The sequence below is a fragment of the Micromonospora sp. NPDC049203 genome, from assembly GCF_043197215.1.
Classification (GTDB): domain Bacteria; phylum Actinomycetota; class Actinomycetes; order Mycobacteriales; family Micromonosporaceae; genus Micromonospora.
The window spans coordinates 452,707-508,250 of the sequence record NZ_JBICSV010000001.1 but is presented as its reverse complement, the minus strand read 5'-3'; the positions used below and the strand labels follow the sequence as shown (position 1 = coordinate 508,250).

Here is a 55,544-nt window from a genome sequence, read left to right as displayed (position 1 = left end):
TGATCGGGGCAGGCCGGGTTCAGGTTCATCTCGATGTGGTCGGCGGCCGTGTGCAGCGGCGCCTCCCACGGCGTGCCCGGCCGGGCCGGACCGTCGGGGTAGCTCGCCGTGATCTCCCGGTAGAACGCGACAAGCCTCGGGTCGGGTTGCTGCCTGCCGTGCCAGCCCTCGCGGCACTGCTGCGCCGCCGCCCGCACCTGCTCCGGTGTCGCCCCGTTCGACAGGGCCCACACGCTCAGATCGAAACTCACGGCGGACAGCGTGCCATCCCGGGCCCGCGCCCGTCACCTCTGCCCCACCGTGCGTTCACCGCTGATCCGCGACTTCGTTCACCCGGCGTCCGCTGTGGAGACTCTTGCGTCGAGTTGCGTCGATTCGCTAGCGTACCGGTGCGGTTACCGCTGAGTCGATTCCCGGCCCGTCTTCGGGTGGCGCGGCCGGGCACCCGGCCCCTCGGCCCGCACCCCTCGATTGCGCGAGCCACGCGCACTCGTCGCTGACCGGCCCTCACGGTCGTTGCCGAGACCGTGGGGGCCGATCGCGCTCCCGGCCGGTGTCGTGCGGGCAGGCAGCAGATCAGCGCCGGTGGTGCGCGAACAGCGGCCGGTATTCGCAGTCGTGGCGGAACCAGGCCAGCCCGGCCGGTCCGGCGGCGTACAGGGCGGTGGCGTAGGCGTCGGCGACGGCCAGGTCCGGACCGATCACGGTGGCGGCCGACAGGCGATCGGTCGGCTCGCCGGTGTGCGGGTCGACGACGTGCCCCCGCCGCCCGGTGACACCGGAGGTGCCCACCGCGCCCGACGTCATCTCCAGCACGACCGGCGTACGCCTGGTGTCGGTGGGGTGGTGCACCGCGACGCGCCACGGCCCGCCGTGCGCCGCGCGCCCGCGTACCGTCAGGTCGGCGCCGCTGAGCACGGCGTAGTCGTCGATGCCGGCGGTGCGCAACCGCGCCGCGGCCCGCTCCACCGCCCAGCCGCCGAGCAGGCCGCCCGGGTCGAAGCCGCCGGGCACGGCCCAGGCGTCGAACCAGCCGTCGGTCGCGGCGCGCATGGCGGCGCAGAGGTCGACCAGGTCGGCCAGCGGGGGGTACGAGTCGGGGCTGATCTCGTCGCGGCGCAGCCGGGAGACCAGGCTCTCCGGCCGGTTCGGGCCGTAGGTCAGGTCGATGGCGCGCAGCTCGGCGACGGCGTCGCGCAGCGCCTCGCCGACCACCCGGTGCCCCAGCCACTCGGGCGCGTTGAGCAGCAACGTGTAGTCGGCGGTCGAGGTGCTGACCGTGTGCCGGACGCTGATCCGGCCGGACGCGCCGGCACCGGGCCGCTCGACGCGGTGGCTGCTGGCGCCCAGGTGCAGGTCGGGGCGGACCGGGCGGAAGGTGGACTGGTCGACCCAGCGGGTGCGTGGCTGTTGGTCCGCCCAGTGGGCCCGCCGGTGCTCGATCCGCATGACACCTGCCCCCTCGTGGTCGCCGCCGTGTCACGGCGGTGGCCGGTCCCGGGCTTCGTCGACCCGGTGAACCCGACCCTAAGCAGTGGAGATGACCACACCATGAGTGCCGGCTGGGAGCATCCTGTGATTGAGGATTCCCGAATGGTGGACGATTCGTACCGGGAGCCGGGACGACGGCTACCGTGGCGCCTAACGACGAGACGAGGAGCGTCAGGTGGCACACATCGCGGTGGTGGCCGGCGACGGCATCGGACCCGAGGTGGTCGCGCAGGCCCGCAAGGTCCTCGACGCGGTGGTGCCCGGGATCGAGGCCACCGAGTACGACCTGGGCGCGGCGCGCTATCACCGCACCGGCGAGGTGCTGCCCGACTCCGTCCTCGACGAGCTGGCCGGTCACGACGCCATCCTGCTCGGCGCGGTGGGCGACCCGACCGTGCCGCCGGGCGTGCTGGAGCGCGGTCTGCTGCTCAAACTGCGGTTCGCCTTCGACCAGTACGTCAACCTGCGCCCGTCCCGGCTCTGGCCCGGCGTGGCCGGTCCGCTCGCCGCGGTCAAGCCCGGCGAGGTCGACCTCGTGGTGGTCCGCGAGGGCACCGAGGGGCTGTACGCGGGCGCCGGCGGCGCGCTGCACCGGGACACCCCGGCCGAGGTGGCCACCGAGGAGAGCCTGAACACCCGGCACGGCGTCGAGCGGGTGATCCGCGACGCGTTCGCCCGCGCCGGCCGCCGGGAGCGCCGCAAGGTCACGCTCGTGCACAAGACGAACGTGCTCACCCACGCCGGGTCGCTCTGGGCGCGCGCCTTCGCCGCGGTGGCCGCCGAGCACCCGGATGTGACCACGGAATACCAGCACATCGACGCCGCCGCGATGTTCCTGGTGACCAACCCGTCCCGCTACGACGTGGTGGTCACCGACAACCTCTTCGGCGACATCCTCACCGACATCGCCGCCGCCGTGACCGGTGGCATCGGGCTGGCGGCCAGCGGCTGCATCAACCCCGAGGGGCGCTACCCGTCGATGTTCGAGCCGGTGCACGGCTCGGCGCCGGACATCGCCGGCCAGGGCGTCGCCGACCCGGTCGCCGCGGTGCTGTCCGCCGCGCTGCTGCTGGACCAGCTCGGCCACGCCGACGCCGCCGCCCGGGTCACCGCCGCGGTCGGCACCGAGCTGGCGGGGCGTACGCCGGGGGCATCGCTGCGCACCGAGGAGGTCGGCGACCGGCTCGCCGCGTACGCCGTAGCCTGACCGGGCCGACCCTCCTGGCGGCCCGGTACCGGGCCGCCAGACCCGTCACCGGGCCCACCCCGACCGTCCGGCGCGTCGCGTCCGCCGGGGCGGCGCTATCCGCTGAACGACCGTTCGGGGTAAGTTTCTGGCACCAGTGACGTCGGCGTGCGATCCCGCACGCCGGGAACCCGCAGGGAGGTCAGCGCGATGAGCGGTGGTGACATGCTCGATTTTGAGATCCGTCCGAATCCCGCGCCGGTATCCGCCGCCGACCGGGCCGCCCTGCTGGCGAACCCGGGCTTCGGCCGGGTCTTCACCGATCACATGGTCACGATCCGCTACGCCGAGGGCAAGGGCTGGTACGACGCCCGACTGGAGGCGCGCGCGCCGATCCCGATGGACCCGGCCGCGGCGGTGCTGCACTACGCGCAGGAGATCTTCGAAGGGCTGAAGGCGTACCGCACCGGTGACGCGGTGACGATGTTCCGCCCGGAGGCCAACGCGGCCCGGTTCGTCGCGTCGGCCCGCCGGCTGGCCATGCCGGAGCTGCCGGAGGCGGCGTTCGTGGATTCGCTGCGCCGCCTGGTCGAGATCGACCAGGCGTGGATCCCGGAGCACGAGGACGCCAGCCTCTACCTGCGTCCGTTCATGTTCGCCAGCGAGGTGTTCCTCGGCGTCCGCCCGGCGAACGAATACCTCTACTGCGTGATCGCCTCGCCGGCCGGCGCGTACTTCGCCGGCGGCGTGAAGCCGGTGACGGTGTGGGTCTCGCCGGACTACACCCGGGCCGCGCCCGGCGGCACCGGCGCGGCCAAGTGCGGCGGCAACTACGCCGCCTCGCTGGCGGCGCAGGCCGAGGCGATCGAGGCGGGCTGCGACCAGGTGGTGTTCCTGGACGCGGTGCAGCGGCGGTACGTCGACGAGCTGGGCGGCATGAACGTCTTCTTCGTCTACGACGACGGCAGCATCGTCACCCCGCCGCTGGGCGGCACGATCCTGCCGGGCATCACCCGCGACGCGATCCTCACCCTGGCCGCCGAGGCCGGGCACGAGGTGCGGGAGGCGCCGGTCAGCTTCGACGACTGGCAGGCGGACGCCGCGAGCGGGCGGCTGCGTGAGGTGTTCGCCTGCGGCACCGCCGCCGTGATCACCCCGATCGGCGGCGTGCGCTTCCCGGACGGCGAGTTCCTCATCGGCGGCGGCGAGCCGGGCCGGGCCACCACGGCGTTGCGGCAGAAGCTGGTGGACATCCAGCGCGGCCGCGCCGAGGACCGGCACGGCTGGGTCACCCGCGTCCTCTGACTGTCCTCCCGCGGTGATCAAGGAGTTTGCGTCCGGTTCCGGCGCGGACGAGGACACCAACTCCTTGATCACCGCTGGGCAGGGTCGGGGCGGCGCGGCGGTCAGTCCAGCAGGTGGGTGCGGAGGGACTCCAGCTGCGTCTCGGTGACGCCGGCGTGGGCCAGGTAGCCCTCGACGGAGCCGTAGCCGGTGCGCAACTCGGCGAGGAACAGCTCCATCGTCTCGGCCGGTGACTCCAGGAACGGCGGCGGTGGTTCCTCCGCGTCCGGCAGCGTGGCGCGGACCCATTCGGTGAAGCGCCGCGACGCGGCGGTGCTGAGCGCGTAGTCGGCCACCACGTCCTCGTCGGGCACCCCGAGCACGGAGAGCGTGAGCGCGCAGACGATGCCGGTGCGGTCCTTCCCGGCGACGCAGTGCACCACCACCGGCGCGTTGGCGCTGTCGGCGATCAGCCCGACCGCCTCGGCGAGCCCCGCCGTGCCGGTGCGTGCCAGGTCGGCGTACCGGTCGGCCAGGTAGCGGGCCAGGCTGACGCCGGAGTCACCGAACCGCTTCGCGCCCCAGTCGGCGTGCTCGGGGTGGATGTGCCGGTAGGCCAGCCCGTCGTAGGCGGGCACCCGGCCGTCGCGTTCCACCTCTGACGGCCGGCGCAGGTCGATCACCGTGCGGATGCCGAGCGCGGTGAACGCGCTCCGGTCGGTCTCGTCGATGCGGTGCAGCGAGTCGGAGCGGTAGAGGCGGCCGCGACGCACGGTGCGCCCGTCGCGAGCGGCGTACCCACCGACGTCGCGGAAGTTGAACAGGGTGGGGAAGGGGCTCTGCGGGGCGTCCACACCCGACACGGTAACGGCCGGCGGGCGTCAGCACGTCCCCGCCGGCCGTCGCCGAGCTGTCAGATGCGCGGCGGTACGTCCGGCGGCAGCGCCGAGTGGCTCTCGCCGTAGTAGCCGCCGAGCCGGTCCCGGTAGCCCGGGTCGGCGTGGCTGGACTCGTCGTACTCCGGGGCGGCCTTGATCTGGTCCTTCTCCCGGTCGACGTGCACGGTGCGGGCGTCGTGGTCGACGTGGTTCACGGTGCCGGCCGGGAGCATCACCTTCTTGCCGAAGATCCACGGCCCGGTGTCCACGACCAGGTAGCTGTCGTCCACCTCGTGGCTCGCCCGGTCGATCTTGCCGATGGCGCCGTCGGTGGCCTCGACCTTGTAGCCGGTCAGGTCGGCGCTCGCGACGCCCGCCTCGTCGCGGTAGCGCCACGGGTCGAAGGCGCCCGCCGGAGCGCCCCCGGCGACCGCGCCCCGGCCGTCGTCGAGGATCGGCTCGGTGCCGCCGTGCGTGCTGCGTGGGTCCAGTCCGTCCATGTGCCGCCTCCCGTCCCCAGGGCCGCGGCCGTCGCGGCGCCGTCGTCAGTCGGGACGGTTACCCACCCTGTCCGGGCGCCAACCCGCCGGCGGCCGACCCGCCGACGCCGAAGGGCCGGCGCCACGGTGGTGACGCCGGCCCCTCGGGCCGTCAGCCGCGCGGTGACCGGTCGGGCCGCGCGGGCCGGTGGGTCAGGCCAGGGCGGCCTCCGCGTCCAGGGTCACCGCGGCGGCGTGTACGACGGCGGCGATCCGCAGTCCCTCGTGCACCTGCTCACGGCTGAACCCGGCGGCGCGCAGTGTCTTCTCGTGCGACTCCAGGCAGACGCCGCAGCCGGTGATCGCCGAGACGGCGAGGCACCACAGCTCGAAGTCGGTCTTCTCCACGCCGGGCCGGGCGATGATCTGCATCCGCAGCCGGGCCGGCAGCGACGCGTACTGCTCGTCGCCGATCAGGTGCTTGGCCCGGTAGTAGACGTTGTTCATCGCCATCACCGCGGCCGCGCCCTTGGCCGCCGTGACCGCCTCGGGCGTGAGGTGACCGGCCGCCTCGGCGGCGATCTCCCGCAGCACCACCGGGTTGCGGGCCGCCACCGCGCAGGCCAGGGCGGTGCCCCAGGCCTGCTCCGGCTTCAGCGTCGAGGTGGTGATGGTGGAGCCGAGGTTGAGCCGGATGTCCTTGGCGTACTCCGGCAGGCCCGCCTTGATCGCGTCCAGACCCATGGTCAGGCCCCGGCGCCGGCGAGGAGCGCGTTGGCGTCGAGCGTCGCGCCACCGGAGTTCCAGTTGCACGGGCACAGCTCGTCGGTCTGGAGCGCGTCGAGTACCCGCAGCACCTCGGAGACGTTGCGGCCGACCGAACCGGCGGTCACCATGACGAACTGGATCTCGTTGTTCGGGTCCACGATGAAGGTGGCCCGCTGGGCGACACCGTCGGAGCCGAGCACGCCGCAGGCGGAGGTCAGCTCACGCTTGATGTCGCTGAGCATCGGGAAGGGCAGCTCGCGCAGGTCCGGGTGGTCCTTGCGCCAGGCGTAGTGGACGAACTCGTTGTCGACGGAGACGCCGAGCACCTGGGCGTCGCGGTCGGCGAACTCGCCGTTGAGACGGCCGAACTCGGCGATCTCGGTCGGGCAGACGAAGGTGAAGTCCTTCGGCCAGAAGAACACGACTCGCCACTGGCCCTCGTGGGACTTGTGGTTGATCGTCTCGAACGCCTTGTCGGCGTCGAGCGACACGCAGGCGGTGAGTTCGTACTCGGGGAAGTGGTCACCGACAGTGAGCACGGGTCCTCCTTGAGCGTGGCCCGGCGATACCGCCGGGCCAGTAACTGGATCAGTTCAAGATTCTTCCGGAGCGCGGTTCGTGCTCGTGGCGGGCGTCGCCGGGTGTGAAGGTGATCACCGGCCGGGTCGTCGTCCCGAAATATGGGTTAGGCCTCCCAAAAACCGGGGTGGGGTGGCAGAGTACGTGTCGTGACCAGCTTCGTCCTGATCATTAGCAGCTAGCGCGCCGGCTCTCCCTCGCCGAGCGCGCAGACCTCCCGCATCCCGCGGGGGGTCTTTTTGTTTGCTCCCCAGGGCACGAGAAGAGGACTCCGATGACGTTCCAGGTGTACGACACGACGCTGCGTGACGGCGCGCAGCGCGAAGGGCTCACGTACTCGGTGGTCGACAAGCTGGCGGTCGCCCGCCTGCTGGACGACCTCGGAGTCGGCTTCATCGAGGGCGGCTGGCCGGGCGCGGTGCCGAAGGACACCGAGTTCTTCCGCCGCGCCCGCACCGAACTGAAGCTGCGGCACGCGATCCTGGTCGCCTTCGGCGCCACCCGCAAGGCCGGCCTCGCCGTCGAGGACGACCCGCAGGTGCGCGGCCTGCTCGACGCGCAGACCCCGGCCGTCGCCCTGGTCGCCAAGGCGGACCTGCGGCACGTGGAGCGCGCGCTGCGCACCACCGCCGAGGAGAACCTCGCCATGATCCGCGACACCGTGTCGCACCTGGTGGCGCAGGGGCGGCGCGTCTTCGTCGACGGGGAGCACTGCTTCGACGGGTTCCGGTTCGATCCCGGCTACACCACAGCGGTGGCGGAGACCGCCCTGGCCGCCGGCGCCGAGCGGTTCGTGCTCTGCGACACCAACGGCGGCATGCTGCCGTCGCAGGTCACCGCCGTGATCGAGGGACTGGTGGCGCGGACCGGGATCGCGCCGGAACTGCTCGGCATGCACGCGCAGAACGACACCGCCTGCGCGGTCGCCAACACGATCGCCGCGGTCGAGGCGGGCGTCCGGCACGTGCAGGGCACCGCCAACGGGTACGGCGAGCGCCCCGGCAACGCCGACATCTTCGCGATCGTCGCCAACCTCCAGCTCAAGCTGGGCATGCCCGTCCTACCGGAGGGCTGCCTGGAACAGATGGTGCGGGTCTCGCACGCCATCGCCGAGATCGCCAACATCGCCCCCGACACCCACCAGGCCTACGTCGGGGCCGCCGCCTTCGCTCACAAGGCGGGGCTGCACGCGAGCGCGATCAAGGTCGACCCGTTGCTCTACAACCACGTGGAACCCGCTGTGGTGGGCAACGACATGCGGATCCTGGTGACCGAGATGGCCGGCCGGGCCAGCATCGAGCTCAAGAGCCGCGAGCTCGGTCTGGACCTGGCCGGCCATCCGGACGCTCTGTCCCAGGTCACCCGGCGGGTCAAGGAGCTGGAGGCCGACGGCTGGTCGTTCGAGGCCGCCGACGCCTCGTTCGAGCTGCTGGTCCGCTCCGAGCTGCCCGATGCCGCGCCGGCCCGGCCGTTCGCGCTGGAGTCGTACCGGGTGATCGTCGAGCACCGCGAGGACGGCGCGGTGGTCTCCGAGGCGACGGTGAAGATCCGGGTACGCGGCGAGCGGGTGATCGCCACCGCCGAGGGCAACGGTCCGGTGAACGCGCTGGACGAGGCGCTGCGCGTGGGCCTGGCCCGGCACTACCCGGAGCTGCGCGAGTTCGAGCTGGCCGACTACAAGGTGCGCATCCTGGAGGGCACCCACGGCACCGGCGCGGTCACCCGGGTGCTCGTGGAGACCGCCGGCGTCGGGCGGGACTGGACCACAGTGGGCGTGCACCCGAACGTGGTGGAGGCGAGCTGGCACGCGCTCGTCGACGCGCTCACCTACGGCCTGGACCGGTCCCGGGTGGCGGGCGGTACGGCCGCCTGACTCAGCCGGCCGGCAGGCGCAGCTCGGCCAGCAGCGCGCGGTGGTCACTGCCGGGCACCGGAAAGGTGCCGGCGGCGACCACCGCGACGCGCCGGTGCACCAGGACGTGGTCGATGGTGATCGGGGGGATCGGGTCGCCGTCGTACGGGCCCCAGGTGCCGCCGAACCCGGCTCCGGCCGCGTCCGCCGCGTCGGTGTAGCCGGTGGCGATCAGGTTCCGCAGCGCCGCGTGGTCGAGCGTGGCGTTGAAGTCCCCGGCCAGCACGCTCAGCCCGCCGTCGGGGGTGGCCGGTGGCTGGGCGCGCTGGTCGGTCCACCAGTCCGGGACCACGTCGAGGGCGTACGGCGCGGCCGGGTGCGCGGACTCCACGCGAAGCGGCGGCGCACCGGGCACCGCCACAGTCGCGTACGCCTGGGTGAAGAAGAAGCCCTGGTTGCGGCGGTGACCGCCGTCGCGCAGCGGGTGGCGGGCGTAGACGCCCGAGCCGGTCGAGCCGACCTCCGGGTTCGACGACCGGTGCGGCAGCAGCGTGGCCAGGCCGAGCCGGTCCAGCTCGGCGGCCAGCGGCGGGGTGAGTTCCTGCACCGTGAGCACGTCCACCCGCCGCGTGCGGACCAGGTCCACCAGTGCGGCCGCATCGGCCGAGCCGAGGCGCAGGTTGGCGGTGAGCAGGCGTACCGTCGGCCCGTCTGCGGCGGGCCGGTCGCCGGGTATCGCGCGGGGCGCCACCGCGCCGATCAGCGCCAGCGCGGCCAGCACCGCTACCGCCGCCGGGGCACGTCGCCGCAGGGCGAGCGCCGCCAGCGCCACCACCGGGGCCGTGGCGGCCACGTACGGCGTGAAGGCGATCGCCTGGACCAGCGGACCGCGTTCCAGCCCGGTCAGGCGGATCAGCGCCCACGCGGCGACCGGCGCGACAGCGAGCCAGCACGCGGCAGTGGCCGGGCGTCCGCCCCGAGGCGGCCCCGACATGGTGATCATGGCGGTCAGACTACCCGGGGCGACGCCGGCGCGACGCCCTCCGAAACAATTTCGCGAATTGTTCCTCGCAATTTTGCGCATCTTTCCCGTGGCTCGGACACGCAATGACGCTATTGACCCCCCGCATTTTCCGGTGCTAGGTTCCACCTGATTGAGATGTCGCGACTCTCTGCGGTAAGGCCAGCTCACAAGCGGTGCGCTCCCGGCGGAATCCCGATGATCCGCAATTCGACGCGCGCAGTCGCCGTATCACCACGGCCTACCAAGGGAGAACTCATGGCCACATTCTTCAAGCGAAAGGCGACGGTGGTGGCGCTCGCCGCGCTGTCGCTCAGCCTGGCCGGTGGCGGGATCGCCGCGGCCGCCCAGCCGGAGGCGAAGCCGCAGCCGCAGCCCGGCGTCCGGCACGCCACGGCGCAGCCGCCGGTGACCGCCGTCGAGCGGCAGGCCGCCCGCACCGCCATGCGGGCCACCCTGGCCCCGCCCGCCGCCGGGCAGGTCGCCTGGGCCGTCGTCGCGGCCAACGGGACGCTGCTGCAGCACTCCGGCAACGTGGTGTCCGCGTTCCGGTTCGCCCCGGGCACCGGGGTGTCCCCCGGGCAGTACCAGGTGCTGCTGGACTACAACGTGTCCGCCAAGGCGTACGTGGCGACCATCGGCACCAACGACACGGCGAACGTGCCGCCGGCCGGTGAGGTGTCGGTCGCGCCCCGCACGCTGACCCCGAACGCGGTCTTCGTGCAGACGCGCAACTCCACCGGCGGTGCCGCGGACCGGCCGTTCCACCTGGTCATCGCCAACTGACAGGCCCCACCCCGCACCGGCCCCCGCTCCGGCGGGGGCCGGTGTGTTCCGTGCCGGTCCGGCCGGTGCCGCGCCGGTTCGTGCCGTTGCGCCCCGGCTGGGGAGATGCTGCCGGTCCGGCCCGGCGACCACCGCCCAGGGGCCGATAATCCGACGTTTGTCGCCGGTCCGGCACGGGAAGCAAGCACCGTGACGGACATCTCGGACACCCGCGCCAGCGTGCCCAGCCCGGTCGATGCCGACGCGAGCGGCGTCGAGCTGGAACAGACCCTCGCCGAGGTCAGACGCGTGATCGTCGGGCAGGATCGGCTCGTCGACCGCCTGCTCACCGCCCTGATCGCCGACGGGCACTGCCTGCTGGAGGGCGTACCGGGGGTGGCGAAGACGCTGGCGGCGCAGACGCTCGCCACAGTGGTCGGTGGCACGTTCTCCCGCATCCAGTTCACCCCCGACCTGGTTCCCTCCGACATCGTCGGCACGCGCATCTACCGCGCCTCCACCGAACAGTTCGACGTGGAGCTGGGGCCGATCATGGCGAACCTGGTGCTCGCCGACGAGATCAACAGGGCCCCGGCCAAGGTGCAGTCGGCGCTGCTCGAGGCGATGGCCGAACGGCAGGTCTCCATCGCCGGCCGGAGCTGGCCGGTGCCGGACCCGTTCCTGGTCCTGGCCACCCAGAACCCGATCGAGTCCGAGGGCGTCTACCAGCTCCCCGAGGCACAGCGCGACCGCTTCCTGATGAAGGTCGTGGTCGACTACCCGAGCGACGCCGACGAGCTGGCCATCCTCTACCGGATGAGCACCGCGCGACCCACCGCGCGTACCGTGCTCGATCCGGTCCGGCTGCGCGACCTCCAGCGCCGCGCCACCGACGTCTTCGTCCACCACGCGCTCGCCGAGTACGTGGTCCGCCTCATCCTCGCCACCCGCGACCCGGAGCGCTTCGGCCTGGCCGACGTCGCGCCCCTGCTGGCGTACGGGGCCAGCCCCCGGGCCACGCTCGGCCTGGTCGCCGCCGCCCGCGCCCAGGCGCTCATCCACGGCCGGGACTACGTGCTCCCCGAGGACATCAGGGAACTGGCGGTGGACGTGCTGGCGCACCGGCTCGTGCTCTCCTTCGACGCCATCGCCGACGGGATCTCCGGCGAGGACGTGGTGCGCCGGGTGATCGAGGCGGTGCCGCCGCCCCGGCTGGTGAACGGACCCACGGAGACGGTGTCCGACCTGGCGGCGGCATGACCGGCGCGGCCGAACCCGGGCTCGCCGATCTCGCCCCGGACCAGCGGCTGCGCCGGCTGGAGCTGACTGTGACCCGGCGGCTCGACGGCCTGCTGCACGGCCGTTATCGCGGCCTGCTGCCCGGTCCCGGCAGCGAGGCGGCCGGCAGCCGCGAGTACCGGCCCGGTGAGGACGAGGTACGCCGGATGGACTGGGCGGTCACCGCCCGGACCACGGTTCCGCACGTACGGGAGGTCGACGCGGACCGGGAACTGACCACCTGGCTGCTCGTCGACGCCAGCCCCAGCATGGAGTACGGCACGTCCACGCTGGACAAACGAGAACTCGCGGTGGCCGCCGTGGCGGCGATCGGCTTCCTCACCGCCGGAGTCGGCAACCGGCTCGGCGCCCAGGTGCTCACCCTGGACGGGCTGCGCCGGTTCCCGGCCCGCAGCGGGCGTACCCATCTGCTCGGGCTGCTCCGCGCGCTGCTCGGCGCCCCGCGTACCGGCGAGTTGCCGGACTCCGACGGCGCGGCCGGCGCGGGCCGGACGGACGCGGCGCCGGGCCTGGTCGACGGGCTGGACGGCCTCCAGCGCGTGGCCACCCGGCGCGGGCTCGTGGTGATCGTCTCCGACTTCCTCGACGAGCTGCCCGACGACCCGGACGCCGCGCCGCCGCCCTGGGCCGCGGCGCTGCGCCGCCTCGCGGTACGGCACCAGGTGCTCGCGGTCGAGGTGACCGACCCGCGCGAGCTGGAACTGCCGGACGTCGGCCTGGTCACGCTGGTCGACCCGGAGAGCGGCCGGCACCGCGAGGTGTGGACCGGCGACCCGGGTCTGCGCGAGCGGTACGCGCGCGCCGCCGCCGAGCAGCGCGACCAGGTACGCCGCACGCTGCGCCGGGCCGGCGCCACCCACCTGGCGCTGCGCACCGACCGGGACTGGTGCGCGGACGTCGTCCGGTACGTGCACGAGCAGCGCCGGCTGGCCACCGTGCCGGCCGCGGCCCGCGGAGGTGTCGCATGACCTGGCAGTCACCCGCCCGCCTCTGGCTGCTGCTCGCCGTCGTCGCGCTGGTCGCCGGCTACCTGGTGCTGCAACGGCGGCAGAGCCGGTACGCGGTGCGCTTCACCAACCTGCGCCTGCTCGACCGGGTCGCACCGCGCCGCCCGGCCTGGCGGCGGCACGTCCCGGCGGGCCTGTTCCTCGCCATGCTGGCGCTGCTCGTGGTCGGGTTCGCCCGGCCCGAGGCGGAGGTGCGGGTGCCCCGGGAGCGGGCCACGGTGATGGTCGCGGTGGACGTCTCCACCTCGATGCTCGCCGGTGACGTGGACCCGGACCGGTTGACGGCGGCCAAGGAGGCGGGCCGGCGGTTCGTCGACGGGCTGCCCGACGAGTTCAACGTCGGCCTCGTCGCGTTCGCCGGCAGCGCGGCGGTGCTGGTGCCACCGAGCACCGACCGGGAGGCGCTGCACGACGGCATCGGGCGGCTGGCCGAGGGCATCACCGGCGTGCAGGGCACCGCCATCGGCGAGGCGATCAGCACCTCGCTCGGCGCGGTCAAGAGCCTGGACGCCACCGCCGCCAAGGACCCGCCGCCGGCCCGGATCATCATCCTCTCCGACGGCGCGAACACCTCCGGCATGGACCCGATGGAGGCCGCCGACCAGGCGGTCGCCGCGAAGGTGCCGGTGCACACCATCTCCTTCGGCACGCCCGGCGGCTCGGTCGACAGGGGAGGCCGGGCGATCCAGGTGCCGGTGGACGGCCAGACGCTGCGGGCGGTCGCCGAGGCGACCGGCGGCGGCTTCCACGAGGCGTCCACCAGCGCCGAGCTGAAGGACGTCTACGAGGACATCGGCACCTCGGTGGGCTACCGCACCGAGCGGCAGGACGTCTCGGCCCGCTTCATCGGCCTCGGACTGGTCCTGGCGATGGGCGCCGCGGCCGGCTCGCTGCGGTGGTTCTCCCGGCTGCCCTGACCCGCACACCACTACCGCACGACACGTGAGGAGCCAGGCATGGCAGTGCAGACCGGACTCGGCGAGCCACGCGGCCCGTGGTTCGTCTCGCCGGAGCTGGACCCGGACGGGCGCGGCTACCGGGACGTACCCGGGGGCGGGCCGGAGGCCGGGCGGCGGAGCCTCCGGCACCGGTTGCTGAGCGTGGCGGCGGTGGTGGCGCTCTCCACCGTCTCCGGCGCGGCGGCCGGCACCTGGGCGGCCGACCGGGGCGCGCCGGGACCGGCGGCGGCGTCCGCCGCGCCGGTGCCGGCCGAACTGGTCACCGCCGCCGGCAAGACGGTGCCCGGGGTGGTCTCGGTGATGGTCGGGGGGCGCTCCGGCGCGTCCGCGTCCGGCTCCGGGTTCGCCATCGACAACGAGCAGCACATCGTCACCAACGACCACATCCTGGCGCGGGGCGGCGCCGGCGCGGTGACTGTGGAGACCTCGGACGGGCGGCGCTTCCCGGCCGAGGTGGTGGGCCGGGAGCCGGGCAGCGACCTCGCGGTGCTGAAGGTGCCCGCGTCGGCCGGGCTGCCGCCGTTGCCGCTCGCGAAGGCGAACTCGACGAGGGTCGGGGAGCCGGTGCTGGCGGTCGGGTCGCCGCTCGGGCTGGCCGGGACCGTCACCGCGGGCATCGTCAGTGCCCTGGACCGGCAGGTGCGGATCGGCAACGGCCGGCACACGGCGGTGCAGACCGACGCCTCGATCAACCCGGGCAACTCCGGTGGGCCGCTGGTGAACGCGCGCGGTGAGGTGGTCGGCGTGAACACGGCGATCGCGACCATCGACGGCAGCGGCTCGATCGGCATCGGTTTCGCCATCCCGATCGACCAGGTCCAGCAGACCGCCGACACCATCATCGGCCGGGGTGGCTGAGCCGCCCGCGCGGGCCGGCCCGCCGCCCCCGCGCAGGGCGCTGACCTGCACAAGCGGTGCAAGATCGGTACGAAGTGTCGGATATCCGGCGCGAAATCATCCGAGCATAGAAATATTACGCTGAGTATGGATACTGGCGGAGGTGGAGCAAGCTGTCATCGCGGCCCTCCTCCTGGTGGGCCTGATCATCGGCGCCGGAGTCGGCGCGTCCTACGCGCGTGCGAAGCGTGGCTGGACGGACTACCGGACGGCCCGGACCACCGTCCCCACCGCCCGGCGCAACGCCTGGCTCGCGATCCGGGGCGTGGCAGTCAAGCTCGCCGTGATCGCCCTGCTGCTCTTCGGCGCGGCCGCGTACGCGGCGGCCGGCGGCGGCGAGGAGCGGGCCGGTCCCACGCCGAGCGCCACCCCCACCCCGAGTCACCGCGCCGGGCGCTAGCCTCGGGGCGTGGACGACGGACTGCGGGTGACCGACCGGCTCGTGGTGCCCGCAGCCGAACTGCGGGAACGGTTCTCCCGGTCATCCGGGCCCGGCGGGCAGGGAGTCAACACCACCGACTCGCGGGTGGAGCTGAGCTTCGACCTGGGCGGCTCTCCGAGCGTGCCGGAGGCGTTGCGGGAACGGGCGCTGGCCCGGCTGGCCGGCCGCCTGGTCGGCGGTGTGCTGACGGTGACAGCCAGCGAACACCGCGCGCAACTGGCCAACCGGGAGGCGGCCCGCGAGCGGATGGCCGCGCTGCTGCGCGACGCGGTCGCCCCGCCGCCGAAGGCGCGCCGGCCGACCCGCCCGTCGCGCGGTGCCAAGGAACGCCGCCTGGCCGAGAAGAAGCGTCAGTCCCAGCGCAAACGCGACCGCCGGGTGGACGGCGACTGACCGAAATCCGGTTGAGCCGTCGCGCGCGCCGCCCGGAGAATTCCGCTCCGTGATCGACTTCTCCGTCAAGCCCACGCTCACCGGCGAGCGCGTGGTGCTGCGCCCGTTCCACGACGACGACCTGCCGGCGCTCGCCGAGATCCTGGCCGACCCGGAGGTGGCCCGGCTGACCGGCAGCCCGGCCGGCGAGACGTTCGAGCCGTCCCGGCTGCGCGCCTGGTACGGCACCCGCAACAGCCAGGAGGACCGGCTCGACCTCGCGGTGGTGGACCGGGTGAGCGGCACCTGCGTCGGAGAGGTGGTGCTCAACGAGTGGGACCGGGCCAACGCCAGCTGCAACTTCCGCACGCTGATCGGGCCCGGCGGCCGCGACCGCGGCCTCGGCACCGAGGCGGTCCGGCTCGTCGTCGGGTACGGCTTCGAACAGCTCGGCCTGCACCGCATCGGCCTGGAGGTGTTCGCGTTCAACCCGCGCGCCCGGCGTGCCTACGAGAAGGTGGGTTTCGTCGCCGAGGGGACGCTGCGGCAGGTGCTGCGCGACGGCGACGACTGGGTGGACGCCACGGTCATGTCGATTCTCGCCCCGGAGTGGAACGAGCACCGGGGCCACCCGGAGGGTTGAGCCGAAGGCGTCGAAGCGCTTCAATGCGTATGGGAGCGTCAGGGCCGTCACCGACCACCACGTCACAGTGACAGGAGTCCCTTCCGCATGTCCCGAAACCCCCTGCGCGCCGCGCTGACCGCACTCGCCGCGCTGCTACCGGTCCTCGCCCTCGGCCTCGCCCTCACCGCCACCCCGCCCCCGGCCGCCGCGGCCGCCACCCCGATCCGCGTCATGCCGCTCGGCGACTCCATCACCGGGTCGCCCGGCTGCTGGCGCGCGCTGCTCTGGAACCGTCTCCAGTCCACCGGCCACACCGACGTCGACTTCGTCGGCACACTCGGGCCGCAGGGCTGCGGCGTGCCGTACGACGGCGACAACGAGGGCCACGGCGGCTACCTCGCGACGAACGTGGCGAACCAGAACCTGCTGCCCGGCTGGCTGGCCGCCACCCGCCCGGACGTCGTGCTCATGCACTTCGGCACCAACGACGTGTGGAGCAACATCGCGCCCGCCACGATCCTGGCCGCGTACTCGAAACTGGTGGACCAGATGCGCGCCGCCAACCCGGCCACGACAGTGCTGGTCGCGAAGATCATCCCGATGAACCCGGCGAGCTGCCCCGAGTGCGGCCAGCGGACCGCGGCCCTCAACGCGCTGATCGACGGCTGGGCGGCCGGGAAGACCACAGCCGCGTCGCCGATAGTCGTGGTCGACCAGTGGACCGGGTTCAGCACCGCCACCGACACCTACGACGGAGTGCACCCCAACGCGGCCGGGGACCAGAAGATGTCCGACAGGTGGTACCCCGCGCTGGTCGCCGCGCTCGGCCGCACGACGCCCGGCCCGACAACGAGCCCCACGCCGTTGCCGACCGTCAGCCTCAGCCTCAGCCCGTCGCCCACCGTGGGCCCGACGTCGACGCCCGGCGGCTGCACCGCCACCTGGCGCCTCGCCGGCCAGTGGCCGGGCGGATTCCAGGGGGAGGTGACCGTGCGCAACGACGGCACCGCGCCGATCGCCGGCTGGACGGTGCGCTTCCCGCTCGCCGGCGGCCAGCGGATCAGCCAGGCGTGGAGCGCCGACGTGACGCAGACCGGAACCACTCTGACCGCCCGGAACGCGAGCTGGAACGGCGCCCTGGCCCCGGCCGCCCAGACCACGTTCGGGTTCCTGGCCGACGGTGCCGCCCCGAACCCGGCGCCGACGGTGACCTGCGCCGCGAACTGACCGGCCGCGCCGGCCGGCCCCGCGCTCAGCGGTGGTCGGCCGGCGTCGCGCGGTCCAGCGCGGCCAGCAGCCGGGCCCGCAACCCGGCGGCCCGCCCGGCGAATTCGCGCTGGGCGGCGGCGTACTCGGCCCGGCCCTCCGGCGTCTCCACCCGCACCGGCGGGTAGCCCAGATCGGCCAGGTCGTACGGGCTGGCCCGCATGTCCAGCGCCCGGATTTCCCGGGCCAGCGCGAAACAGTCAGCCACCAGCTCCGACGGGACCAGCGGCGACAGCTTGTACGCCCACTTGTAGAGATCCATGTTGGCGTGCAGACAGCCCGGCTGCTCCAGCGCGTGCTGACCCTCCCGGGTCGGCTGGAGCACGTTCAGCGGCCGGGCCGGCGCGGTGAAGAAGCGGAACGCGTCGAAGTGGCTGCACCGCACGCCGCGCTCGGAGACCACAGCCGCCGTCGCCGCCGGGCTCAGCCGGAGCGGCCAGGCGTTGTGCCGCACCTGCTCCTGAGTCTGCCGGTAGACCATCGCCCACTCGTGCATGCCGAAACAGCCGAAGTGCGCCGGGCGTGCGGCGGTCGCCGCGAGCAGCGTACGGATCCAGGCGATCGACTCGGCGCGGCGCGCGCGTACCCGGTCGGTGTCCAGGGTGAGCCCGGCGGCGCCCGCTGTGTAGTCCGGGCCGAAGGCGGCCGGTTCGGCGTCGCGCAGCACCACGCCCGCACCCGGGTGCCAGCGGCGCAACTGCGCCGGGCGGTGCGAGTAGTAGGTGAACAGGAAGTCCTCCACCGGGTGCTTCACCCCGGTGCGACGGCGGGCCAGGTGCGGCGTCAGCCAGGCGTCCACCCGCGCCTCGTGGGCCTGCCGGCGGGCCTGCCAGTCGGCCCGGTCGAGTGCGGGGGCGAGGGCGGCGGTCACACACCCCAGGGTACGACCGCCGCCCGTGCCCGGATCACGTCACGTCCACCCGCACGCCCGCGGAGAAGACGCCGCTGCGCAGCTCCAGCCGCTTCGGCGGCTCGTCCCCGCGCATGGTGAACACCAGCGGCAGCAGCACCCGCCGCCCGGCTGCCACCGGCTGGGTGAAGACGTCCCGGCCCAGGTTCGCCACCCGGGTCGCGTCCTCGTCGGCGGCCACCCAGTTCCCGCTCGGCAGGTACGCGCGCTGCAACTGCCCGTGCCACGTCTGGTCCTCGGACGTGAGGTTGCGCACCCCGATCGTGGCCAGGCACGGCCGGCCGCCACCGGGCGCCGGAGGCAGCACGTCGGCGCCGCAGCTCAGCCGGTAGACGGTGAACTCGAACGCGTTCTCGCGCAGTGGCTGGCCCAGCGCGCCGGTGACGCTGGTGCCCACCCACGCGCCGCTCGTCGGCTGCTTGGTGGTGTCCATCGCGGCCACCCGCTGCGTGGCCGACCAGGCCGCCGCGCCGACCACACCCGCGAGCACGGCCGCGGCCACGCCGACCACGAGCCAGACCGGCGGCCTCCGACGGCGGCTCGCGGGCGACGGTACGGACGTCCGCGGATAGACGGTGCCCCGCTCGGCCGGCCCTCGACCCGGTCCGCCTCGGGCCGGCATGCCCTGACCCGGTCCGCCCTGACCCGGCATGCCCTGACCCGGCATGCCTTGGGTCGGTCCGCCTTGGGTCGGTCCGCCCTGACCCGGCATGCCTTGACCCGGTCCGCCTTGGGCCGATCCGGCCTGGCCCGGCCCGCTCCCGCCGGGTATGTCGAGGCCGGGCACGACGCCGGTGTGGCGGGCACCGCCTCCGGGGGCGCCGGTGGGCGTCGCGCCGCCTCCGGGCGTACCCCCGGCAGGTGTCGTCCCGCCGCGGACCATGACGCCGGGCGCGGCGCTTCCCGCCGCCGCGCGCCGGCGGCGCCGCACGGCCCACCACAGCACGCCGGCGGTGACCACCAGCAGCGCGGTGAACGCGGCGAGCAGCACGGGCGGCCGCCGCCAGGCCGGGGCGGCGGTGATCTGGGCCGCCGGGGCCGTCGCGGCACCCACCCAGGTCGCCGTGGCGCAGTCGAACGGGCGGGTGCCGTCCGTGCCGTAGACGCAGGTGGGCGCGGTCACCGACCGGCCCTGGCCGGGAACCGACAGCGCGGTGTGCAACGTGGTGGTGCTCTTGGCCGGCAGCCGCAGCCGCCAGGTCACCTCACCGGCGCTCGCCCCGGCGGGCCGGCTGGCCCGGCCACCGCCGGTCACAGCGGTGGCCCGCGACCCGTTCGGCAGCTCCTGCCGGACCATCGTGTCGACGGGTGCCGTGCCGGCGTTGCGGACCTCGATCCGGTACCCCGGCGCCGGGGTACCCGACGCGCCCACCGCCACGCTTACCGGGGGCATCGTCGGCCGGACCTGCGCCGGGCCGGTGGTCGGCACCGCCGGGGGCACCGCCGGCACGCCGGTCGGGATCGGGGTGCCCGCGGCACCGGGGATGACCGCCGCGGGCGGGGCCGGATGGGCGGGGGCGGCGGCCGCGCGGGGCGTCGCCGGGGACAGCGCCGGTACGGCGGCGATGACGCCGAGGCAGTTCACGAATACTGCCAGGGCCCTGTGGTGTCGTCTCGATGCAGGCATACCAACGAACCTCCGGACCCGAAGCTATGGGCCGGGGACCGCCGGGCGGGTACGAAGCCGCCATTCCCGCCCCGTCCGGCGCGATCGCGCGTACCCTGCCGCGACCTCGCCGTGTGGAGGCCGGCGGCTGCCGGTGCGGGTGGGCCGCGCGGCGGCCGGGCACGCCGCCTGCCGGTGTCCGCCGGGCGGCGGTCGGGCGGGGATAGATTGGCCGGGTGCGTATCGCTCGTTTCGCTCATGCCAAGGGAATGTCGTTCGGGGTCGTCGAGGGCGAGCCGGAGGCCGGGCCGCAGGGCCTGACCATCGCCGAGATCGAGGGCCACCCGTTCGGACAGATCCAGTTCTCCGGCGCCCGCTGGGCGCTCTCCGACGTCCGGCTGCTGTCGCCGATCCTGCCCAGCAAGGTGGTGTGTGTCGGCCGCAACTACGCCGAACACGCCGCCGAACACGGCAGCGAGGTGCCGAAGGAGCCGCTGCTCTTCCTCAAGCCGTCCACCTCGGTGATCGGTCCACGCGATGCCATCCGTCTGCCGATCTTCTCCAAGCAGGTCGAGCACGAGGCGGAACTCGCCGTGGTGATCGGCGCCCCGGGCGCCCGCCGGGCCGACCGGGCCGCCGCCGAACGGGCCATCTTCGGCTACACCTGCGCCAACGACGTCACCGCGCGGGACCTCCAGCGTTCCGACGGGCAGTGGACCCGCGCCAAGGGCTTCGACTCGTTCTGCCCGATCGGGCCGTGGATCACCACCGGGCTCGACGTCAGCGACCTGGAGATCCGCTGTGAGGTGGGCCGCAACCCGGAGGAGATGGAGGTACGCCAGATCGGCCGAACCAAGGACATGGTGTTCGACGTACCGGGGCTGGTGTCGTACATCTCGCACGTGATGACGCTGCTGCCCGGCGACGTGGTCCTGACCGGCACGCCGGCGGGGGTTAGCCCGCTCACCGAGGGGGATACGGTCACCGTGCGGATCCAGGGGATCGGGGAGCTCAGCAACCCTGTCGTCCCGGTCGCCTGATTCGGTCCGATGCCTCGTTTCCGCTGGTCAGATGGGTTTCGAGGGGTTGGATTTGGCCTGTCGGCACCGGGAGGGTAAAGTTCATTCCCGGCGCCGCAAGGGGCCAATGGGGTATGGGGTAATTGGCAGCCCGACTGATTCTGGTTCAGTTAGTCTAGGTTCGAGTCCTGGTACCCCAGCGCAACCGAGGGTTCGCAAGAACCCTCGGACGCTGGATTCCGGCAGCTCACCGCTGGCGGAGTGCAATGAAGGTTCTGGCCCCGTCGTCTAGCGGCCCAGGACGCCGCCCTCTCAAGGCGGTAGCGCCGGTTCGAATCCGGTCGGGGCTACAGCACCGACAGCCCGTCCCGTTGTCTGGGGCGGGCTTTCTGCTGTCCGGCCCCCGTGCGCAAGGGGGTGACCCCCTCCGCGTGACGCCGGGCGGATGCCGCTAGACTACTGCCACGCCGCCCGGCAGGGCGGTGAAGCACGAAAAGTGCCTGGCCCCGTCGTCTAGCGGCCCAGGACGCCGCCCTCTCAAGGCGGTAGCGCCGGTTCGAATCCGGTCGGGGCTACGTCACCGAACGGCCCGTCTCGCGTCGAGCGAGGCGGGCCGTTCCGCATTCCCACCCCCGCCCGCCCCGGCCCCGCCCCGGCCCTCCCCCCGGTGATCAAGGAGTTTGGGTCACCCTTGCCGCCCCGATACGCCGCAAACTCCTTGATCAGGGGCGGGGGGAGGGGTGGGCGTGTCGCCGTTCCGGGCAAGCGAAGATCTTGGTACGAAACGGCCCCTCCAGGGACTGAACAGCCCCTCCAGGGGCCGTTTCGTACCAAGATCTCGCAGCCGGGCAGCCGGGCAGCCGGGCAGCCGGGGTTAGAGGCCGGAGAGGCGCTGGCCGGCCCGGACGACGGCCATGGCGTGGCGTTCGCCGGGGCGGCGGCCGAGGCGCTCGATCGGGCCGGAGATGCTGATCGCGGCGATCACCCGGCCGGTGCGGTCGCGGATCGGCGCTGAGACGCTCGCCACACCCGCCTCCCGCTCGGCGACGCTCTGGGCCCAGCCACGCCGCCGCACCTCGGCCAGCGTGCGGCCGGTGAACTTGGAGCGGGGGAGCAGCGGCATGACCGCCTCCGGGGGCTCCCAGGCCAGCAGGATCTGCGCCGCCGAACCGGCTGTCATCGGCAGCACCGAGCCGACCGGGACGGTGTCCCGCAGGCCGCTGGCGCGCTCGGCGGCGGCCACGCAGATCCGCTCGTCGGCGCGGCGCAGGTAGAGCTGGGCGCTTTCGCCGGTGGCGTCCCGTAGCGCGGCGAGCAGCGGCTCGGCGGCGGTCAGCAGCACGTCCGGGGCCGCGTTCGCCAACTCGCCCAGGCGTGGACCCGGGCGCCAGCGCCCCTGGGTGTCCCGGACGAGCATCCGGTGGATCTCCAGCGCCTGTGCCAGCCGGTGCGCGGTGGCCCGGGGCAGCTTGGTGCGTTCAACGAGTTCGGCCAGGCTGGCGCCGTCGACGCAGGCGGCCAGGATGACCACCGCCTTGTCGAGAACGCCGACACCGCTCATACTGTGTCCCACAAGCCGAAATTTACCTCCCAGAATTTAGGATGTCCAGATGGTGGGAGTCACTCAACCGAGGACCCTGGCCGAGAAGGTCTGGGACGCACACGTGGTCCGCTCCGCCGACGGCGAGCCGGACCTGCTCTTCATCGACCTGCACCTGCTGCACGAGGTGACCAGCCCGCAGGCGTTCGACGGGCTGCGTCTGGCCGGGCGCGGGGTCCGCCGTACCGACCTGACGATCGCGACCGAGGACCACAACACCCCGACCGGGTACGACGACCCGGCGTTCCGCTCCCGGCGCGGCGACCTGCTCACGATCGCGGACCCCACCTCCCGCACCCAGATCGAGACGCTGCGCCGCAACTGCGCCGAGTTCGGCATCCGCCTGCACCCGCTGGGCGACGAGAACCAGGGCATCGTGCACGTCATCGGCCCGCAGCTGGGCCTCACCCAGCCCGGCATGACGATCGTCTGCGGCGACTCGCACACCGCCACCCACGGCGCGTTCGGGGCGCTGGCGTTCGGCATCGGCACCAGTGAGGTCGAACACGTCCTGGCCACGCAGACGCTGCCCCAGGCCCGCCCGAAGACCATGGCCGTGAACGTCGTCGGCGAGCTGGCGCCCGGCGTCACCGCCAAGGACCTGGTGCTCGCGCTGATCGCGCAGGTCGGCACCGGCGGCGGGCGCGGACACATCGTCGAGTACCGGGGCGAGGCGATCCGCGACCTCTCGATGGAGGGGCGGATGACGATCGCGAACATGTCCATCGAGTGGGGCGCCAAGGCCGGCATGATCGCGCCGGACGAGACCACGTTCGCGTACCTGAAGGGGCGGCCCAACGCTCCCCAGGGCGACGACTGGGACGCGGCGCTGGAGTACTGGCGGACGCTGCCCACCGACGAGGGCGCGACCTTCGACACCGAGGTCACGCTGGACGCGAGCCGGATCACGCCGTTCGTCACCTGGGGCACCAACCCCGGGCAGGGCGTGCCGCTGGGCGCCACCGTGCCGAGCCCGGAGGACTTCGTCACGGAGCCGGAGCAGGTAGCCGCCCGGCGGGCCCTGGAGTACATGGACCTCACCCCGGGCACGCCGCTGCGCGACCTCGCGGTGGACGTGGTGTTCGTCGGCTCCTGCACCAACGGCCGCCTGGAGGACCTGCGGGCCGCCGCCGAGGTGCTGCGCGGGCGGCGGGTCGCCGAGGGCGTACGCATGCTCGTGGTCCCCGGCTCCGCCGCGGTCCGGGAGGCGGCCGAGATCGAGGGGCTGGACAAGGTCTTCACCGACGCCGGCGCCGAGTGGCGCTTCGCCGGATGCTCGATGTGCCTGGGCATGAACCCGGACACCCTGAAGCCGGGCCAGCGCTCCGCCTCGACCTCCAACCGCAACTTCGAGGGACGGCAGGGCCGGGGCGGGCGTACGCACCTGGTGTCCCCGCCGGTCGCCGCCGCCACCGCGGTGGTCGGCCGCCTGGCCGCTCCCGCCGACCTGTAGAAGGGCAGCCGAGAGATGGACAAGTTCACCACCCACACCGGCACGGCCGTGCCGCTGCGCCGATCCAACGTGGACACCGACCAGATCATCCCGGCGGTGTACCTCAAGCGGGTGACCCGGACCGGTTTCGCCGACGGGCTGTTCAGCGCGTGGCGGGAGGACCCGGCATTCGTGCTCAACGATCCGGCTCATTCGGGCGCGTCGATTCTGATCGCCGGTCCCGAGTTCGGCACCGGATCCTCCCGGGAGCATGCCGTCTGGGCGCTGCGGGACTGGGGCTTCCGGGCCGTCATCTCGCCTCGCTTCGGCGACATCTTCCGGGGCAACGCGCTCAAGGAAGGACTCCTTCCGGTAGAGCTGGAATTGAAAGCCGTCGAGGAACTGTGGGGCCTCGTGGAATCGGAGCCGAGCACTCCGATCACTGTCGACCTCGCCGCCCGCCAGGTCCGCGCCGGGGACGCCACCTGGGCCTTCCCGCTGGACGACCACAGCCGCTGGCGGTTGATGGAGGGCTTGGATGACATTGGACTCACCCTCCGGCACCAGGCCGAGATCAGTGCCTTCGAGGCGTCCCGGCCGTCGTTCCTGCCGTCGGTAGCCTGACCGCAGACGGCTTCTCGCCCCCACCGGTGTATCCGGTGGGGGCGAATCCGTTGCGACACAAGGGCTTTTTTCCACCGAATGTTTGTGTCCAGGCAGCACAGGGCATACCGTGCGCGCAGAATGGCTCGCGTCGAGTCAGTTGCACAATCGGGAGGAAGTCGTGAACAAGGCCGAGCTCATCGAGGCGCTCGCCGTTCGCCTGGGGGACCGGAAGACGGCGACGGCCGCGCTCGACGCGGTTCTCGCTGAGGTCCAGGCGGCGGTCACCAAGGGCGAGAAGGTGGCGATCACCGGTTTCGGAGCGTTCGAGAAGCGCGTCCGGGGAGCCCGAACAGCGCGCAATCCGCGAACCGGCGAGGCGGTGAAGGTCAAGAAGACCTCCGTCCCGACGTTCCGGGCCGGCGCGGGCTTCAAGGAGATGGTGGCCAGCGGCAAGGTGCCGAAGGACACCGCCGCCGCGAAGAAGACCACCGGGGCCGCCAAGGCGACGGCGGCGAAGACCACCGGCGCCGCGAAGAAGACCACGGCGGCGAAGGCCACCAAGACCACCGCGACCAAGAAGGCCGCGCCGGCGAAGAAGGCCGCCGCGACCAAGACCACGGCGGCGAAGAAGACCACGGCGGCGAAGTCCACCGCGGCGAAGAAGACCACCGCGGCGAAGAAGACCACCGCCGCCAAGAAGACGACCGCGGCGAAGTCCGCCACGGCCAAGAAGACGACGGCGGCGAAGAAGGCCCCCGCGAAGAAGGCGCCGGCCAAGAAGGCCGCCACCCGGCGCTGACCGGACGACCCGGCAGAGGGCGCCCACCGTTCGCGGTGGGCGCCCTTTCGCACGGGTACGCGTTGACCACCCGCCGTCGCGCGCCGCAGAATCGCCGTGCCGAAAACCCCCGTCGGTCACGAGAAGAGGCGCCCGTGCGGCACCGTCACCTCTCCACCCTCACGCTCGCGCTCGGTATCGCGGTTCTGCTGGACGTGCTGCGAGTCTGGCTGCCGTCGGTCATCACCCTGTTCGGGCGGGCCGCCGAGACGCCCGCCGAGCTGCTCGGCGCGTTCGCGCTCGGCTGGTTCCTGCTGGCCCTCGCCGCGCCCACGCTCGTACGCCGCGTCGGCGCCGGCCCGGTCGGACTCGTCGCCGCGGGTGTGCTGGCGGCGGCCCGGCTGGCGCTCACCGCGCAACCGGGCGGCCCGGCCCAACTCTGGCTGGCCTGCGCCGGACTGCTCGCCGGCCTGGTCTGGCTCGCCGCTGTCGCCGCGTCGGCAGCGCGACCGGTTGCCGGGCTGGCGCTCGGTCTGGCCGGCAACGCCGTCGGCCACGCCCTGCTGGGCACCGAGGATCTGGTGTGGCGCGGCGGGACGCTCGGCTGGAGCCTGAGCGTCCTGCTGGTGTCGGCGTTCCTGGCCGCGTCCACTGCGGCGCGGCGCGAGCGGACGGCCGCGCCGGCGGACGTGAGGGACGGGGAGCGGACGGCCGCGCCGGCGGACGTGAGGGACGGGGAGCGGACGGCCGCGCCGGCGGATGTGAGCGACGGGGAGCGGACGGCCGCCCCGGCGGCGGATGTGGTGGACGGCGACGCCGGGCCGCGCGCGCCCACCCCGGGCCGCCGGGCCTGGCTGCTGTGCGGGCCGGCGCTGTTGCTGGCCGGCCAGGTGGCGCTCGTCCCGGCGCTGTGGAGCGCCGCCGCCGGTGGCGGATCGCCCGACTTCCCCGGCCTGGCCCGCCCCGGCAACGGCGCCCTGCCGGGCGCGCTCGCGGTGCTGCTGTTCCTGGCGACGGCGTTGTTCCGGGCACCGATGCGCCTGGCCCGGGTGGTGTGGCCGCTGGCGCTGCTCGCCGGTTCGGTGCTGTTCGTGGCCGGGCGTCTCGTCCCGGCGTACCTGCTCACCGCCGCCGGCCTCGGCGGCTGCCTGGCGCTCACCGACTCGGCCGCCGACGACGACCGGGCCGCCGACGACGGGCGGGCGGGGGCGCGGCGCGGGCGGGCGGCGGCGCTCGGGATGCTGGTGTTCGCGGTGGCCACGGTGGCCTACTACGCCGCCTACGACCTGGGGTACCCCAACGGGTGGGCACCGGTCGCCACGGCCGTCCTGGTGGCTCTGGTGGCGGTCGGCGCGTCCCTCCGGCCCGGCGTGACGTCATCCGCCCCGGCGCTGCCCACCACGGCCCGGGTGGCGGCCCTGGGCGGCCTGACGGCGCTGGCCGGGCTCGCCGCCACGCTGCACGTGCCGCCCACCACCGCCCGGGCCGCCACCACCCCGGCGGCGGTGCGGGTCGCCGCGTACAACATCCGGATGGGATTCGGCCTGGACGGCCGGCTGGACCTGGACGCGGTGGCCCGGGAACTGCGCGGCGCGGACGTGATCCTGCTCAGCGAGGTCGACCGGGGCTGGTGGCTCAACGGCGGCCACGACACGCTGGCGTCGCTGGCCGGGCGGCTGGGGATGCCGTACGTCTTCGCGCCCGCCGCCGACCCGGTCTGGGGCGACGCGGTGCTCAGCCGCTTCCCGGCGCGCTCCGGGCAGACCCGGCGGCTGACCGCGCACGGTGCGCCGACCGGTGCGCAGGCGCTCGGCGTCACGCTCGACCTCGGCGGCCGGGAACTGGCAGTGGTGGCCACGCACCTGCAACCGCCGCCCGGCCGGGATCCGGTCGAGCAGGCGGGCGAGGTGGCCGCGTTCGCCGGCCGGTACGCGAACGGCCGTCCACTGGTGCTCGGCGGCGACCTGAACACCGAGCCGGACGACCCGGCGTTCGCCGAGTTCACCCGCGCGGGTCTGGTGGACGCGCTGGGGCCGGCCCGGCCGTTGCGGACCAGCCCGGCCGACGATCCGCGCACCCAGATCGACCACGTCTTCGTCTCGCCGGGCCTGACCGCCACCGAGGTACGCGCACCGCGCACCGAGGCCAGCGACCACCTCCCGGTGACGCTCACCGTCACGCTGCCCTGAGGGCCGCCACCACCGGCGCCGGCCGCGGCAGGTCTCACAACCGGTCGGGGAGGACCAGCCGGTCACCGGCGAACGGCAGCAGCCAGCCGCCGCCCTTGGCGGTGGTGAAGTCGTCGTCCACGCGGCCGGTGAGCCGTTCCAGCGCGCCCGGGATCACCTTGCCCTGGCTGCACACCGCCACCGTCCCGGCGGCCTGCGCCAGCGCGGTCAGCCGCGCCGCGGCCGCCAGCGCGCACTCCTCGGCCTGCTGGCCCGGCACCGGCTCGTCGAAGTCGCCGCAGACCTCGATCGGCAGGTCCAGCCGGGCCGCCGCCGGGTCCAGCGTCTGCACGCAACGCCGGGCCGAGGCGGAGAACAGGTGCGCCGGGCGGACCAGCGCGACCAGCGGGACCAGCGCCCGCGCCTGCGCCCAGCCCTGCTCGTCCAGCGGGCGGCCGTGGTCCGGGCCGGTCCAGGTGCCGCGCTTGCCGGCGTGCGCGTGCCGGACCAGCAGCACCGTCGCGGTGACCGGCGGCAGCGGCGCGAACGCGGCGATCACCTCGGCGTCGTGCGGGTAGCTGACGCGGCGTACCGCGTCGTCGACCGGGAACCAGGCCACGTCGTCGACCTCGGTGCCGGGCTGGAAACCGCCGGTGCCGACGGCCCGCATGGACCAGTAGTCGACCGCCTTGGCGTGGCCCTCGCTGCGGTAGCGGACCGTGGGCAGGCGTACCTGCGGCACGGCGCGTACGTCGGTCTCCTCGGCCACCTCCCGGACGGCGGCCACGAGCGGGTGCTCGCCGCGGTCCAGCTTGCCCTTCGGCAGCGACCAGTCGCCGTACCGGGGGCGGTGCACCAGGCACACCTCGACGCCGGCCGGACCCGGGCGCCACACCACGCCGCCCGCGGCCCGGATCCGTACCGGTTCGCCGTCGCTCACCCGCTCACCGTATGCCCGCCCGCCACGCGCCACGGCCCGCTCAGTCCGCCCGTCCGCCGACCCGGCGCAGCAACAGATCCTGCAGGTGGGTGAGCGGTGTGTGGCCGTCCCCGGTACGGCGGTGCCAGGTGCCGTCCGGGGCCAGCTCGAACGCGTCCACGTCGGGATCGAACGCGGCGGTGAGGACGTGGTCCAGTTCGGCCCGGGCCACCGGGTCGCTCACCTGCACCAGCGCCTCCACCCGGCGGTCCAGGTTGCGGTGCATCAGGTCGGCCGAGCCCATCCAGAACTCGGCGTCGCCGTTGTTGCCGAACCGGAAGATCCGGGAGTGTTCCAGGAACCGGCCGAGGATCGAACGGACCCGGATGTTCTCCGACAGCCCCGGCACACCCGGCCGCAGCGTGCACATGCCCCGGATCAGCAGGTCCACGTGCACGCCGGCCCGCGACGCGCGGTAGAGCGCGTCAGTGATCTCCTCGTCCACCAGGGAGTTCACCTTGAACTGCACCAGCCCGGGCATGCCCAGCCGGACGTGTTCGATCTCCCTGTCGATGCGTTCGATCAGGCCGCTGCGGATGCCCTGCGGCGCCACCAGCAGCCGCCGGAACGCGGTCTGCCGGCTGTAGCCGGTGAGCACGTTGAACAGGTCGGTCAGGTCGGCGCCGATCTCCGGGTCGGCGGTGAGCATGCCGAAGTCCTCGTAGAGCCGGGCCGTCTTCGGGTGGTAGTTGCCGGTGCCGATGTGGCAGTAGCGGCGGATCTGGTTGCCCTCCTGGCGTACCACCAGTGCGGTCTTGCAGTGCGTCTTGAGCCCCACCAGGCCGTACACCACATGGCAGCCGGCCCGTTCCAGCGTGCGCGCCCAGCCGATGTTCGCCACCTCGTCGAAGCGCGCCTTCAGCTCCACCAGCACCACCACCTGCTTGCCGGCGGCGGCGGCGTCGACGAGCGCGTCCACGATCGGGGAGTCGCCGCTGGTGCGGTAGAGCGTCTGCTTGATGGCGAGCACGTTCGGGTCGGCCGCCGCCTGCTCGACGAAGCGCTGCACGCTGGTGGCGAACGAGTGGTACGGGTGGTGCACCAGCACGTCGCCGTCGCGCAGTGTGGCGAAGACGCTGCGCGGCACCTCGCCCTCGGCCAGCCGCGGATGGGTGGCCGGCACGAACGGCGGGTCCTTCAGGTCGGGCCGGTCGGCCTCGCCGTAGAGCTGCCAGAGCGCGGAGAGGTCGAGCAGGCCCCGCACCCGCAGCACGTCGTGGCCGTCCATGTCCAGCTCGCGGACCAGCAGCTCCAGCATGTGGTCGGAGATGGAGGCGGCCACCTCCAGGCGTACCGGCGGGCCGAACCGGCGCCGGGCCAGTTCCCGTTCCAGCGCCTGGAGCAGGTCCTCGTCGCGGTCCTCGTCCACCTCCACCTCGGCGTTGCGGGTCACCCGGAACAGGTGGCACTCGACCACCTGCATGCCGGAGAACAACTGGCCCAGGTGCACCGAGATCAGGTCCTCGACCGGCAGGAACCGCACGCCCGGCTGGTCGCGGTGCACCCGGACGAACCGGGGCACGTTGTTCGGCACCTTGACCCGGGCGAACAGCTCCGAGCCGCCGTCCGGGTCGCGTACCGACACGGCCAGGTTCAGCGACCGGCCGGAGATGTACGGGAACGGGTGCGCCGGGTCGACGGCCAGCGGGGTGAGCACCGGGAAGATGTGCTCCCGGAACCAGGTGCGCAGCCGCTCCCGCTCGGCGTCGTCCAGGTCGCTCCAGCGCAGGATGCGGATGTCCTCGGCGGCGAGCTTCGGCAGCACGTCGTCGACCAGGCAGGCGGCGTGCCGGGCGACCAGCCGGGCCGCCTTCTCGGTGATCAGTTCGAGCTGGGTGCGCAGCGGCAGCCGGTCACCGCCGCGTACGGGCAGGCCGGCGGAGAGCCGCCGCTTCAACCCGGCCACCCGGACCATGTAGAACTCGTCCAGGTTGCTGGCGAAGATGGCCAGGAACTTCGCCCGTTCCAGCAGCGGGGTGCGCGGGTCCTCGGCGAGCGCCAGCACCCGGGCGTTGAAGTCGAGCCAGGACAGCTCCCGGTTGAGGAAGCGGTCCTCCGGCAGCGGCGGCACGGCCGGCGGGGCGGCGTCGGCGGCGGACTCGTCGGCCGGGCCCTCGACCGGGTCGAGCGGCTCGTCCAGCCCGGTCGCGCCGGCCGCGTCCGGGTCGGCGCCGAGGCGCTCCTCCGGGGGCCGGGTCTGGCGGAACCGCCCGTCCGGGCCCCGGGTGGGGTGGCCGTTGCGGGGCGTGCCGGGGTCGAGGATCGGCGGCGGACCGTCGGGGTGCTCGCGAGGGGTGCTCACCACCTCATGATTCCCCGAAGAGGGTGAACGGAAAATGAACTCGGGCCAGGTTGTTCACGCCATCGTCGGCAAGGTCACCCGGATCACCTCGCCGTCGGCGTCCCGCTCGATCCGGACACGCTGCCCCAATCGGAGCAGCCGCAACCCGGAGGCGTCGAACGCGCGGGCCGGGAACGCCAGTTCGGTGCCGTCGTCGAGCAGCAGCACACCGCTGCGGGTCGACGCGTCGTAGGTCGCCACCGTGCCCTGCATGCCAGCACCGTACCGGAACGCTCCGGCGACCCGGTCCAGCAGCGCCGCGGTGCGCGGCCCCACGCCCAGCCCGGCGGCGTCGGCCAGGTCGGCCGGGGTGTCCACGTCCCGGCGCAGGCTGGGCCAGTCACCGGCCAGCGGCAGCGCCCCGCTCGCCGCGTGCGCGGCGGCCGAGCCCGGCCCGAACTCCGGCGCCAGCGGCACCCCGGCCGGCGCGGCGAGCAGCACCGTGCCCGTGCCGGGGGCGTCCGCCACGAACCCGCGTACCCCCTGGGTGGCCCGCAGCGCGGCGGCCAGGTCGGCCGGTCGCAGCGCCGGCAGGTCGGCGGTCAGGCCGGCCACGGCGGCGCGCGGCCCGGCCACTGCCGCGCCATGCCGCAACGCCGCGTTCAGCCCGCCGCCGGGGTCGCCGACGACGCGGGCGCCGGCCGCGCCCGCCACCGCGCCCACCGACGGGTCGTCGGTGACCACGAGCACCCCGGCGACCGCCGGGCACGCCCGCACCGCGCGCAGCGTGTCGGCCGCCAGGGCCAGGGCCAGCTCCTCATGGGGTACGCCGGGCAGCGCGCCCCGCAGCCGGCTCTTCGCCGCTGCCAGGCGCTTCACCGGCGTCACCACGGTCCAGCGGGCCTCAGACACGCCGACCATCCTGCCAGCGGAGAGCGCTGGTACCCGCACTGGCCGCAGCGGGGGCGAACAGGCATGATTCTGTGCCGGGGCGCGTGGGCGGATCGAGGAGGCACAGTGGCACGGCGGAGGCTGGGGTTCTGGCGACGACTCGCCGTGGTGCTGGTGAAACCGCTGATGACGGTCTGGACCCGGCGCACCTGGCGGGGCATGGAGCACCTGCGCCACGACGGCGGCGTGATCCTCGTGCCCAACCACATCTCGCACGCCGACCCGCTGGTGGTCGCGCACTACATCTACGACGCCGGGCGCTGGCCGCGCTTCCTCGGCAAGGCGAGCGTGTTCCGGGTGCCGGTGGTCGGCGGGATCCTGCACCGGTGCCAGCAGATCCCGGTCGAGCGCGGCACCGTCGAGGCGGTCAAGTCGCTGGACAAGCTGGTCGCCGCGCTGGCCGAGGGGGGCGCGGTGGTGATCTACCCGGAGGGCACCACCACCCGCGAGCCGGACCTGTGGCCGATGAAGGGCAAGACCGGCGCGGCCCGGCTGGCGCTGGCCACCGGCGCCCCGGTGGTCCCGATCGCCATGGTCGGCCCGGAACGGATGTTCGACCCGCGTACGGCCCGGTTCGGGCTGCGTCCGCGTACCCCGGTGACGGTGATCGCCGGACCGCCGGTGGACCTGAGCCCCTGGGCCGGCGCCACGCCGACCCGGCCGATCCTGGAGGAGATGACGGACACCATCATGCTGCGCATCCGGGATCTGGTCGCGGAGATCCGCGGCGGCACGCCACCGCCGCTCTGGCAGCGGCCCGCCCGCACCGGCACCCGGGAGGTCACCGAATGAGCGGGCACGTCGCCGTGCTGGGCGCCGGTTCCTGGGGGACCGCGTTCGCCAAGATCCTCGCCGACGCCGGGCGGGACGTCACGGTCCTGGCCCGCCGGGCCGCGGTGGCCGAGGCGATCCGGACCGGGCGGCACAACCCGGAGTACCTGCCGGGGATCCGCCTGCCCGAGCGGGTGACCGCCACCGGCGACGCCGCCGAGGCGATCGAGGGGGCCGAGGTGGTGGTGCTCTCGGTGCCCTCGCAGACGCTGCGCGGCAACCTCGCCGACTGGACGCCGTACCTGGCGCCGGACGCCACGCTCGTGTCGCTGATGAAGGGCATCGAGCTGGGCACCACCAAGCGGATGAGCCAGGTGATCACGGAGACCGCCGGGGTGCCCGCCGACCGGGTGGTGGTCGTCTCCGGGCCCAACCTGGCACCGGAGATCGCCGCCGAGCAGCCGGCCGCCACTGTGGTCGCGGGCACCGACAGCCGCCGCACCGCGCTGGTACAGGCGTCAATCCGTACGCCGTACTTCCGCCCGTACACGAACGACGACGTGATCGGCTGCGAGCTGGGCGGCGCGGTGAAGAACGTGATCGCGCTGGCGTACGGCATCGCCACCGCGATGGGCTTCGGCGACAACACCCGGGCCATGCTGATGACCCGCGGCCTGGCCGAGACCGCCCGGCTGGGCGTGGCGCTCGGCGCCGACCCGATCACGTTCGCCGGGCTGGCCGGCATGGGTGACCTGGTCGCCTCCTGCTCGTCGCCGATGGCCCGCAACCGCACCTTCGGCGAGCACCTGGGCCGGGGGGAGACGCTGGAGCAGGCCCAGGCGGCCACCCGGCAGACCGCCGAGGGCGTCAAGAGCTGCCTGGCCATCCGCGACCTGGCCCGGGCGCACGGGGTGGAGATGCCGATCACCGAGCAGATCGAGCGGATCTGTCACGAGGGGATGGATCCGCGCCTGGCGGTGGACGCGCTGATGAGCCGTACCGCCAAGCCCGAGTCGTACGAGTGAGCGGAGCCGGGATGAGCAGCGAGCACTGGGGTGACGGGACGCGCAGCGTGCACGCCGGCCTGCCGGACTCCGTACCGGGGCAGCCGTTCCTGCCCGGCCCGGTCTTCGCCGCGCCGTACCACCTGGACCCGCAGCGCGGCCCGTCGGCGGCGGCGGACGGGTACGGCCGGCCGGACAACCCGACCCGGCGGCTGCTGGAGACGGCGATCGGCGAGCTGGAGGGCGGCGACTGCCGCGTCTTCGCCAGCGGCCAGGCCGCCATCACCGGGCTGCTGCTGACAGTGCTGCGTCCCGGTGACACCGTGCTCCTGCCCGCCGACGGCTACTACGCGGTGCGCTCGTTCGCCTCGGACACCCTGGAACGGCTCGGCGTACGCGTGGTGCTCGTGCCGACCGCCGGGCCGTACCCGTCGTTCGAGGGTGTGCGGCTGGTGCTGCTGGAGACCCCGGCGAACCCCGGCCTGGACGTCGTCGACGTCGCGGCGGTGGCCGGTGCCGCGCACGCCGCCGGCGCGCTGGTGGCGGTGGACAACACCACCGCCACGCCGCTCGGGCAGCGCCCGCTGGACCTCGGCGCGGACGTGGTGGTCGCCTCCGGCACCAAGGCGCTGACCGGCCACTCGGACCTGCTGCTGGGCTACCTGGCCACCCGGGACGCCGGGCTGCGGGACGCGGCGACAACCTGGCGCAACGCCACCGGCGGAGTGCCGGGTGCGTTCGACTGCTGGCTGGCCCACCGGTCACTGGCCACGCTGGACCTGCGGCTGGCCCGGCAGACCGCGAACGCGGGGGCGCTGGCCGACCTGCTCGCGGCCCGCCCGGACGTCACCGGCGTGCGGTGGCCCGGCCGGCCGGACGACCCGGCGTACCCGGTCGCGTCGGCACAGATGCGCCGCGTGCCGGGCGTGCTCTCGTTCGACCTGGGCGACGAGGGCCGGGTGGCCCGCTTCCTCGGCGCCTCGCGGCTGGTGGCCGCCGCGACCTCGTTCGGCGGGCTGCACACCACTGCCGACCGGCGGGCCCAGTGGGGCGACGCCACGACGCCGGGCTTCGTGCGGTTCTCCTGCGGCGTCGAGGACACCGCCGACCTGCTCGCCGACGTGGCCGCCGCGCTCGACGCGGCGGGCTGACGGCGTACCGGCCGCTGGGCTATCGTGACGGGCAGCCACGGCCCGTGCGGCCCCGACCCGAGGAGGTGAGTCCGATCCACAAGCAGAGGACCGGCGCTCCCTCCGAGTCCGCGTCGCCTCGGGGCTGAGGCGACGCCGGGGGCGCCGACGAGCGCTTCCCGAAAGGCTTGCCATGGCATCCACCGTGTTCACCCCCGATCGTCCGGCCCTCGTCCGGCGGCTGCGCGCCGCCGGCTGCGTCTTCGCCGAGGACGAGGCGGACCTGCTGATCGCCGCCGCCGACTCGGCGCAGGCGTTGACCCGGCTGGTCGACCGTCGCGTCGCCGGCCTGCCGCTGGAGCACCTGCTCGGCTGGGCCGAGTTCTGCGGCCGGCGGATCGCCGTACACCCGGGGGTCTTCGTGCCGCGGGGTCGTACCGCGCTGCTGGTCGACGCGGCGGCGGCGCTGGCCGGGCCGGCGCCGGCGGTGCTCGACCTGTGCTGCGGCTCCGGTGCCGCCGCGGTGGTGCTGCACGAGCGGCTCGCGCCCCGCTGGCTGGCCGCCGCCGACATCGACCCGGTGGCGGTGGCCTGCGCCCGGCGCAACCTCGAACCACTCGGTGTCCCGGTCTACCAGGGCGACCTGTTCGACGCGCTGCCGGCCGGCCGGCGTGGGCGGCTGGACCTGGTGGTGGCGAACGCGCCGTATGTGCCGACCGCCGCGGTGTCCTCGCTGCCGGCCGAGGCACGCCTGTACGAGGCGCCGGTGGCCCTGGACGGCGGCGCGGACGGCCTGGCCGTGTTGCGCCGGGTCGCCTCCGGCGCGGCCGAATGGCTCGCCCCGGGCGGGCACGTCGTGGTCGAGACGAGCGTCGCGCAGGCCCCGGAACTGTGCGCCGTGTTCACCGCCGCCGGGCTCGACCCGGACGTGGTACGCGACGAGGAGTGGGAGGCCACGGCGGTCACCGCCCGCCGTCCCGGCTGACCGCCACGGGGAGTCCGCGCGGGGGCGTGGCGGGTGGCCCGGGCGGGAACTAGCCTCGGGTCAGGCGCGGCGGGAGGCGGTGGCGGTGGGCAGCGCAGGGGTGCCGGTGGTGGTGGGGCTGGACAACGGGGGCACGAGTGACAACGCCACGGTGCTGACCGTCGACGGCCGGTTCCTGGTGGACGGGCTGCTGGAGATCCCGAGCGAGGTCGGCGCCGGCCCGGAGGCGGCGGTGGAGGCGCTGGCGCGGGCGTTCGACGGCGTGCTGGCGCACACCGGTGTGCCGCGTGACCTGGTCCGCGCGGTCGGGCTGGACACTCCCGGCCCGGCCAGCGCCACCGGCGTCATCTCCTCGCGCGGCTCGACGAACTTCTCCCAGCCCGCCTGGCGGGGCTTCGACGTGCGCAGCGCGCTGGAGCGGCGGCTCGGCCTGCCGGTGGTGTACGCGAACGACGGCAACGCCGCCGCGCTCTACGCCCACCACGTGCACTTCGGCGCCGAGGCGATGGCCCGGTCGTCGGTGTCGGCGATCGTCGGCACCGGGCTGGGCGGCGGCGTGGTGGAGTCCGGCCGGGTGGTCGGCGGCGCGGCCGGCATGGCCGGCGAGTTCGGGCACGTGCACATCCCGCTGGACGGCCTGGTCGAGCCGGACCAGGCGGCGCCGGTCTGCGCCTGCGGCTTCACCGGGGACGCGGAGAGCGTCGCCTCGCTCACCGCGATCCGGCGTAACCTGCTGCCGTACTGGCTGGCCCGGCACCCGGAGCATCCGCTCGCGGCGGAGGAGCCGGACCGGGCGGCGAAGCTGCTGCGCGGCTACGGCGAGCGGGGCGACCCGCTGGCCCGCCTGGTGTTCACCCAGCAGGCCAAGGCGCTGGGCCGGCTGTTCACCATCGCGGCCAACTTCACCGATCCGCACGCGTACTTCGTCGGCGGCGGTGTGGTGGAGGCGGCGCCGGAGTTCCGGGACTGGTTCCTCGCCACGGTCGCCGAGCACACGGTGCTCCGGGAGGAGCAGCGGGCGGTGGCCACCTTCGCGCTGGTGCCGGACCGGGACATGGCCGGGGCGCGCGGGGTGGCCATCGCGGCGCTGGAGGCGGTACGCGGCACCCTCAACGGCGCCGCCCCGCTCGGCTGAGGCCGGGCCGCTCAGGCGCGCGGCGGCGCGGCGGTGAACGCGGCCCAGGCGTGCGGCGGGAACACCAGCACCGGGCCGGCCGGATCCTTCGAGTCGCGGACCGCCACCGCGCCGGTCAGCGGGGCCATCTCCACACAGGCGCCCTCGTCGCCGCTGTGGCTGCTCTTGCGCCAGCCGGCCGGCGCCGGTGCGGCGCGGTTCGTGCCGTTCATCTGGTCACCTCTCGTTCCAGGCGGAGGAGCTGGTCCCGGCTGGCCGCCGGGCTCAGCGCCACGGTCCGCAGATGCTCCATGATCTTGACGCAGGTACGCAGGTCACCCGGCCGGTCCAGGATCATCTGCCCGGCGACGGTCTCCACCGAGGCGATGATCGGATCCGCCGGGTCGGCGAACTCCAGGATGTGCAGTGATCCCCGGGTGCCCCGGTGGTAGCCGGCGGCCAGCGGGATCACCTGCACCGTCACGTTCGGCAGCTCGGTCGTCTTGAGCAGATGCCGCAGCTGGCCGGACATGACCGAGCGGTCACCGACCGGGCGCAGCAGCGCGGCCTCGTCGATGATGGCGTCGAGGATCGGCGGCTCGGCGCCGGAGAGCCGCTGCTGGCGGTCCAGCCGTAGCCGGACCCGCTGCTCCACCTGCTCGTCGCTGAGCGTGTGCGGCCCGCCGCGCATCACGCCGCGGATGTAGTCGGCGGTCTGGAGCAGGCCGGGCACCACCGACGGCTCGAAGTTCGCGATGCCGGTGGCCTCCGCCTCCAGCGCGATGAAGTCGATGGTCCGGCGGTCCAGCAGGTACGAGTAGGACACCCACCAGCCGGGCTTGCGGGCGTCCTTGGCGAGCTCCACTGCCGCGGCGATCTCGTCCGGGCCCACGCCGTAGCTGGTCAGCAGCGCGCGCACGGTGGCGGGACTGATCAGCGTCTGCGCGTTCTCGTAGCGGGACAGCGTGCTCCGGGTGCTGTTGATCTCGTCGGCCGCGGCCTCCAGGGTGAGGCCGGCGGCCTCCCTGTGGGTCCGCAGGGCGATGCCGAGCCGTCGGGCCCGGGCGGTTTTCGGCGCCATGCATCGATGATCGCACATCTCTTGGGAATGCGGGCGTGAGAGAAAGTCGATGAGAGTTGCATTCATGCTCATAAACATGTCAATGTGTGACGGCGTCCTCGCCGCCGGTTGTCGTGGCGACGGTGGTGGTGAGCGACCGGAGGGGATGGGGCGCGCGGCGGTCGGATTCTTACTCCCCCACGATCCGGCCGTCGCGTGCCCTGCCGGTCCACGAGACGGGGAGGGGTGCCGCGATGACCAGGTTCCTCGTGGTCCTCACCGACGTGCGCCAAGGCATGTGGCGCGACGAACGGACCAGCCCCGAGCGCCGCCGTCAGGTGGTCGGCGCGAGCAGCCGGGAGGCGGCCGACCGGATCGCCGGCGCGTTCATGGCGCTGGGCATGGTGCGGGCCGGACGGCAGCGGGTGAAGGTCATCGCGGTCGGCCGCCGGCCCCGGCATCCGGCCTGCTGAGCACCACCGTTCCGTTACTCCCCGTATATGTCACCCTGACCGTTTGCCACGCGACTCCGTGTCTCCCCGGGTAACGACCACCGCTTGCGGCAACGCACAGTAAGGTCAGTCGGGTGAGCGCCACCGGCGAGCACGGCCAGCCGCAGTCGCGAACGATGAGGTGACAATGACCACCCCAGGTAAGACCCGCGTGGCGATCGTCTTCGGCGGCCGCAGCCCCGAACACGGCATCTCCTGCGTCAGCGCGGGCAGCGTGCTGGCCGCCCTCGACCCGGACGAGTTCGAGGTGGTCCCGGTCGGCATCACCCGGCAGGGCCAGTGGGTGCTCGCCAGCGGCGACCCGAGCCGGCTCGCCATCGCCGACCGCAAACTGCCCGAGATCACCGCCGGCTCCGGCGCCGAACTGGTGCTGCGAGCCGACCCCGCCGTCGGCGGCCTGATGGTGCTCGACCCCGCCCAGGGGCCGGTGGCACTGGCCGACGTGGACGTGGTGTTCCCGGTGCTGCACGGCGCGTACGGCGAGGACGGCACGATCCAGGGGATGCTGGAGATGGCCGACATCCCCTACGTCGGCGCGAACGTCTTCGCCTCCGCCGCCGCCATGGACAAGGAGTTCACCAAGAAGCTCTGCGCCGCCGAGGGCATCCCGGTCGGCCCGTACGCGGTGCTGCGCGCCGGCATGTCGCTCAGCGAGGAGGACAAGGAGCGCCTGGGGCTGCCCGTCTTCGTCAAGCCGTCCCGGGCCGGCTCCTCGTTCGGCATCACCAAGGTCGACGACTGGGCCGACCTGGACGCCGCGCTCGTCACCGCCCGCGAGATCGACAGCAAGGTGCTCGTCGAGGGCGCCGTGGTGGGCCGCGAGATCGAGTGCGGCGTGCTGGAGGGCGAAGCCGGTGGCGCCCCCGAGGCGTCGGTGCTCGCCGAGGTGCGGATGATCGGCGACCGCGACTGGTACGACTTCGAGGCCAAGTACATCTTCGCCGACGAGGTCTGCGAGTACGACGTACCGGCCGACCTGCCCGAGCCGGTGGCCCGGCAGGTGCGCGACTACGCCACCCGGGCCTTCACCGCCCTGGACTGCTCCGGCCTGGCCCGAGTCGACTTCTTCGTCACCCCGCAGATGGACGTCTACCTCAACGAGATCAACACGATGCCGGGCTTCACCCCGACGTCGATGTTCCCGAGGATGTGGTCGGCCAGCGGGCTGGAGTACCCGAAGCTGGTGAACCGGCTGATTCGTACCGCCCTGCACCGCCACACCGGCCGCTGACCGCCTGTCCCGCCACGCCGGCCGCCGGCCGGCGGGCGTCAGGCGGAGCAGCCCGAGGGGGCCTGTTTCGCCGAGGGGACCGAGCTGACGATCGTGTCGGAGATCGAGGTCACCCACTGCAGCGGCGGCTCGTACGACTTCGGTACCCGGACCCGGATCGGGGTCTCCCGGTCGACGGTGGTCAGCACCGTGGCGTCGGCCTCCTCGGCCGCGTGCCAGCAGACCTTGTTGACAGTCCACACCTCGTCGGTGGGCGGGAACTGCGCCGGGCTGCCGCCGCAAGCAATGGTCAGCGCCGGATCGCCGTACGCGGCGTTCTGCTCCGGGCCCGCGGTGACGGGGCGCTGCGGCAGGTCACGCACGCGGTCCGGAAGCTGCGACATCAGGGCCCGGCAGAGCACTGTCGGGCGCTCGGCCAGCGCCGGAGCGGGCATCTCGACCGGCGCGCTGGACTGCGCCCGAGGGCTCGCCGACGCGCTCGGCTCGGCCTCCGGCGACTCCGGGGCCAGCTTGGCGAACGTGAACGCGGCCACCGCCACGGTCACCGGCACCGCGACGAGTGTGGCCCAGAGTGCGGCACGGCGGGTGCCGCCGTCCCGGCGGGGAGAGGAGGTGTCCTTCTCGTCCACTTACAGCCGCACCACCGAACACGTGAGCGTGCGGGTGATGCCGGGCACCATCTGCACGTTGCTGACGATGAGTTTGCCGAGCTCGTCGACGGTGTTCGCCTCGGTGAGCACCACCACGTCGTACGGCCCGGTGACGGCGTCGACCCGTACCACGCCGGCCAGATCCGCGATCAGACCGGCCACGTCACGCGCCCGGCCGACCTCGGTCTGGATGAGGATGTACGCCTGTACCACGACTCGACCTCCGTCCGTCGCCTCCGGGCGACCCGAAGGGTGAAACTACCGTACTGAGCGGCTGTGATCCCTATCGGTTGCCGGTCGGACGCGGTGAGCGAGCACACGCCGGTACGGGTAGGGGTGGAACGTGCGGAACGACGCAGCGGAGCGAGGGGACGGAATGACTGTCACTGATGTCGGCGAGTTCGGCCTGATCGGCCGGGTGACCGCCCGGCTGGCGCAGGGACGGAACTGCCTGCTCGGCCCCGGCGACGACGGCGCGGTGGTGGCCGCGCCGGACCGGCGGGTGGTCGCCTCGACCGACGTGCTGGTGGAGGGGCGGCACTTCCGCCGGGACTGGTCGTCGGCGCGGGACGTGGGGCACCGGGCGGCGGCGGCCAACCTCGCCGACATCGCCGCCATGGGCGCCACCCCGACCGCGCTGCTCGTCGCGCTCTGCATGCCGGCCGAGCTGGACCCGGCCTGGGCTGAGGAACTGGCCGACGGGCTGGGCGCGGAGGCGGCACTGGTCGGCGCGAGCGTGGTCGGCGGGGACATGTCCGGCAGCCCGACGCTCACCATCGCGGTGACGGCGCTCGGCGACCTGGCCGGCCGCGACCCGGTGGTCCGCTCCGGCGCCCGCCCCGGCGACGTGGTGGCGCTGGCCGGGCGCACCGGCTGGGCGGCGGCCGGCTACACGGTGCTGTCCCGGGGTTTCCGCACGCCCCGGCTGCTGGTCGAGGCGTTCCGCCGCCCCGAGGTGCCGTACGCCGCCGGACCGACTGCCGCAGCGGCGGGGGCCACCGCCATGATCGACGTGTCGGACGGGTTGCTGGCCGACCTCGGGCACGTGGCGACCGCCAGCGGCGTGGCGATCGACCTGAACCGCGACGCGTTCGAGGTGCCCCGGCAGATGCGGGACGCGGCGCAGGCGCTCGGCGTCGACCCGTACACCTGGATCCTGGCCGGCGGCGAGGACCACGCGCTGGCGGCGACCTTCCCGGCGGACGCCGCGTTGCCCGACGGCTGGCGGCCGGTCGGGCGGGTGGCGGACGGCGCCGGGGTCACCGTCGACGGCGGCGCCTACAGCGGCCCGCGCGGCTGGGACCACTTCCGCCGGACGGCGGACTAGCTGGTACGGCCGCCGGACGGCGGACTAGCTGGTACGGCCGCCGGACGGCGGACTAGCTGGTACGGCCGCCGGACGGCGGACCAGCTGGTACGGCCGCCGGACGGCGGATCAGCGGGTCGCGCGGCGGACCAGCGGGCCGGAGTGATCTGCGTCCGACCCCGGGCCGGCCGCCCGAAGCCGGGCCGGTGGCGGTCGTAACCTGGCACGGTGAGCGAGATCGAGATCCGGGAGCGGCGCTTCGACGCGCCCGAGTCGCGGGCGCTGATCCGGGCGGCGCTGGCCGACCTCGGCGCCCGGTACGGCGGCAGCGGCGACGAGACCCCCGTCGACGCGGCCGAGTTCACCCCGCCGGACGGCGTGTTCCTCGTCGCCTACCTGGACGGGCGGCCGGTGGGCTGCGGCGGCTGGCGCAGCCACGGCGAGGACGGCGACACGGCCGAGCTGAAGCGGATGTACACCGACCCGGCGGCCCGGGGCCGGGGCGTGGCCCGCTCGGTGCTCGCCGCGGTCGAGCGGTCCGCCCGCGACCACGGCCGCAAGCGGATCGTGCTGGAGTGCGGCGACAAGCAGCCCGAGGCGATCGCCATGTACACCTCGGCCGGCTACGAGCGGATCCCGAACTTCGGCTTCTACAAGGACGCCCCGGGCTGCCTGTCGTACGGCCGTACCCTCTAGTCCACCGAGATGCGGATCGTCCCGGCGGCGCGGCGGGCGGCGTCCGCCGCCTCGTCCGGTGTCGCGCCCCAGGCCATCAGGTGCCCGCTGCGGTGCGCCGAGGAGAGCAGCTCCGGCACTGTCTGACCGACCTTCGTCTCCACCCGCACGTCGAGCACGCCCGGCACGCGCAGCGCGTCGCGCCGGCCGTCCACGGCGGTGACCCGGCCGGGCGGCGCGATCAGGAACTCGATCGCCGCCGCACCGCTGGCCCGCGCCGGCAGCGCCGGCCGTTCACCGCGCAGGATCCGCAGGTACGCCTCGATGACGTCCCGCTCGTAGGCGATCGAGATGAGCGCGGTGATCATGTCGCCGGGCATCCGGGCCGCGCACTCCACGAGCGTCGGGACGCCGTCGACCAGGATCCACTCGCTGTGCAGCATGCCGCTGCGGAAGTCGGCCGCCTCGGCGAGGCGTACCGCGGCGGCGCGCAGCGCGTCGTGCGCGGCGGCGGGCAGCGCGGACGGCACGGTGTGGCCGGTCTCGACCGGGTACCGGCCACCGGCGATCCGCTTGTCGGTGACGTTTGCGAAGACCACGTCGCCCTCGGCCACCAGCAGCTCCACGCTGTGCTCGGAGCCGACCAGCAGTTCCTCGACCAGCACGCCGGTGGGCAGGCCGCGCTCGGTCGCCTCGGCCGGGTCGGGCGGGGTGGCGCTTGCCGCCCAGCGGGCCGGCACCTCGGCCGGGTCGGTGATCAGCTGCACGCCCAGGCTGCCGGAGCGGCGGGTGGGCTTGAGCACGCACCGGCCGCCGTGCGCCCGCGCGAACTCCACCGCCCGCGCCGGGTCGTCGACCAGCTCGTACGCCGGGTTCGCGAGCCCGATCCGGTCGGCGAGCAGCCGCATCCGGTGCTTGTCGGAGAAGACGTCGGCGGCCTCGACCCCGGCGCCGGGGAGGCCGAGCCGCTCGGCGAGCCGGGCGGTGGCGCCGACCGCGTACTCCAGGCCGGGCAGGACCAGCCGGGCGTCGGCGAGGCCGGGCTCGCGGGCGAGCAGGGCGTCGGGGTCGAAGCCGGTCTGGTACTCGGCGGCGACGAGGCGCCCGATCATCGGCAGCCGCTCGGCGAACCGGGCCAGGTCGCGGCGGGCGATCACGTCCGGCTCCTCGACCAGCACCACGCTGCCCGACGGCAGCTCCTGGTCGAACCAGCTCAGCGAGCCGAACGACGCGCCCACCACCACCAGTTGCTCGCGACCCAGATCGAGGTCCACCGGTCACCCTCCCCACGGCTCGCGCCGGAACCGGACGGCCGGCGCAGCAGCACCCTAACCGGCCGGATCGAGGCGGTCGCCGTACGGTCGGTCAGGGGTGCGGGGGCGGGTCGGCCGATACCGGGCCGGTGGGCACGGCGGTCGCCGGACACGACAGAAGCCGGCGGACCCCGAAGGGATCCGCCGGCGACCGACGATGTTCCGGTGGCGCTACCGCGTCAGGCGCGGGTGACCTTGCCGGCCTTGATGCACGAGGTGCAGACCTGCAACTTCTTGGTGGTGCCGCCACCGGCCGGGGTACGCACCGACTGGATGTTCGGGTTCCAGCGGCGGTTGGTCCGCCGGTGCGAGTGGGACACGTTGTGGCCGAAGCCCGGCCCCTTGCCACAGACGTCGCACACGCTAGCCACGGGATACTCCTGGGATTGAAACGTTCATGAGGTCGCCGCCAGGCGCTGCCCGGGCAACCTGGTCAGGTTACCCGATGACAGTCGGTACGCCCAACCGGCCCTTTCGCGAGCCCACCCAGCGTACCGGCGTCCCGGCCGGGCCGTCCGCCGGGGCGGACACGCGGTGGACGACCCCGGCGCGTGTCGGTGCGCGCCAGTAGGCTTCCCGACGTGCTGGAGACCCTCGACGCCGCAGCGGTACGCCGCTGGTGCGCGAGCGGGCTGGCCGCCCTCCGCACCCACCAGGGCGAGATCGACGACCTGAACGTCTACCCGGTGCCCGACGGCGACACCGGCACCAACCTGGTGCTCACGCTCACCTCGGCCCAGCAGGCCCTGGCCATGGACCTCGGCACGCTTCCCGACGACGGGCACACCCCGCACGGCCACGCGCTGCGGCTGATGGCCCGGGGCGCGCTGCTCGGGGCGCGCGGCAACTCCGGGGTGATCCTCTCGCAGATCCTGCGTGGCCTCGCCGACACGCTCGCCGCCGTGCCCGCGGTGCGCGGGCGACAGCTCGCCGACGCCCTGTCCGACGCCACCACCGCCGCCTACGCCGCCGTCGCCCGGCCGGTCGAGGGCACGCTGCTGAGCGTGGTCTCCGCCGCGGCGCACGCCGCCCGCCGGGCGGACACCGACGACCTGCGCGCCGTGGCCCGGGCCGCCGCCGAGGCGGCGGCGCACGCGCTGGCGCGTACCCCCGAGCAGTTGCCGGAGCTGGCCCGCGCGGGCGTGGTCGACGCCGGCGGGCGCGGCCTGTGCCTGCTGCTGGACGCGCTGGTCGAGGTGATCACCGGGGAGAGCCTGGCGCAGCCGGCGTCCGAGCCGCCCACCCGCCGCGCGCCGGCCACCGCCGTGCGGGAGAGCGGCTCCGACGCGTACGCCTACGAGGTGCAGTATCTGCTCGACGCCACCGACGAGGCGGTGGCCCGGCTGCGCGCCGAGCTGGACGCGCTCGGTGACTCACTCGCGATCGTCGGCGACGGCGCCGGCACCTGGAACGTCCACGTGCACGTCAACGACATCGGGGCGGCGGTCGAGGCGGGCGTGGTCGCCGGCCGCCCGCACCGGATCAACGTGACCCGCTTCGCCGACCAGGCCGCCCCGGCGCCCGGACCGCGGGCGCCGCTGCCCGAGGGGCGGGCCGCCGTGGTGGTGGCCACGGGCGCGGGCATCGCGGAGCTGTTCGCGGCCGAGGGCGCCGTGGTGGTGCCCGCCAACCCGTCCACCGGCGAGCTGCTCGACGCGATCCGGGCCACCGGCGCCGCCCGGGTGGTGGTGCTCCCGAACGACCCGAACACCCAGTCGGTGGCGAGCGCGGCGGCCAGGGAGGCGCACGGCCTCGGCGTGAAGGTGAGCGTGGTGCCGACCCGCTCGCCGGTGCAGGCGCTCGCGGCGCTGGCCGTGCGTGATCCGAAGCGGCGGTTCGAGGACGACGTGATCGCGATGGCCGAGGCGGCCGGCGCCTGCCGGTACGCCGAGGTCTGCCACGCCGCCCGGGAGGCGCTCACCGTCGCCGGCCCGGCCCGCCCGGGCGACGTGCTGGCCCTGGTCGAGGGCGAGGTGCACCTGATCGGGCAGGATCTGGTCGACACCTGCACCGCAGTGGTGGACCGGATGCTCGGCGGCGGCGGTGAGCTGGTCACGCTGCTCTGCGGCGCTGACGCTCCGGCCGGGCTGGCCGACCGGGTCCGCGCGCACGTCGAGGGGGCGTGGCCGTTCGTCGAGGTGCAGGCGTACGAGGGCGGTCAGCCGCACTATCCGCTCCTGGTGGGGGTCGAATGACTGGTGAAGCGGCCACTGTCGACACGCCGCTGAAGAAGCTGGTCGGCGAGCGCACCGCGAAGGCGCTGGCCGGGCACCTCGACCTGCACACCGCGGGCGACCTGATCTACCACTTCCCGCGCCGGTACGACGAGCGCGGCGAGCACACCGACATCCGCTCGCTCGACGTGGGGGAGCAGGTCACAGTGCTCGCCCAGGTGCAGCGCACCGCCGTGCGCCCGATGCGCCAGCGGCGCGGCAACCTGCTGGAGGTGACCGTCGGCGACGGCTCCGGCGGCGTGCTCACCTGCACGTTCTTCGGCAACCAGGCGTGGCGGGAGCGGGAGCTGCGGCCCGGCCGGTGGGGGCTGTTCGCCGGCAAGGTGACCGAGTTCCGGGGCAAGCGGCAGCTCAACGGCCCGGAGTACGTCCTGCTCGGCGAGGGTGGCGAGGGCGAGGCGGCCGCAAACGAGGAGGTCGAGGAGTTCGCCGGGGCAATGATCCCGGTCTATCCGGCTGCGGCGGCGGTGCCGACCTGGGTGATCGCCCGCTGCGTCCGCGTCGTGCTCGACACGTTCACCCCGCCGGAGGACCCGTTGCCGGCCACCGTGCGGGCCACCCGCAACCTCGCCGACATCGGCACCGCGCTGCGCGAGATCCACCGCCCGACCAGCAAGGAGGCGCTCTACCGGGCCCGCCGCCGGCTGAAGTGGGACGAGGCGTTCGCCGTGCAGCTCACGCTGGTGCAGCGCAAGCACCGGGCGGCGGCGTCGCCGGGACGGGCCCGCCCGGCGAAGGCCGGCGGCCTGCTCGACGCGTTCGACGCCCGGCTGCCGTACGAGCTGACCTCCGGCCAGCAGGTCGTCGGGCGGGAGATCGCCGCCGACCTGACCCGGGCACACCCGATGCACCGGCTGCTCCAGGGCGAGGTGGGCTCCGGCAAGACGGTGGTGGCGCTGCGCGCCATGCTCCAGGTGGTCGACGCCGGTGGGCAGGCCGCGCTGCTCGCGCCGACCGAGGTGCTCGCCGCCCAGCACCACAGGGGCATCCTCGACCTGCTCGGGCCGCTCGGCCGGGCCGGTGAGCTGGGCGCCGCCGACGACGCCACACGGGTGGAGCTGATCACCGGCTCGCTCGGCGCGGCGGCCCGGCGCCGGGCGCTGGCCGAGGTGGCCGAGGGCCGCGCCGGCATCGTGCTCGGCACGCACGCCCTGCTCTACGAGGGCGTCGACTTCCACGACCTCGGCCTGGTGGTGGTGGACGAGCAGCACCGCTTCGGTGTCGAGCAACGCGACGCGCTGCGCGCCAAGGCCGAGCAGCCGCCGCACGTGCTGGTGATGACCGCGACCCCGATCCCGCGCACCGTCGCCATGACCGTCTACGGCGATCTGGAGACCTCCACGCTGTCCCAGCTTCCGCAGGGCCGCTCGCCGATCGCCTCGCACGTGGTCCCGGCGGCCGAGAAGCCGGCGTTCCTCGACCGGGCCTGGCGCCGGTTGCGCGAGGAGGTCACCAAGGGCCACCAGGCGTACGTGGTGTGCCCGCGCATCGGAGAAGGGCCGGTGTCGGACGAGGAGGCGCCGCGAGAGGACGACAACGGCCGGCGCCCGCCGCTGGCGGTGACCGAGGTGGCCCCGCTGCTGGCCGAGGGTCCGCTGCACGGGCTGCGGATCGGGGTGCTGCACGGCCGGCTGCCGGCGGACGAGAAGGACGCGGTGATGCGCGCGTTCGCCGACGGCAAGCTGGACGTGCTGGTGGCGACCACTGTGGTCGAGGTCGGCGTGAACGTGCCGAACGCGACGGTGATGATCGTGCTGGACGCCGACCGGTTCGGTGTCTCCCAGCTGCACCAGTTGCGCGGCCGGGTCGGCCGGGGCTCGGCCGCCGGTCTGTGCCTGCTGGTCACCGAGGCGGTCGAGGGTTCGTCGGCGCGGGAGCGGCTGGACGCGGTCGCCTCCACCACCGACGGCTTCAAGCTGGCCGAACTCGATCTGGAACAGCGCCGGGAGGGTGACGTGCTGGGCGCGACCCAGTCCGGCCGCCGCTCGCACCTGCGGCTGCTGTCGCTGAGACGCGACGCCGAGCTGATCCGCGACGCGCGGGCCGAGGCGATCGAACTGGTCGAGGACGATCCGGATCTGTCCCGGCACCCGGCGCTGGCGGCGTCGGTCGCCGCGCTCGTCGACGAGGAACGCGCCGAATACCTGGAGAAGGGCTGACGGCGGGCCGGCGCCGTCGCGGGGCAGCGGCACGCGCGTGGCGTGCCCAGGCTCGCGCCGGCCGGGTGGTCGACGCGCCCTCGGTGCGGGTCAGGCGGTGAAGCGGATCCGGCGGCGACGGGCCACCACGACGCGCCGGGTACGTCGTGCCCGCCTCGCGGCGTCGCGTAGCGTCGGGGCATGCGCAGGGAGCGACGGTGACCCGGATCGTGGCCGGCACGCTCGGCGGCCGGCGGATCGCCGCGCCACCGGGTGCCGGCACCCGGCCCACCTCCGACCGTGTGCGGGAGGCGCTGTTCAGCGCCGTGGACTCGCACGTCGACCTGGACGGGACACGCTTCGCCGACCTGTACGCCGGTTCCGGCGCGGTCGGCCTGGAGGCGCTGTCCCGGGGCGCGGCCCACGTGCTGCTCGTCGAGTCCGACGCGCGGGCCGCCCGGGTGATCCGGGAGAACATCGCCGCGCTCCGCGCCGCGCCGGCCGCGCGCCTGGTCACCGGCAAGGTCGCCACCGTGCTGGCGGCCGGCCCGGACGGGGAGCCGTACGACGTGGTCTTCGCCGATCCGCCGTACGCGGTGCCGGACTCCGAGATCACCGCGAATCTGGCCGCGCTCGTCGACGGCGGCTGGCTCGCCCCGGACGCCCTGGTGATCGTCGAGCGGTCCAGCCGTACCGGACCGGTCACGTGGGTGGAAGGTGTCACTCCGGAGCGCAGCAGGCGTTACGGCGAGACCACTCTTTGGTACGGTCGCCGATCATGAGACGTGCGGTCTGCCCGGGCTCGTTCGACCCGGTCACCAACGGACACCTCGACATCATCGGCCGGGCCAGCCGGCTCTTCGACGAGGTGATCGTCGGAGTGCTGGTCAACCAGTCCAAGCAGGGCCTGTTCACGGTCGAGGAGCGGATCACCATGCTCCAGGAGGTCACCGCCTCGTACGACAACGTGCGGGTGGAGTCGTTCCGCGGCCTGCTTGTCGACTTCTGCCGCGCGCAGCAGGCGAGTGTGCTGATCAAGGGCCTGCGTGCGGTGAGCGACTTCGACTACGAGCTGCAGATGGCCCAGATGAACATCGGCCTGGCCGGCGTGGAGACCCTGTTCATGCCGACCAACCCGCTCTACTCGTTCATCTCGTCCAGCCTGATCAAGGACGTGGCGAAGTGGGGCGGCGACATCTCCGCACACGTCCCCGACCTGGTCCGCGAGCAGCTCTCCGCTCGCCTCCGCCCCTGACCCCACCCACCCCCACCCCCCGCCCACGCGATCTTGCACTTTCGGCCCGGACATTCCTCCCGTAAGGGGCGAGCGCCGGGCCGAAAGTGCAAGATCGACGGGGGCGGGCGACGGGGGCGGGCGACGGGGGCGAGGGCGATGGGCGGGGAGGACGACGCGCCGGGTGGGGCGGGTGGGGTGCTTGTGGCTCGGGCGCGACATGATGTGTGGCAGCGCCGAGACCGGGCGCAGGCCGCATGATGGAGGGCGGCCGACGAAGACAGGAGTGAGGTACCGGTGGACCCGCTCGATCGCATCGACGAACTGATCGCCATGGTGGAGCAGGCCCGCTCCGTCCCGATGTCGCGCAACAACTGCATGGTCGACCGGGGCGAGATGATCGCCGTGCTCGACGAGTTGCGCGCGGAGCTCCCCGCCGACCTGCGGCGCGCCGCCGCGCTGCTGGAGGAGCGGGACAAGATCATGGAGGCCGGCAAGCGCGAGGCCGACCGGATCATCAGCGAGGGTGAGGCGGAACACGCCCGGCTGGTCTCGGTGAACGAGATCACCGTCTCGGCCGAGCACGAGGGCGCGCGGATCATCGCCGAGGCGCGGGCCGAGGCGCAGCGCCTCCGCGAGGAGGTGGACGACTACGTCGACACCGCGCTGGCCAACTTCGAGCAGTTCCTCACCCGGGCGCTGGCCTCGATAGAGCGCGGCCGGGACAAGATGCACGCGCTGCGCGAGATCGGCACCTTCGGCGGGGACGAGGCGGACCGCCCGCTACCCTTCTGAGCGGCGCGCGGGCCGGTCGCCGACAGCCGGCTGCCGTCGGGCCGGAGGTGAACCCCCGGTTCGACGGTTCGCCCGTCTGGCAGGTAACCTTCTTTGTCGGCCTCTCGACGGCCGGAGTCTGACTATGCCCAAACACTCGCCAAGCACACTCGACCCCAGGTCGCCGCTGGTCCTCGACACGAGGGAACTGCCGCGCCGACCTGGTGCGTTGCGTACGCACAAGCGGGTCGTGCCGGCACCGGCGGACCTCGGCGTGGAGTTGATCGGCGTGCCGGAGGGCGCGGACCTCGACCTCGACCTGAGGTTGGAGTCGGTGTCCGAGGGCGTGCTCGTCTCCGGGACCGTCACCGGTCCCGTCAAGGGCGAGTGCGGGCGCTGCCTGCGCGAGATCGACGACTCGTTGGCCGTGACGATCCAGGAGCTGTACGCGTACGAGAACAGCGCCACGGACGACACGACCGACACCGACGAGGTGGGCCGGATGCAGGGCGATCTGATCGACCTGGAGCCGGCGTTGCGGGACGCGGTGGTGCTGGCACTGCCGACCAACCCGCTCTGCCGGGAGGACTGCCCAGGGCTGTGCCCCGAGTGTGGGGTGCACTGGGACGATCTGCCGGCCGACCACAGCCATCAGCAGGTCGACCCGCGTTGGGCGAGCCTGACGCAACTGACCCGTACAGAGGAGTAAGAACCGTGGCCGTCCCCAAGCGCAAGATGTCGCGCAGCAACACCCGCGCCCGCCGGGCGAACTGGAAGGCCTCGGTGGTGGCGACCGTGGCCTGCCCGCAGTGCAAGTCGGCCAAGCTGCCGCACGCCGCCTGCTCCGTCTGCGGCACCTACAACGGTCGTCAGGTCCTCGAGGTCTGACGCGGCTGCCGAGTGACGTCCCCGACCACCGGTCGGGTGACGCGCGCACCAAGGCTCTCGCCCGGTGCCCCGGCTCCCTGCGCCGCCGACCGGCTTCCGGCCGGCGGACCGTCGGAGCCGGGCACCGCGCGGATCGCCGTCGACCTCCTCGGCGGGGACGATGCTCCCGCCGTCGTGGTTGACGGCGCTCTGCGAGCGGTACGCACGGACCCCGCCCTGCACCTGATGCTCGTCGGCCCGATCGAGGTGGCCGACGAGCTGATCGGCGCGCTCGAACCGGCCCAGCGCGCCCGGGTCACGGTCCGCCCGGTGCGGACCGCCGTCGGCATGGCCGACCACCCCACCGCCGCCCGTGGCGAGAGCACGGTGCGCACCGCCGTGCAGGCCGTCCGCGACGGGCTCGCCGACGCGGTCGTCTCGGCCGGCTCGACCGGCGCCACTGTCACCGCCGCCGCGCTCGGCCTGGGCCGCTGGACCGGGATCCGCCGCCCCGCGCTCGCCGCCACGCTGCCCGCCGTCGAGGGACCTGTGGTGCTGCTCGACGTCGGCGGCACGCTCGAACCCGGCCCCGCCACGCTGGCCCGGCACGCCCTCCTCGGCGCCGCCTACGCGTCGGTGGCACACGCCGTCACCGCACCCCGCGTCGGGTTGCTCTCCGTCGGCCACGAGACCGGCAAGGGCGACCGGCTGCGCCGGGTCGCCGCGCCCGCGCTCGCCGCCGCGCCGCTGCCCTGCGACGGCCGCTACGTCGGCCTGGTCGAGGGGTACGACATCTCGCTCGGCGCCCGCGCCGACGTCGTGGTGACCGACGGCTTCACCGGAAACGTCCTGCTCAAGGCCATCGAGGGCGCGTACGCCATGGCCGGCGGCCCGCCGTCGCGCGGTGGCGCCCCGCGTGCCGCGGCCCTGCTCGGGGTGGGCGGCACCGTGGTCGTGTGCCACGGCGCGGCCGGTTCCGAGGACGTCGCCTCCGGTATCGCGCTGGCCGCCCACCTGTGGCGCCGCGACGCCGCCGGGACGGTCCGCACGCTGCTCGCCGGCATCCCGCACGATCTCGCACCTGACCGACACGACACCGAGGTAGCACCATGACCAACGACAAGCGGCGGCGTGCTCCCGTCGGCCACCTGGAGGCGGCCTTCGGGGTGTCGCTCGACCCGGAACTGCTGGAACGCGCGCTGACCCACCGCTCGTACGCGTACGAGAACGGCGGCCTGCCCACCAACGAGCGGCTGGAGTTCCTGGGCGACTCGGTCCTCGGCGTGGTGATCACCACCGCGTTGTTCCACAACCACCCCGACCTGCCCGAGGGGCAGCTGGCGAAGCTGCGCGCCAGCGTGGTCAACATGCGGGCGCTCGCCGACGTGGCGCGTGGCCTGGGCCCGGACGGGCTGGGCGCGTACCTGCTGCTGGGCAAGGGCGAGGAGGCCACCGGCGGACGGGACAAGGCGAGCATCCTGGCCGACACGCTGGAGGCGCTGCTGGGCGCGATCTACCTCCAGTACGGCCTGGACACCGCGGCCATCGTCATCCACCGGCTGTTCGACCCGCTGATGGCCGAGTCGGCGGGCCGGGGCGCGGCGCTGGACTGGAAGACCAGCCTCCAGGAGCTGACCGCCGCGCTGGGGCTCGGCGTGCCCGAGTACCGGATCGAGGGCACCGGGCCGGATCACCTCAAGACGTTCACCGCCTGGGTGGTGGTCGCCGGGAACCGCTACGGCGGCGCGGAGGGACGCAGCAAGAAGGAGGCCGAGCAGCGCGCGGCCGAGTCGGCCTGGCGGACGCTGAACGAGCAGGCCGAGGCCGAGGCGGCGGCGCGGGCCGAGGCCGCGGCCCGGGACGAGGCGGCGGACGTCGAGGCGGGCGCCGGCCGTGCCTGAGCTGCCCGAGGTCGAGACCGTCCGGCAGGGGCTGGCGCAGTGGGTGATCGGCCGGCGGATCGCCGCCGTCGAGGTGCGCCACCCCCGGGCGGTTCGCCGGCACGCGCCCGGTGGCGCGCACTTCGCCGACGTGCTCGCCGGCCGGACGGTCACCGGCGTGCGGCGCCGGGGCAAGTACCTCTGGCTGCCGCTGGACAGCGGCGACGCGGTGATCGGCCACCTCGGCATGTCCGGCCAGCTGCTGTTGCAGCCGGTCGGCGCGGCCGACGAGCTGCACCTGCGGGTCCGGTTCCGGTTCGCCGACGACGGGCCGGAGCTGCGCTTCGTCGACCAGCGCACGTTCGGCGGGCTGTCCGTGTCCGCCGGTGGGGCGGAGCTGCCCGCCGAGATCGCCCACATCGCGCGCGATCCGATGGACCCGGAGTTCTCGGACGAGGCGTTCGTGGCGGCGTTGCGCCGCAGGCGTACGGAGATCAAACGCGCGTTGCTCGACCAGACGCTGATCTCCGGGGTGGGCAACATCTACGCCGACGAGGCACTGTGGCGGGCGAAGCTGCACGGCACCCGCCCGGCCGACGCGCTCACCCGTCCGGCCGCGCTGCGCCTGCTCGGGCACGTCCGGGACGTGCTCGCCGAGGCGATCAAGCAGGGCGGCACCAGCTTCGACGAGCTGTACGTCAACGTCAACGGCGAGAGCGGCTACTTCGACAGGTCGCTGAACGCGTACGGCCGGGAGGGGGAGCCCTGCCCGCGCTGCGGCGCGCCGATCCGGCGGGAGGCGTTCATGAACCGCTCCTCCTACAGCTGCCCGCGATGCCAGCCCCGGCCCAGGGGCACCCTCCGGGGATGACCCCGAGCCGGTTCGGGGTTGCACCGGTGTGCATCGCCGGACGGTCCCCGGAGACGCGCCGGAGCGTACCCGGAGATGCCCTTTTCCGCCCGGTCCGCGCGGCCGGTTCCGGCCGCTCGGACCGCTCCCGCCGGATCGGGGACGAGCGGGGGCCGTTCCCCGATGCCGGGGCCCCGCCTGCTGCCTAGCGTCATCTGGGGTCGGCACAGGGCCGGCATCAGGAGGGTGGAACCCGGGACATGGGCAGGCGACCGGTTACTGTGCGGCTGGCACGGTGGAGTGCGGAGCATCCGTGGCGCGCGATCGCGTTGTGGGTGGTCTTCGTGGCGGTGTGTTTCGTGGGCGGCAGCGCCGCCGGGCTGAACGAGGCGACCGACGAGGATCAGGCGATCGGCGAGTTCGGACAGGCACAGCTGATCGTCGACAGTGGCGGGTTCGACCGGCCGGCGACCGAGAACGTGCTGATCACCGCCCGCTCGAGCTCGCTCGACCAGGCCGCGGCGAAGGCCGCGGCGCAGGACGCGGCGGACCGGCTGCGGCAGGTCGACGGCGTGGCCTCGATCGGTACGCCGATGCCGTCGCGCGACGGCAGCGCGCTGCTGGTGCCGATCACCATGTCCGGCGACCCGGGCACCGCCGGCGACCGGGTGCAGCCGCTGCGGGACACCACCGCGAAGGTGCAGGACGCGCACCCGCGACTGCGGGTGGAGCAGGTCGGCGGCCCGTCCATCGACAAGGCGCTCGACGACACGCTCGGCAAGGACTTCAAGCGCGCCGAGCTGCTCAGCCTGCCGGTGACGCTGGCCATCCTGATCATCGCGTTCGGCGCGCTGATCGCCGCCGGGGTGCCGGTGCTGCTGGCGCTCTCCTCGGTGGCCGCGGCGATGGGTCTGTCCACACTCGCCTCGCACCTGGTGCCGGCCACCGACACCACGGCCAGCGTCATCCTGCTGATCGGCATGGCGGTCGGCGTGGACTACTCGCTGTTCTACGTGCGGCGGGAACGGGAGGAACGGGCGAAGGGCCGGTCCGGCCTGGACGCGGTGGAGATCGCGGCGGAGACCTCCGGGCACGCCGTGGTGGTCTCCGGCACCGCCGTGATCATCTCGATGGGCGGTCTGCTGCTCGCCCAGGACGCGATCTTCTCCTCGCTGGCGGTCGGCTCGATCCTGGTGGTGGCGGTCGCGGTGATCGGCTCGCTCACCGTGCTGCCGGCGCTGCTGGCGAAGCTGGGCCGCTGGGTGGACCGGCCGCGGGTGCCGCTGCTGTGGCGCCTCACCGCCCCGCGTGACGGGCGGGACGGGCAGCCGGCCCGGCCCCGGTTCTGGCCGGCGGTGCTCAAGCCGGCGCTGCGCGCGCCGGTGGCCACGCTGCTGATCTCGGTCGCGCTGCTGCTCGCGCTCGCCGCGCCCGCGCTCGGCATGAAGCTGAAGTTCCCCGGCGCGGAGGACGTGCCACGCACCACCGCCGCCATGCAGGCGTACGACCGGCTCACCGCCGCGTTCCCGAGCAACGGCACCAGCCACACGGTGGCCGTGCGGGCGCCCGCCGAGCAGGCCGACCGGGTGCGGGCCGCGCTCACCGACCTGGCCGGCCGTACCGCCGCCGACCCGCTCTTCGCGCCGGCCGAGGGGGACGGCCCGGAGATCCAGGTGTCGGCGGACCGGCGGGTGTCGGTGCTGGAGGTGGCCACGCCGCACGCCAGCCGCTCCGACGAGGCGTCCCGGTCGTTGCACGAGCTGCGCGAGGACCTGGTGCCCGCCACGCTCGGCGGCATCCCGGGCGTGGAGTACGCGGTCGGCGGCGGCGTGGCCGCCAGCGAGGACTACGCCGCACACATCTGGGCGAAGCTGCCGGTCGTCGCGGCGTTCGTGCTGGCGCTGACGTTCCTGGTGATGGCGTGGACGTTCCGGTCGGTGGTGGTGGCGCTGACCTCGATCGTGCTGAACCTGCTCTCCGCCGGCGCCGCGTACGGGCTGCTGGTGCTGGTCTTCCAGAGCACCTGGGCGGAGGGGCTGCTCGGCTTCACCTCGATGGACGCGATCGTCACCTGGCTGCCGCTGTTCCTGTTCGTGGTGCTGTTCGGACTGTCCATGGACTACCACGTCTTCGTGGTCAGCCGGATCCGCGAGGCGGTCGACCGGGGCATGCCCAACCGGGAGGCGGTGGCGCACGGCATCACCTCCTCGGCCGGTGTGGTGACCAGCGCGGCGGTGGTGATGGTGGCGGTGTTCTCCATCTTCGCCACGCTCAGCATGATCGACTTCAAGCAGCTCGGCATCGGCCTGGCGGCGG

The 55,544-nt window shown here is 74.0% G+C and carries 56 protein-coding genes, 3 tRNA genes and 1 pseudogene (2 of these 60 only partly in view); 40 read left to right on the top strand and 20 right to left on the bottom strand.

The window, feature by feature from the left end; genetic code table 11:
• Positions 1-251, bottom strand: partial view of a hypothetical protein gene (locus tag ACGFIA_RS02385; RefSeq protein WP_357388188.1) — the 5' portion only. Its footprint begins 103 nt before the window's first position; the window shows 251 of its 354 coding nt (coding positions 1-251); the start codon lies at positions 249-251; the stop codon falls past the left edge of the window.
• A gap of 325 nt (positions 252-576) precedes the next feature.
• On the bottom strand, positions 577-1,449 hold the full coding sequence (locus ACGFIA_RS02380) for an FAD:protein FMN transferase (protein ID WP_393258029.1): 873 nt from the start codon (positions 1,447-1,449) through the stop codon (positions 577-579).
• 217 nt (positions 1,450-1,666) lie between these two features.
• Here ACGFIA_RS02380 and ACGFIA_RS02375 point away from each other — a divergent pair, with 217 nt between their 5' ends.
• Positions 1,667-2,698: a 3-isopropylmalate dehydrogenase gene (locus tag ACGFIA_RS02375; protein ID WP_357388184.1), complete on the top strand. Its 1,032-nt coding sequence runs from the start codon at positions 1,667-1,669 to the stop codon at positions 2,696-2,698.
• A 189-nt stretch (positions 2,699-2,887) separates the two neighbouring features.
• Entirely contained in the window at positions 2,888-3,982 is a 1,095-nt protein-coding gene (locus ACGFIA_RS02370; protein ID WP_357388182.1) for a branched-chain amino acid aminotransferase, read from the top strand.
• A 101-nt stretch (positions 3,983-4,083) separates the two neighbouring features.
• Here ACGFIA_RS02370 and ACGFIA_RS02365 read toward each other — a convergent pair whose 3' ends face one another.
• The 4 genes from ACGFIA_RS02365 to ACGFIA_RS02350 form a co-directional block, all read right to left on the bottom strand.
• Positions 4,084-4,824: a tyrosine-protein phosphatase gene (locus ACGFIA_RS02365; RefSeq protein WP_357467140.1), complete on the bottom strand. Its 741-nt coding sequence runs from the start codon at positions 4,822-4,824 to the stop codon at positions 4,084-4,086.
• A 50-nt stretch (positions 4,825-4,874) separates the two neighbouring features.
• Positions 4,875-5,339 (bottom strand): PRC-barrel domain containing protein, encoded by a 465-nt coding sequence (locus ACGFIA_RS02360; protein WP_357388178.1) that lies wholly within the window; start codon positions 5,337-5,339, stop codon positions 4,875-4,877.
• A gap of 192 nt (positions 5,340-5,531) precedes the next feature.
• Positions 5,532-6,062, bottom strand: a complete 531-nt coding sequence (locus ACGFIA_RS02355; protein ID WP_357467158.1) for a carboxymuconolactone decarboxylase family protein — start codon at positions 6,060-6,062, stop codon at positions 5,532-5,534.
• Positions 6,063-6,064: 2 nt separating this feature from the next.
• A complete protein-coding gene (locus ACGFIA_RS02350; RefSeq protein WP_357467161.1) occupies positions 6,065-6,625 on the bottom strand; it encodes a peroxiredoxin in 561 nt (186 codons plus the stop codon).
• Between the two features lie 314 nt (positions 6,626-6,939).
• Here ACGFIA_RS02350 and cimA point away from each other — a divergent pair, with 314 nt between their 5' ends.
• On the top strand, positions 6,940-8,538 hold the full coding sequence (cimA, locus tag ACGFIA_RS02345) for a citramalate synthase (RefSeq protein WP_357467167.1): 1,599 nt from the start codon (positions 6,940-6,942) through the stop codon (positions 8,536-8,538).
• 1 nt (position 8,539) lies between these two features.
• On the opposite strand, the gene ACGFIA_RS02340 is transcribed toward cimA, so the two are convergent.
• Positions 8,540-9,520, bottom strand: a complete 981-nt coding sequence (locus ACGFIA_RS02340) for an endonuclease/exonuclease/phosphatase family protein (protein WP_393258022.1) — start codon at positions 9,518-9,520, stop codon at positions 8,540-8,542.
• Positions 9,521-9,796: 276 nt separating this feature from the next.
• Here ACGFIA_RS02340 and ACGFIA_RS02335 point away from each other — a divergent pair, with 276 nt between their 5' ends.
• The 9 genes from ACGFIA_RS02335 to ACGFIA_RS02295 all read left to right on the top strand — a co-directional run bounded on the left by ACGFIA_RS02335 (position 9,797) and on the right by ACGFIA_RS02295 (position 17,131).
• Positions 9,797-10,324 carry a hypothetical protein gene (locus tag ACGFIA_RS02335; RefSeq protein ID WP_357467173.1) on the top strand — a complete coding sequence of 176 codons (528 nt, stop codon included), beginning with the start codon at positions 9,797-9,799 and terminating at the stop codon, positions 10,322-10,324.
• 189 nt (positions 10,325-10,513) lie between these two features.
• Positions 10,514-11,563: an AAA family ATPase gene (locus ACGFIA_RS02330; protein ID WP_393258018.1), complete on the top strand. Its 1,050-nt coding sequence runs from the start codon at positions 10,514-10,516 to the stop codon at positions 11,561-11,563.
• A complete protein-coding gene (locus ACGFIA_RS02325; protein WP_393258015.1) occupies positions 11,560-12,570 on the top strand; it encodes a DUF58 domain-containing protein in 1,011 nt (336 codons plus the stop codon). The genes ACGFIA_RS02330 and ACGFIA_RS02325 overlap by 4 nt, the downstream gene beginning before the upstream one ends.
• The gene (locus tag ACGFIA_RS02320) at positions 12,567-13,526 is read left to right on the top strand and encodes a VWA domain-containing protein (protein ID WP_357388164.1); all 960 of its coding nucleotides are present in this window, start codon (positions 12,567-12,569) and stop codon (positions 13,524-13,526) included. Before ACGFIA_RS02325 ends, ACGFIA_RS02320 begins: the two co-directional genes overlap by 4 nt.
• A gap of 39 nt (positions 13,527-13,565) precedes the next feature.
• Entirely contained in the window at positions 13,566-14,426 is an 861-nt protein-coding gene (locus ACGFIA_RS02315) for a trypsin-like peptidase domain-containing protein (RefSeq protein ID WP_357388162.1), read from the top strand.
• Positions 14,427-14,568: 142 nt separating this feature from the next.
• Positions 14,569-14,865, top strand: coding sequence for a hypothetical protein (locus ACGFIA_RS02310; protein WP_357388160.1), 297 nt, complete (start codon positions 14,569-14,571; stop codon positions 14,863-14,865).
• A 9-nt stretch (positions 14,866-14,874) separates the two neighbouring features.
• Positions 14,875-15,300 carry an alternative ribosome rescue aminoacyl-tRNA hydrolase ArfB gene (gene arfB, locus ACGFIA_RS02305; protein WP_393258010.1) on the top strand — a complete coding sequence of 142 codons (426 nt, stop codon included), beginning with the start codon at positions 14,875-14,877 and terminating at the stop codon, positions 15,298-15,300.
• A 49-nt stretch (positions 15,301-15,349) separates the two neighbouring features.
• The gene (locus ACGFIA_RS02300; protein ID WP_393258007.1) at positions 15,350-15,922 is read left to right on the top strand and encodes a GNAT family N-acetyltransferase; all 573 of its coding nucleotides are present in this window, start codon (positions 15,350-15,352) and stop codon (positions 15,920-15,922) included.
• An 87-nt stretch (positions 15,923-16,009) separates the two neighbouring features.
• Positions 16,010-17,131 (top strand): cellulose binding domain-containing protein, encoded by a 1,122-nt coding sequence (locus ACGFIA_RS02295; RefSeq protein ID WP_393258004.1) that lies wholly within the window; start codon positions 16,010-16,012, stop codon positions 17,129-17,131.
• A gap of 25 nt (positions 17,132-17,156) precedes the next feature.
• On the opposite strand, the gene ACGFIA_RS02290 is transcribed toward ACGFIA_RS02295, so the two are convergent.
• Together ACGFIA_RS02290 and ACGFIA_RS02285 are read right to left on the bottom strand one after the other, a co-directional pair.
• Positions 17,157-18,041, bottom strand: a complete 885-nt coding sequence (locus tag ACGFIA_RS02290) for a 3-methyladenine DNA glycosylase (protein WP_393258001.1) — start codon at positions 18,039-18,041, stop codon at positions 17,157-17,159.
• Positions 18,042-18,075: 34 nt separating this feature from the next.
• Positions 18,076-19,707: a hypothetical protein gene (locus ACGFIA_RS02285; RefSeq protein ID WP_393257998.1), complete on the bottom strand. Its 1,632-nt coding sequence runs from the start codon at positions 19,705-19,707 to the stop codon at positions 18,076-18,078.
• 215 nt (positions 19,708-19,922) lie between these two features.
• Here ACGFIA_RS02285 and ACGFIA_RS02280 point away from each other — a divergent pair, with 215 nt between their 5' ends.
• From ACGFIA_RS02280 to ACGFIA_RS02265, 4 genes are all read left to right on the top strand, one after another.
• A complete protein-coding gene (locus ACGFIA_RS02280) occupies positions 19,923-20,726 on the top strand; it encodes a fumarylacetoacetate hydrolase family protein (RefSeq protein WP_210898861.1) in 804 nt (267 codons plus the stop codon).
• Between the two features lie 107 nt (positions 20,727-20,833).
• Positions 20,834-20,905 (top strand) — tRNA-Gln (locus ACGFIA_RS02275).
• A gap of 77 nt (positions 20,906-20,982) precedes the next feature.
• Positions 20,983-21,055 (top strand) — tRNA-Glu (locus tag ACGFIA_RS02270).
• Between the two features lie 152 nt (positions 21,056-21,207).
• Positions 21,208-21,280 (top strand) — tRNA-Glu (locus ACGFIA_RS02265).
• Between the two features lie 299 nt (positions 21,281-21,579).
• Here the strand turns inward: ACGFIA_RS02265 and ACGFIA_RS02260 are convergent.
• Complete coding sequence (locus tag ACGFIA_RS02260; RefSeq protein WP_013284529.1) at positions 21,580-22,266, bottom strand: IclR family transcriptional regulator; 687 nt, start codon at positions 22,264-22,266, stop codon at positions 21,580-21,582.
• Between the two features lie 49 nt (positions 22,267-22,315).
• Here ACGFIA_RS02260 and leuC point away from each other — a divergent pair, with 49 nt between their 5' ends.
• The 4 genes from leuC to ACGFIA_RS02240 all read left to right on the top strand — a co-directional run bounded on the left by leuC (position 22,316) and on the right by ACGFIA_RS02240 (position 27,310).
• Complete coding sequence (gene leuC / locus ACGFIA_RS02255; RefSeq protein ID WP_393257993.1) at positions 22,316-23,758, top strand: 3-isopropylmalate dehydratase large subunit; 1,443 nt, start codon at positions 22,316-22,318, stop codon at positions 23,756-23,758.
• 15 nt (positions 23,759-23,773) lie between these two features.
• Positions 23,774-24,361 (top strand): 3-isopropylmalate dehydratase small subunit, encoded by a 588-nt coding sequence (gene leuD / locus ACGFIA_RS02250; RefSeq protein ID WP_357388143.1) that lies wholly within the window; start codon positions 23,774-23,776, stop codon positions 24,359-24,361.
• 160 nt (positions 24,362-24,521) lie between these two features.
• Positions 24,522-25,142: an HU family DNA-binding protein gene (locus ACGFIA_RS02245; protein ID WP_357388141.1), complete on the top strand. Its 621-nt coding sequence runs from the start codon at positions 24,522-24,524 to the stop codon at positions 25,140-25,142.
• Positions 25,143-25,276: 134 nt separating this feature from the next.
• Complete coding sequence (locus tag ACGFIA_RS02240) at positions 25,277-27,310, top strand: endonuclease/exonuclease/phosphatase family protein (RefSeq protein ID WP_357467203.1); 2,034 nt, start codon at positions 25,277-25,279, stop codon at positions 27,308-27,310.
• Between the two features lie 34 nt (positions 27,311-27,344).
• Here ACGFIA_RS02240 and ACGFIA_RS02235 read toward each other — a convergent pair whose 3' ends face one another.
• From ACGFIA_RS02235 to cofC, 4 genes and pseudogenes are all read right to left on the bottom strand, one after another.
• Positions 27,345-28,262, bottom strand: coding sequence for an NUDIX hydrolase (locus ACGFIA_RS02235; RefSeq protein ID WP_357390068.1), 918 nt, complete (start codon positions 28,260-28,262; stop codon positions 27,345-27,347).
• A gap of 7 nt (positions 28,263-28,269) precedes the next feature.
• Positions 28,270-30,570, bottom strand: a complete 2,301-nt coding sequence (locus ACGFIA_RS02230; RefSeq protein ID WP_393257988.1) for an RNA degradosome polyphosphate kinase — start codon at positions 30,568-30,570, stop codon at positions 28,270-28,272.
• Positions 30,571-30,624: 54 nt separating this feature from the next.
• Complete coding sequence (locus ACGFIA_RS02225) at positions 30,625-30,822, bottom strand: cold-shock protein (protein ID WP_357390117.1); 198 nt, start codon at positions 30,820-30,822, stop codon at positions 30,625-30,627.
• A gap of 24 nt (positions 30,823-30,846) precedes the next feature.
• A pseudogene (gene cofC, locus ACGFIA_RS02220) lies at positions 30,847-31,470 on the bottom strand (2-phospho-L-lactate guanylyltransferase); the annotation flags it as partial.
• Positions 31,471-31,566: 96 nt separating this feature from the next.
• Here cofC and ACGFIA_RS02215 point away from each other — a divergent pair.
• The 5 genes from ACGFIA_RS02215 (at position 31,567) to ACGFIA_RS02195 (ending at position 36,525) form a co-directional block, all read left to right on the top strand.
• Complete coding sequence (locus tag ACGFIA_RS02215) at positions 31,567-32,292, top strand: lysophospholipid acyltransferase family protein (protein WP_357390070.1); 726 nt, start codon at positions 31,567-31,569, stop codon at positions 32,290-32,292.
• Positions 32,289-33,296 carry an NAD(P)H-dependent glycerol-3-phosphate dehydrogenase gene (locus ACGFIA_RS02210; protein ID WP_013284538.1) on the top strand — a complete coding sequence of 336 codons (1,008 nt, stop codon included), beginning with the start codon at positions 32,289-32,291 and terminating at the stop codon, positions 33,294-33,296. The genes ACGFIA_RS02215 and ACGFIA_RS02210 overlap by 4 nt, the downstream gene beginning before the upstream one ends.
• A gap of 11 nt (positions 33,297-33,307) precedes the next feature.
• The gene (locus tag ACGFIA_RS02205; protein WP_393257983.1) at positions 33,308-34,426 is read left to right on the top strand and encodes a cystathionine gamma-lyase; all 1,119 of its coding nucleotides are present in this window, start codon (positions 33,308-33,310) and stop codon (positions 34,424-34,426) included.
• Positions 34,427-34,598: 172 nt separating this feature from the next.
• Positions 34,599-35,390 carry a putative protein N(5)-glutamine methyltransferase gene (locus ACGFIA_RS02200; protein ID WP_393257980.1) on the top strand — a complete coding sequence of 264 codons (792 nt, stop codon included), beginning with the start codon at positions 34,599-34,601 and terminating at the stop codon, positions 35,388-35,390.
• A gap of 85 nt (positions 35,391-35,475) precedes the next feature.
• A complete protein-coding gene (locus ACGFIA_RS02195; RefSeq protein ID WP_393257977.1) occupies positions 35,476-36,525 on the top strand; it encodes an ROK family protein in 1,050 nt (349 codons plus the stop codon).
• Between the two features lie 11 nt (positions 36,526-36,536).
• On the opposite strand, the gene ACGFIA_RS02190 is transcribed toward ACGFIA_RS02195, so the two are convergent.
• Both ACGFIA_RS02190 and ACGFIA_RS02185 read right to left on the bottom strand, forming a co-directional pair.
• Positions 36,537-36,737 carry a DUF397 domain-containing protein gene (locus ACGFIA_RS02190; protein ID WP_357390078.1) on the bottom strand — a complete coding sequence of 67 codons (201 nt, stop codon included), beginning with the start codon at positions 36,735-36,737 and terminating at the stop codon, positions 36,537-36,539.
• Positions 36,734-37,585: a helix-turn-helix transcriptional regulator gene (locus ACGFIA_RS02185; protein ID WP_357390080.1), complete on the bottom strand. Its 852-nt coding sequence runs from the start codon at positions 37,583-37,585 to the stop codon at positions 36,734-36,736. Before ACGFIA_RS02185 ends, ACGFIA_RS02190 begins: the two co-directional genes overlap by 4 nt.
• 233 nt (positions 37,586-37,818) lie before the next feature.
• Between ACGFIA_RS02185 and ACGFIA_RS02180 the strand changes: the two genes are divergently transcribed.
• Both ACGFIA_RS02180 and ACGFIA_RS02175 read left to right on the top strand, forming a co-directional pair.
• Positions 37,819-38,037 (top strand): hypothetical protein, encoded by a 219-nt coding sequence (locus ACGFIA_RS02180; protein WP_357390082.1) that lies wholly within the window; start codon positions 37,819-37,821, stop codon positions 38,035-38,037.
• Between the two features lie 166 nt (positions 38,038-38,203).
• Positions 38,204-39,307: a D-alanine--D-alanine ligase family protein gene (locus tag ACGFIA_RS02175; RefSeq protein WP_357390084.1), complete on the top strand. Its 1,104-nt coding sequence runs from the start codon at positions 38,204-38,206 to the stop codon at positions 39,305-39,307.
• Positions 39,308-39,345: 38 nt separating this feature from the next.
• On the opposite strand, the gene ACGFIA_RS02170 is transcribed toward ACGFIA_RS02175, so the two are convergent.
• Positions 39,346-39,936 (bottom strand): DUF3515 domain-containing protein, encoded by a 591-nt coding sequence (locus ACGFIA_RS02170; protein ID WP_357390086.1) that lies wholly within the window; start codon positions 39,934-39,936, stop codon positions 39,346-39,348.
• The gene (locus ACGFIA_RS02165) at positions 39,937-40,170 is read right to left on the bottom strand and encodes an Lrp/AsnC ligand binding domain-containing protein (protein ID WP_088646044.1); all 234 of its coding nucleotides are present in this window, start codon (positions 40,168-40,170) and stop codon (positions 39,937-39,939) included.
• 163 nt (positions 40,171-40,333) lie between these two features.
• On the opposite strand from ACGFIA_RS02165, the gene ACGFIA_RS02160 reads away from it, so the two are divergent.
• Both ACGFIA_RS02160 and ACGFIA_RS02155 read left to right on the top strand, forming a co-directional pair.
• Positions 40,334-41,284, top strand: coding sequence for a thiamine-phosphate kinase (locus ACGFIA_RS02160; protein WP_393257970.1), 951 nt, complete (start codon positions 40,334-40,336; stop codon positions 41,282-41,284).
• Positions 41,285-41,491: 207 nt separating this feature from the next.
• On the top strand, positions 41,492-41,959 hold the full coding sequence (locus ACGFIA_RS02155; RefSeq protein WP_357390090.1) for a GNAT family N-acetyltransferase: 468 nt from the start codon (positions 41,492-41,494) through the stop codon (positions 41,957-41,959).
• On the opposite strand, the gene ACGFIA_RS02150 is transcribed toward ACGFIA_RS02155, so the two are convergent.
• Both ACGFIA_RS02150 and rpmB read right to left on the bottom strand, forming a co-directional pair.
• On the bottom strand, positions 41,956-43,212 hold the full coding sequence (locus ACGFIA_RS02150; protein ID WP_357390092.1) for an ATP-grasp domain-containing protein: 1,257 nt from the start codon (positions 43,210-43,212) through the stop codon (positions 41,956-41,958). The genes ACGFIA_RS02155 and ACGFIA_RS02150 overlap by 4 nt on opposite strands.
• A 218-nt stretch (positions 43,213-43,430) precedes the next feature.
• Positions 43,431-43,622, bottom strand: coding sequence for a 50S ribosomal protein L28 (gene rpmB, locus ACGFIA_RS02145; protein ID WP_013284551.1), 192 nt, complete (start codon positions 43,620-43,622; stop codon positions 43,431-43,433).
• 210 nt (positions 43,623-43,832) lie between these two features.
• Between rpmB and ACGFIA_RS02140 the strand changes: the two genes are divergently transcribed.
• From ACGFIA_RS02140 to ACGFIA_RS02090, 11 genes are all read left to right on the top strand, one after another.
• On the top strand, positions 43,833-45,446 hold the full coding sequence (locus ACGFIA_RS02140; RefSeq protein ID WP_357467246.1) for a DAK2 domain-containing protein: 1,614 nt from the start codon (positions 43,833-43,835) through the stop codon (positions 45,444-45,446).
• A complete protein-coding gene (gene recG / locus ACGFIA_RS02135; RefSeq protein WP_357467249.1) occupies positions 45,443-47,644 on the top strand; it encodes an ATP-dependent DNA helicase RecG in 2,202 nt (733 codons plus the stop codon). The genes ACGFIA_RS02140 and recG overlap by 4 nt, the downstream gene beginning before the upstream one ends.
• Positions 47,645-47,841: 197 nt before the next feature.
• Complete coding sequence (gene rsmD, locus ACGFIA_RS02130; protein WP_357390098.1) at positions 47,842-48,405, top strand: 16S rRNA (guanine(966)-N(2))-methyltransferase RsmD; 564 nt, start codon at positions 47,842-47,844, stop codon at positions 48,403-48,405.
• A complete protein-coding gene (gene coaD, locus ACGFIA_RS02125) occupies positions 48,402-48,878 on the top strand; it encodes a pantetheine-phosphate adenylyltransferase (protein WP_357390100.1) in 477 nt (158 codons plus the stop codon). Before rsmD ends, coaD begins: the two co-directional genes overlap by 4 nt.
• A 276-nt stretch (positions 48,879-49,154) precedes the next feature.
• A complete protein-coding gene (locus ACGFIA_RS02120) occupies positions 49,155-49,652 on the top strand; it encodes a hypothetical protein (protein WP_262014767.1) in 498 nt (165 codons plus the stop codon).
• Between the two features lie 124 nt (positions 49,653-49,776).
• The gene (locus ACGFIA_RS02115) at positions 49,777-50,340 is read left to right on the top strand and encodes a DUF177 domain-containing protein (protein ID WP_013474351.1); all 564 of its coding nucleotides are present in this window, start codon (positions 49,777-49,779) and stop codon (positions 50,338-50,340) included.
• A gap of 5 nt (positions 50,341-50,345) precedes the next feature.
• Positions 50,346-50,519 carry a 50S ribosomal protein L32 gene (gene rpmF, locus ACGFIA_RS02110; RefSeq protein WP_073830392.1) on the top strand — a complete coding sequence of 58 codons (174 nt, stop codon included), beginning with the start codon at positions 50,346-50,348 and terminating at the stop codon, positions 50,517-50,519.
• A 132-nt stretch (positions 50,520-50,651) separates the two neighbouring features.
• Entirely contained in the window at positions 50,652-51,611 is a 960-nt protein-coding gene (locus ACGFIA_RS02105; protein WP_357390119.1) for a phosphate acyltransferase PlsX, read from the top strand.
• On the top strand, positions 51,608-52,399 hold the full coding sequence (gene rnc / locus ACGFIA_RS02100; RefSeq protein WP_357390103.1) for a ribonuclease III: 792 nt from the start codon (positions 51,608-51,610) through the stop codon (positions 52,397-52,399). Before ACGFIA_RS02105 ends, rnc begins: the two co-directional genes overlap by 4 nt.
• Positions 52,392-53,249, top strand: coding sequence for a bifunctional DNA-formamidopyrimidine glycosylase/DNA-(apurinic or apyrimidinic site) lyase (gene mutM / locus ACGFIA_RS02095; RefSeq protein WP_357390105.1), 858 nt, complete (start codon positions 52,392-52,394; stop codon positions 53,247-53,249). Before rnc ends, mutM begins: the two co-directional genes overlap by 8 nt.
• A gap of 239 nt (positions 53,250-53,488) precedes the next feature.
• Positions 53,489-55,544: the 5' portion of an MMPL family transporter gene (locus tag ACGFIA_RS02090; RefSeq protein ID WP_357390107.1), read on the top strand. 167 nt of this gene lie beyond the right edge of the window; 2,056 of the gene's 2,223 nt are visible here — the first part of the coding sequence; the start codon lies at positions 53,489-53,491; its stop codon lies beyond the right edge, outside the window.

What these genes read in the sequence shown, in the direction of transcription:
- ACGFIA_RS02380 (WP_393258029.1), bottom strand. Translation starts at nt 1,449, where the DNA reads ATGCGGATCGAGCACCGGCGGGCCCACTGGGCGGACCAACAGCCACGC.
- ACGFIA_RS02370 (WP_357388182.1), top strand. Translation starts at nt 2,888, where the DNA reads ATGAGCGGTGGTGACATGCTCGATTTTGAGATCCGTCCGAATCCCGCG.
- ACGFIA_RS02360 (WP_357388178.1), bottom strand. Translation starts at nt 5,339, where the DNA reads ATGGACGGACTGGACCCACGCAGCACGCACGGCGGCACCGAGCCGATC.
- ACGFIA_RS02355 (WP_357467158.1), bottom strand. Translation starts at nt 6,062, where the DNA reads ATGGGTCTGGACGCGATCAAGGCGGGCCTGCCGGAGTACGCCAAGGAC.
- cimA (WP_357467167.1), top strand. Translation starts at nt 6,940, where the DNA reads ATGACGTTCCAGGTGTACGACACGACGCTGCGTGACGGCGCGCAGCGC.
- ACGFIA_RS02340 (WP_393258022.1), bottom strand. Translation starts at nt 9,520, where the DNA reads ATGATCACCATGTCGGGGCCGCCTCGGGGCGGACGCCCGGCCACTGCC.
- ACGFIA_RS02335 (WP_357467173.1), top strand. Translation starts at nt 9,797, where the DNA reads ATGGCCACATTCTTCAAGCGAAAGGCGACGGTGGTGGCGCTCGCCGCG.
- ACGFIA_RS02325 (WP_393258015.1), top strand. Translation starts at nt 11,560, where the DNA reads ATGACCGGCGCGGCCGAACCCGGGCTCGCCGATCTCGCCCCGGACCAG.
- ACGFIA_RS02320 (WP_357388164.1), top strand. Translation starts at nt 12,567, where the DNA reads ATGACCTGGCAGTCACCCGCCCGCCTCTGGCTGCTGCTCGCCGTCGTC.
- ACGFIA_RS02315 (WP_357388162.1), top strand. Translation starts at nt 13,566, where the DNA reads ATGGCAGTGCAGACCGGACTCGGCGAGCCACGCGGCCCGTGGTTCGTC.
- ACGFIA_RS02295 (WP_393258004.1), top strand. Translation starts at nt 16,010, where the DNA reads ATGTCCCGAAACCCCCTGCGCGCCGCGCTGACCGCACTCGCCGCGCTG.
- ACGFIA_RS02285 (WP_393257998.1), bottom strand. Translation starts at nt 19,707, where the DNA reads ATGCCTGCATCGAGACGACACCACAGGGCCCTGGCAGTATTCGTGAAC.
- ACGFIA_RS02260 (WP_013284529.1), bottom strand. Translation starts at nt 22,266, where the DNA reads ATGAGCGGTGTCGGCGTTCTCGACAAGGCGGTGGTCATCCTGGCCGCC.
- leuC (WP_393257993.1), top strand. Translation starts at nt 22,316, where the DNA reads ATGGTGGGAGTCACTCAACCGAGGACCCTGGCCGAGAAGGTCTGGGAC.
- leuD (WP_357388143.1), top strand. Translation starts at nt 23,774, where the DNA reads ATGGACAAGTTCACCACCCACACCGGCACGGCCGTGCCGCTGCGCCGA.
- ACGFIA_RS02225 (WP_357390117.1), bottom strand. Translation starts at nt 30,822, where the DNA reads ATGCAGGGCACGGTGGCGACCTACGACGCGTCGACCCGCAGCGGTGTG.
- ACGFIA_RS02210 (WP_013284538.1), top strand. Translation starts at nt 32,289, where the DNA reads ATGAGCGGGCACGTCGCCGTGCTGGGCGCCGGTTCCTGGGGGACCGCG.
- ACGFIA_RS02205 (WP_393257983.1), top strand. Translation starts at nt 33,308, where the DNA reads ATGAGCAGCGAGCACTGGGGTGACGGGACGCGCAGCGTGCACGCCGGC.
- ACGFIA_RS02200 (WP_393257980.1), top strand. Translation starts at nt 34,599, where the DNA reads ATGGCATCCACCGTGTTCACCCCCGATCGTCCGGCCCTCGTCCGGCGG.
- ACGFIA_RS02190 (WP_357390078.1), bottom strand. Translation starts at nt 36,737, where the DNA reads ATGAACGGCACGAACCGCGCCGCACCGGCGCCGGCCGGCTGGCGCAAG.
- ACGFIA_RS02185 (WP_357390080.1), bottom strand. Translation starts at nt 37,585, where the DNA reads ATGGCGCCGAAAACCGCCCGGGCCCGACGGCTCGGCATCGCCCTGCGG.
- ACGFIA_RS02180 (WP_357390082.1), top strand. Translation starts at nt 37,819, where the DNA reads ATGACCAGGTTCCTCGTGGTCCTCACCGACGTGCGCCAAGGCATGTGG.
- ACGFIA_RS02175 (WP_357390084.1), top strand. Translation starts at nt 38,204, where the DNA reads ATGACCACCCCAGGTAAGACCCGCGTGGCGATCGTCTTCGGCGGCCGC.
- ACGFIA_RS02160 (WP_393257970.1), top strand. Translation starts at nt 40,334, where the DNA reads ATGACTGTCACTGATGTCGGCGAGTTCGGCCTGATCGGCCGGGTGACC.
- recG (WP_357467249.1), top strand. Translation starts at nt 45,443, where the DNA reads ATGACTGGTGAAGCGGCCACTGTCGACACGCCGCTGAAGAAGCTGGTC.
- coaD (WP_357390100.1), top strand. Translation starts at nt 48,402, where the DNA reads ATGAGACGTGCGGTCTGCCCGGGCTCGTTCGACCCGGTCACCAACGGA.
- ACGFIA_RS02115 (WP_013474351.1), top strand. Translation starts at nt 49,777, where the DNA reads ATGCCCAAACACTCGCCAAGCACACTCGACCCCAGGTCGCCGCTGGTC.
- rnc (WP_357390103.1), top strand. Translation starts at nt 51,608, where the DNA reads ATGACCAACGACAAGCGGCGGCGTGCTCCCGTCGGCCACCTGGAGGCG.